This window comes from Cobetia sp. MC34, from assembly GCF_018340035.1.
GTDB classification, from domain to species: domain Bacteria; phylum Pseudomonadota; class Gammaproteobacteria; order Pseudomonadales; family Halomonadaceae; genus Cobetia; species Cobetia amphilecti.
The window spans coordinates 1-57671 of record NZ_JADPPY010000005.1 but is presented as its reverse complement, the minus strand read 5'-3'; the positions used below and the strand labels follow the sequence as shown (position 1 = coordinate 57671).

Below are 57671 nucleotides of genomic sequence, written 5' to 3'. Positions count from 1 at the left end.
GTGCGTTCTTTTCGTACGGCAGTGCTGGAAGTTCAAATGCCATGGGGATCAGCTCCTTTTCCTCACCAATTGGGTCGTACTCTGCCTTCGTGGGGCTTGGGGCTGAGTATTTCAATGCCTGACCTGCCATTGCGTGATGGGAGGGTCAGACAAGCACAGACTCAAGCTCCGCGACTAGCATCACTCCCGGCCCTGAACTGGCCACCCGCTCAGGCAGCGGGCAAGGGCGAAAGTGCATGACTCGCCGTGCATCCTTCATGCGCGTGGCTACGCGCATGAAATGTGCAATCAGCGTGAAAAACCTTGTGAATCCAGATAGCTACGAAGACAGAGGCTGCGCGTATCGCAGTGTTTGGCACTATAGCACCCAGACACCGACAGGCCAACGCTGGTGGGCACTGACCGCGGGATCCTCTCAAGCCTCTTGCAGGGCTCGCGTTCATTGCCAAGCTTTTGTCACATTCCTGCCACTCTGCCCAGGATGACAGGCCGTGACGGGAACCTGATGAGATGACCGAGGTCAGCTGTTAGACTCGATTTCCTGTACGTGAACCGTGACTTATCTTTTGCAGACCCTGCGTTACTGTATTTTTATACAGCAAGGCGAAAAAGCGCACTTCCGGTCGTCTTGCGCCGCCCTGAAGATGCTGCGCTGAACCTTTCGCTGCTGATCGTTTGCCGGACCTGGAGCCAGAATGCGGCCGCACAACGCTGAACCGTCTCTCAATGACTCACCGGACGATGCGCTGGTCGCGCGTCCCGACGATGCGCTGGTCGCGCGTCCCGACGATGCGCTTGGCGTGCATCACACTCGTCCCCCCGCGCCCAGACGCTGGCCGGCGTGGCTTTGCCTCCTCGCCCTGGGGGGCGTGGTGGGCTGGCAACAGTGGCAGCTGCATGACCTGCAGACCCTCGGGGGCGATCAACGCGATCAGCTCGGCGCACGTGTCAGCCAGCTCGAACGTTCAGTGACCCAGCTTGAGCAGCAGGGCGATGAGCGCCTGAACGAACTTCGTAATGCACTGGGTGAGCAACTCAGCGCCCTGGACAACCAGTTGAATGACACTGTCCTGCCGGCGCTGACCACTCTGCAGGAGGACAAGGCGTCCCTGTCGAGTGAAGCCGTCGCGCGCCTCGAGACACTGGAAGACAAGGTGGAAAAGGACGCGAATGGCGCTCAAGCGCGTCTGACCGCCATGGACGAGGCGCTTGATCGCTTGGCTGGTCGTGTCACGACGCTTGCCCAGACAGATGACAATCACGCGACCCTGATCACGGCGCTGCAAGGCTCGATGGCGGCGCTGGAATCCCTCAGCCGTGATGGCCGTGCAGCGCTGGGCGCGCGTCTGGATGCCCAGTCGGCCACGCTTGAGCACCTCGAGCCGCTGGTGGACAAGACCTCCAGCACTCTGGACACGCTGACTTCCCGCATCGAGACCTTGCAGAGCGATATTGAGAGCGACAGCGCCGAGCAATTGGCCTTGCTCGAGACACGCCTCACGGCACTCAAGACGGACCTAGCCACGCAACAGACCCAGACGCGTGACTTACAGCAATCTCAGCAGCAACTGGACGAGACGCTGAAGGCACTGCCGGAGCCATCAGCGGCCGCTGATGGCGATGAACTGGCCAGCAAGCTCACGGGCCGCTTCGCGCCGCTTGACGAGCTGGCAACGCTTGAGAGCGCGCAACGCTCACTGGCCTCCCAGCTGGGTGAGCTGCGCCGTCAGCAGACAGCGCTCAGTGCCGGCTTGGAGGCCAGCTCACAGGGGGCGTCAGAGGACACGCGAGAGCAGTTGCGCTCGCTGGACGCCAGCCGCCGTCAGCTGAGTGGCCGTGTCGCGTCGCTGCTGGGGCAGGTATCTGAGCTTGAGCAGCGCGTCAGTCGACTGGAACGTCGCTGAGCCGGCGCAGCAGGGATACAAGTAACGACGATATGGCGTGGTCCGCCACTCTGCCGGGCCATGTGACACGTCCCGTGATGACCGAGCGCCGCACGACATGATGAATGGGAACGATGGACAGTGCTTTCCACCAGCACTCAATAAAGGACGAATCATGAGTGGCGACAACAAAGAGTCTGCTCGAGCGACCGGGACGCGCGGTTTGCCACATCGCTATCTGACGCCGCTGATCGTGTGTGGCGGCTTGTGCTTCGCGCCGCAGGCGCTGGCGATCGATGCCGCCGTCAAGGGAGTCAAGGGCGCGACGGCGACCAATGTGGTCAACTTCCTGGCCGGGATGACGCTTGAGGGCGATGCACCGGCCGAGCGCTATGAGGATGAGATCATCCGGCGCACCCAGGAAGCACTACAGGCCTTCGGTTACTACGATGCCCAGATCACGCTCAGCTATCCCGAGAAGGGGCTGCTGGGCGGCGATGATGTGGTCGTGACGGTGGATGCCGGTGAGCCGGTCACCATCGAGACGCTGGAGCTGCGGCTCGAAGGCGACGCCGCGCGCGACAAGGTCATGAAGAAGGTGCTGGCCGACGCCGACCTCGAGGAAGGCGATGTGCTGCGTCACTCACGCTATGACAGCCTCAAGTCGACCCTGACGTCGCTCAGCCTCGAACGCGGCTATTTCGACACCTCCTTCTCCCAGCAACGCATCGAGGTACGCCCTTGGTTGCACTCGGCACGCATCTATCTGGTCATGCAGAGCGGTCAGCGCTACCGCTTCGGCGATATCACCTATCTCAACAGTCAGATAGAGCTGGATCGCGTCAAGGCCATGCAGCCGTTCGAGACTGGCGATTATTACGAAGCCGGCAAGTTGACCCAGTTCAACCAGCGGCTGAGTGAGGCCGGTTGGTTCCGCTCGGCCGCGATCAAGCCACAGCTCAATCCGGGCGCCGAACTCAAGACTCCAAGTCCCGACAGCGAGATCAAGACCCCCTACGCCGAGGTCCAGGGGTATGACGGCTCATGGCTTGCCGATGTCGAAAGGGCTGAAATCGAGGGTTCTGAGGTAGAGCAGACGGGGGAGAATCGCCGCGCTGACGCCTCGCCCCCCTCGGACTCGACGGCACTCGCCGCGCAGGCCGCCGTGGAGGGTGATGGCGCTGGCTCTACCGTAGCCTCTGACAACGACACGCCGGTGCTGACTGGCGATGCGCTGGAGGCCGCGGTCAAGACGGCCAACGGTCCCATCATTCCTGTGGATATCAGCCTGATACCCGCAGACCGTCACAAGTTCGAGACCGGTATCGGCTACGCGACGGATGTCGGGCCACGCCTGCAGTTCAGCTGGGAGATGCCGTGGGTCAATCGCTATGGCCATAGTCTGACCAACAGCCTGTTCCTGTCCTCGCCGGAGCAGACCTTCGAGGGCGAATACCGCATGCCGCTCGAAGACCCGCTCAAGGATAGCTATGTCCTCGAGTACGGGATGTCGAACACCGATGATGAAGATACCGAGAGTCTCGAGACCACCGTGCGCTTCACCCGCGAGTGGAAGTTCGACAATGGCTGGACCCAGCGCGTGTTCTTCGGTTCCACCTATGAGGACTACACCCAGGCGGACGAATCCGGGGCCGTGCTGCTGCTGTATCCCGGTGTGAGCTGGAACCGCACCCGCACACGCCCCAAGACCTTCCCGATGTGGGGCGACCGCCAACAGCTGACCTTCGAGTACGGCGATCAGATGTGGGGTTCGGACGTGACCTTCCTGCGCTCTCAGTTAAACACCAACTGGATACGCTCCATCGGCGACAACCATCGTTTCGTGGCGCGCATGGGCGTCGGCCACGTCGATACCGACAACTTTGATGACATGCCACCTTCGATGCGCTTCTTCACTGGGGGCGACAACAGTGTGCGTGGCTATTCCTACGAGACACTCGCCCCGGAAGATGATGACGGCGATCTCGAAGGCGGTAGCTCGTTGCTCACCAGCAGCCTGGAATACGATTACCGTCTGACGGGCGACTGGTGGGGCGCGACCTTCTACGACGCCGGTAACGCCTTCAATGGCTGGGACGCACTCGAGCTCAAGACGGCGGCCGGCATGGGGATTCGCTGGATCTCGCCGGTGGGGCCGATTCGTCTCGATATCGCCCATCCCTTCGATGACGATGACAACGATTACCGTATTCACTTCTCGATCGGGCCGGAATTCTGAGCGGGCCGCGTCTCTAAAACGAGTGTCGTGCGGATCAAGCGCCAGCAAAGGACCATCAGCTGAGCGAGTGAGCTGATAAAAAAGATATGGAGATGTTGGAATTGTCTAATCCCTATGTACGTCGGGGCGGCCTGGTCATCCGGTTGCTGATATGGCTGCTCGTGTTCCTGATCGGGCTGACGATGCTGCTGGTCGGGGGCGTGCTGTCCCCGTGGGGCACCGGGCTGGTGCTCGATCAGGCGCGCTCGCGTGGCTTCATCGATTATTCCCAGGCCTCCGGCTCACCGCTGGAAGCACTGTCGCTCAAGGACGTCTCGCTGGATCTGCCGGGGCTGACCGTCAATGCCGATTCCCTGTCGCTGGCCTGGGGCGAGGACTGTCTGCTCAAGGGCAAGCTGTGTCTCGAGTCGCTGGAGTCCAGTGGTCTCGCGATCACCCTGAGCGAAAGCGGTGCCAGCACTGAGCCGGAAGCGGAGAGCGGTGAGAGCCTCAACGTGCCCATCGTGGTGCCGATTCCCATCGAGGTGCGCAAGGTCGCCATTGATGACTTCGCCCTGGCGCTGGCGGATGGCAGTCGCGTCACCTTCGATCACTTCCATACCTCGGCCGCGCTGTCAGTGAGTACGCTGACGCTGGGCGAGACACGCCTGATCACCAGTCGTTTTATTCCGGCCGATGCCACCGCGGCTCAAACGACGTCAGATGCCGTCAGTCTCGAGGGTGTGAGCATCACGCCTGAGGCTCAGCAAGCGGCGAGCGCAGTGGTCCACACTCAGGTCGTGGCGCCTCAAGCTGAGAGCGCCGCCAAGGCCATCACGGATGACGCCGCAGAAGTGTCTGGCAAGACTGCCGCTAAAACCACGGATCAGACAGCACAGGCCGGACGCCTCGCCTTGCCGGAAGTCTATATTCCGCTGACCATCGAGGTTCCCGACCTCGCCATCGAAGACTTTGCACTCGAGGGGCCAAGCCCGTATGAGGTCAGCCGCCTGTCGCTGGCGCTCAAGGCGGAAGGGCATGACATCACGCTCTCGCGTCTCGAGGTCGACTCCCGCGACGTGAACGCCGATCTCGTGGTGCAGGTCACCTTGAAGGACGAGTATCCCCTGAGCGCCACGCTCAATGCCGAGGCCCTGATTGACCCCGTGCGTCATGAAAAGCTGCGCCTGTCTCTGGAAGGCTCGCTGGCGGATCTTGAAGCCTCTCTCAAGGCCGACGGTCCGCTGGCCGCTGAACTCGTGGCCAGCGCGGATGTACTGGACAGCGATCTGCCCTTCGAGGCGCGCCTGAGCTCCGAGCGGATCACCTGGCCCTTTGCTGCCGTCACTGATGCCTCTGATGACACCTCCGCTGATGCGCAGAAAGGCGCTCAGACAGCGACCCAAGCCAAGGATGGCAAGAATACGTCTGGCACCGCTGCCGCTGCCTCCTTCACGCCTGACTATAGCGTCGAGAATCTGGCGCTGGTCGCCAAGGGCTCACTGTCGGGGTATACGACCACGCTGGATGCCATCATCGAGGGGCGTGACATTCCGCGCGCTACCTTGTCATTGGCAGGCGACGGCGATCTCGCGCATTACCGCTGGCAGCCGCTCAAGATCGCCCTCAAGCGTGGCTCCGCCACCACCCGTGGCGAGATTCACTGGCAGGAAGGTATTAGGGTCGCCGCCGAGCTGGCCCTCGACAAGCTGCATCCCGAAGACTTGCTGCCGGCCCCGACCGGGGGCGGTCAGAAAGCCGTGCGTGGTGAGCTGAGTGGCAATCTCGTGGCCAGCTTCCAACAGCCGCAGCAAGGACCGTGGGCCGTCGATGTCAGCAAGCTGGATATCCATGGCACCTTGCTCGAGCGTCCGCTCACGCTGACCGGCAAGCTTTCAGGCAATGCCGACATGCAGTGGGACGTCAACGCGCTGGAGCTGCGTCAGGGCCAGAACCGTCTGAGCGCCAATGGCAAGATTGCCAAGACCATCACCCTGGCGGCCAACATCGATTTCCCGGCGCTCTCGACCCTGATGCCGGATATCGCGGGTGAGCTCAAGGGCAAGATCGATGCCTCGGGCACGCTCGACAAGCCTCAGCTGGCGAGCAACTTCACCGCACGGCGCCTGCAGATCGGTGAGAACCGTATCTCCGACATGGCGCTGTCAGCCGGGGTCGATGCTCGCAAGCGGGGGATTGATGACCCGGCACTGGATATCGCCCTGAATGCCGATGATGTCAGAGCTGGCGGACAGCAGATCGCGACAGTCGCGCTGACGCTGGGAGGCTTCCTGAGCGATCACACCCTGCAGTTCGATACCGAGATGGCCGGTGAAATGCCGCTTTCTCGTCTGGGGCTGACCCTCAAGGGTGGGCTCGACAAGGCGCGTGAGCATTATCGTGGTGCGCTGTCTCCGCTGACGGCGAATACCGACTTCGGGGACTTCAACTTCGACACGCCGGCGAGCTTCGATGCCAATCTCGCCAAGGGCAGCGTGCTGGTGCAGCCGTTCTGCCTGAGTCGTGAACAGGGTGGCCAGATCTGTGTCGCCGAGCCCTTGAGCGCGGGCAATGACGGCCAGGCCATGGTGACTCTCGAGGGGATTCCGCTGGACATGGCCCAGAGCGCCATGCCGGAGAGCTGGACCATCGGCGGTGCCACGGGCGGCAAGATCACGGCAAGCTGGAAGCAGGGTGGCCAACGCTGGAATGCTGACGCGGAGCTGGCGGGCAAGTTGACGCTGGCCGGCGAAGACGCCGACGGCAATGCCTGGTCTCTGCCGGAGACCACCCTGCAACTGGCGTTGGAAGCCACGCCCGACAAGGCCGATCTCGATACCCAGATTCGCCTCGACAGCGCTGGCGGCATCGGTCTCACCGTGTCGGTCCTCGACCCGGCGGGCGCAGGCCAGCTGGATGGCTCGCTGGCCATCCGCGACATCGACCTCTCGCCGTATCGTCCGCTGGTGGCGGGCATGACCCAGCTGGAAGGCAAGCTGGCGGGTGACGTCGAGGTCGGCGGCAACCTGAGCCTGCCGTCGATGACCGGGCCGATCGCGCTGACCGGCGTCAAGGTGCAGGGCGAAGGCCTGCCGGTGTCGCTGTCGGATGCCCAATTCACCGTCGACTTCGATGGCAACAGTGCCGATATCGATGGCTATCTGGTGGGCAATGATGCGCGCTGGGGCATCGATGGCGAGGCGGCGTGGCCGACGCTTGAGGACTGGACGGCGTCATTGAACCTCGACGGCGCGAAGAATCCACTCGAGCTGCATATCGCCGGGATCGGCCGCATGCGCGTCGCGCCGGATCTCGAGATCAATGCCAGCCCCACGCTGCTCAAGCTGCGGGGGGACGTCAAGGTGCCGTGGACACGCATCGAAGTGGACCAGGTGCCGCCGTCTGCCGTGTCACCCTCCAGTGACACCATCATCATCGAGCGTCCCAGTGATGAGGACACCTCCAACCCGGCCGAGCTTGCCGATGGCAGCGATACCGCCAAGGCGCTCAACGAAGCCGGCATGGCGCTGGATGTGCGTATCGGCATCCATATCGGGCCGGATGCGCGCCTGGAGGCGATGGGGCTCAAGACCAAGCTCAGAGGCGATCTCGATGTGCGCCAGTCCAAGGGCGGCGTGCAGGTCTTCGGTGAGGTCAATCTGGTCGACGGAACCTACAAGAGCTTCGGGCAGGACCTGCAGATCAGCAAGGGGCAGGTCTTGCTGGCCGGACCGCCCTCGAGCCCGCGTCTGAATATCGAGGCGATCCGTGATCCTGACAACACTGAGGACGACGTGACCGCAGGGGTGCGTGTGACGGGACTTGCCTCGTCACCCAGCGTCGAGATCTTCTCGGACCCGTCGATGGATGAGTCCTCGGCACTGAGTTATCTGCTGCGCGGTGAAGGCCTGGACAGCGACACCAGCAGTGACAGTGCGGTCACGTCCGCCTTGATCGGCATGTCACTGGCGCAAAGTGGCCAGGTGGTCGGCCAGATCGGGGAAACCTTCGGCGTGCGTGACCTGAGCCTGGACAGCTCTGGCAGCGGGGATGACAGCCAGGTGGTGGTCAGTGGCTATATCGCTCCGGACCTGAAGCTCAGCTACGGCGTCGGGCTGTTCTCGCCGATCGCGGAGCTGACGCTGCGCTACAAGCTGTTCCGCAACCTGTATGCCGAAGCGGTGTCCGGCACGGCGCAGGCCGTGGACCTGCTCTACAGCTTCTCGCTGGGCCGCAGCGAGCTGGCGCCCAGAGTCGGCAAGGACAGATGACACGTCAGGCCAATTGATTGCCACAGGTTCAGCCCCCATCGACAGGTTCGGTGGGGGCTGTCTCGTTATGGAGGGGGCATTTCAGAGGTGCTAGTTTCGCTTATGCTCGAGAGCTCAAGCGCACGCGCGTCAGCACAAGACGCTGACGGTCACGCAGTGCAGCAACGCTTGATCTTCTTGCCGCTGCCACAGGGACACAGGCTGTTGCGCCCCGGCGTCAGTGTCTGCCACTCGGCATCACCGTCGACATAACGCCAGTGATGGCCATCGTGATGAAAGCGGCTAAGTTCCTGCAATTGCTGGAACTTTCCCTGCTCGAAGAAGGTGGCATGAAAGCGTACCATGCCGGTATCGGCGTCTTGTCCGCTGTCCAGAATCTCCAATGCCAGCCACAGGGGGCCAGCACCTTCGAGATCGGCGCGTGCCGGGCAATGGGCCGGGTCCCAGCTGTCGATCAGGAAATCGCTCAGCGACAGGCAGAAGGCACTGTAGCGGGCGCGCATCAATTGCTCGGGGCGTTCGGCGCGGGTGATGTCAGCATGAATCGGCTGACAGCAATCGACGTAGCGTCGCGCCTCAGTACTATTGGGCTGGCAGGGGCAGATATTGGGGGGCAGAGATGACATCATTGAACCTATACACGATTGCACGACGCGACACAGGAGAGAGTCCGCCATGTGGATAACGGAAGATAAGCAGACCATTCCTTCAGCGCAGGACAGCTTGCCAGGGCGCAGTGAAGCGGTACGCATCAGCGGCGTTCATCACGTCAATGGCCGCTCGATTGTACCGCCCTTCGACAGTGAGTGTGAGGAGATCGTGCTGGGGCTGGGCTGCTTCTGGGGAGCCGAGCGCCTCTTCTGGCAGCTGCCGGGCGTCAAGGTGACGGCGGTCGGTTATGCCGGTGGCCATACACCGAACCCAACCTATGAAGAGACCTGCACCGGCAAGACAGGCCACACCGAGGTCGTGCGTGTGATCTTTGATCCGACGGTGATCGGGTTGCCGGAGATCCTGCGGGCCAGCTTCGAGGCCCATGACCCGACACAGGGCATGCGTCAGGGCAATGACATCGGCAATCAGTACCGCAGCGCGATCTATTACACCCGCGAAGACCAGCGCGCCATCGTCGAGAAGAGCATGGCCGACTACCAGCAGGCGCTGGACCAGTCGGGTCTCGGCCGTATCACCACAGAGGTGGCACCGCTGCGCGAGTTCTACTACGCCGAGGAATATCACCAGCAGTATCTGGCCAAGAATCCGGGCGGCTACTGCGGTCTGAAAGGCACGGGAATCAGCTGTCCCATCGGCTGACAGCCTGGTACTGATGTAATGGCAGGCAGGCAGGATATGGCTGCCATGAGACTGTGCTGAAAGATTACCGCTGAGAAACACGAAAGCCTCATGGTCGCCGCGAAGTTCACGGTCGCCATGAGGCTTTTCTGTCTGGAGCAGCTTTTGGTCAGGAACAGCTTTTGTCAGAAAACGCTGTCGGTCATGAGCAGCGAGGCACAGTGTCAGCGGTATCGCTGTCGGTCCTGCTCGGCTTCCGCAAAGCGATCGATCCACTGCACCAGGGCGCCATCGCCGGTGACATTGCACGCCGTACCGAAGCTGTCCTGCGCCAGATACAGCGCCATCATCAAGCCGACGGCGGCGGCGTCGAAGCCCAGCAGGCTCTGCAATACGCCCACCGAGGTCATCGCGGCCCCGCCGGGCGAGCCGGGCGCGGCAATGATTGTAACCCCCAGCGCGGCGATGAACGGCAGCAGGGTGGTGAGCTCGGGCGTTGCCAGGGAGGGAGTGACCAGCATCACGCCAATGGCGCATACGGTCAAGGTGATGGCACTGCCGCACATGTGGATGGTGGCCAGCAACGGCACCGCAAAGCTCGCCACGGACGGCGAGATGTGATTGAGGTGCATCTGGCGCACGGTAACCGGAATCGTGGCCGCGGAAGACATGGTACCGGCGGCGGTGAAGTAGGCGGGCAGCATGTGGGCCAGCGCCTTCATGGGCGAGCGACCGGTGCTGGTGCCGCTGGTGACGTAGAGCAAGCTCAGCCACAGCCAATGCAAGGTCAGCGCCAGCAGCAGGATCATGCCGAAGCTCTTGAGGGTATTGGCGACCGTGCCCGCGATCGTCATTTCGCAGAACAGGCCGGCGATATAGAACGGCAGGGCAGGAATCAACACCTTGGCGATGAAGCGCTCGACGATGTCACGCCCACCGTCGGCCAGCTGACGCATGCCGTCATGCTCGGTGGCGGAAATGCCGATACCGAACAGGAAGGCCGTCACCAGTGCGGTGCTGATATCGGTCAGTGGTGGAATATCCAGCGTGAAGTAGGGGCTCAAGTGCTTGACGGCATGACTGACCGGCAGCTGGTCCTGTTGCACGATATGCGGCACGACCTCCAGCCCGACGATACCTGCCAACAGCCCTGCCAGCGTCGTCGAGGTATAGGCCAGCACGATGGTCATGGTCAGCAGACGGCCCGAGGAGCGCTCGAGGCGTGCGATCCCGCTCATGATGAAGAACAGGATGATCAGCGGAATGGCGTATTCCAGCAGTTCACCGAACAGCACCTTGAAGGTCAGCAAGGCGCGAACCAGGGATTCGGGAGCCCATTGTCCCAGCAGTATGCCAGCCACGATGCCGAGCACCAGGCGAAAAATCAGGTTCATTATCAGGCCAGTAGAGTCTTGAACGTAGGATGGGCGCGCAGTCTACCATTCTCACTGAATCGTGACAGTGATCCGTGTCACCCATAACACTCATCATGTATACCGTTATCATGTTTAATGTGCTAAATTCAACCATCCCAACAGGGCATACGGTAGTAGTCAGAGTAGACTCAGGACTTCCCACCGGATCTGAGGGTGGGAAGGCGAGCAAGGGTGGAAGAAGCAAAAAGAGGCAAGAAATGCCCCAAGGACAAAATATAATCAGGGAGGGGAATGCGTATTGGTGCCTGAGTAGCGGTCAACCCCACCAGTTCGATGCAGCTGGTTCAATGCAGGTAGCTCAGTACAGATAGCTCAGTGCGCTTCGCTGTGCACCTCGGCCTGTGCTTGCGGCTTGGGTAGCCCGCTCCAGGCCTCCAGCTGCTGACTGACACGGCGAGCAAGCCAGGAGCTCAGTCGCCCACGGCGCCACTCAACAAAGCCGACATGCCCACCGCGCTCACTGAGCTCGATACGCACGGCCTCGGAGGGTTGGTGGAAGCGTGCGAACAGATCGCGTGGCATAAAGGGGTCATCCAGCGATTGCAGTATCAGTGTCGGCAGTTCGATCTCGCTCAGCAGACGGCCCGCCGAGGAGCGCGTGTAGTAATCACTCGCCGAGGTGAAGCCATGCAAAGGCGCGGTGACTTCGTTGTCATAAGCCCAGAAACTGTTGAGCTGGGTCAGCTGATGCGCTCCGATCGAGATGGGTAGTGGGCCATTGGCAAGCTTCGCTGCCACCTTGGCCTTCAAGCCCTTGAGCAGATGGCGCTGGTAAAGGCGCGAGAAGCCCTGATTGAGCACATCCGCGCTGGCCGCTAGGTCCAGTGGGGCGCTGATGGCGATCGCGCCAGCCAGGTCCAGACCATCACCGCCTTGCTCAGCCACCAGCTTGAGCAGCATGTTGGCGCCCAGCGATACGCCACAGGCGACCTTGATGGCGTGCGGATAGCGGCGCCCGAGCTCGCCGAGCACCCAATAGGCGTCTGCAGTATCTCCGCTGTGATAGGCGCGCGGCAGGCGGTTGGGGGATTGCCCACAGCCACGGAAATGCATCATCACCGGTCGCCAGCCCATCCGGGCGGCTGCATTGAGCAGCTCACGGGCGTAGGGCGAGCTCAAGTCACCCTCAAGTCCATGAAACAGAACGAACAGAGGCGCATCCTCGCTCAAGGCCGTCGTACGCTCACGCTTTTCATGACCGTCACTGATGACCCAGGCGAGCTCGACGAAGTCACCATCGGGAAGATTGAGAATCTCGGTGCGACGACTCAGGGGCGCGCGGGGCAGAAGGCGGGGCAACAAGGTCTGGACATGGCGATTGCGCAGGCCAAGGGCAGGGCGAAACTCTGACGTGAAGATGGAGTGCGGCATGTGAGGTAGCTCCAGTGGCAGGCCAGGGCGATGACGTTGGTGATCGGGTGATGGGCATGCCCTTGATGGCGGTGGCCTGCAGCAAGATCTGACAGGAATTTCTACACGGGTGTCGTTGGCATCATTTCACTTGGCGACGCCAATCGCTAGTCGCAGTGCAGCATACGCATCGACGCCAAGGGCGCTAGCCCGCCCTGGATCTCATTGTTGGCCTAGCGCTCGAATACGCTGCATCGGGATACGCGACAAAAAAGCCGCCATCGGCATAGGGCCCATGGCGGCGTAAGACAGGCATGTGACGACAAGCGTCACAGCGAGAGCCCCAGACAGTGTTGTGACAGGCCTGATTACAGACCTGTCGCCGGGCTTCGTGTCAGATTGAGGGCACCCTCTGCGGTAATGACCAGATTGTCCTCGATACGCACACCACCATGCGGTGCCAAAGCCTCGACCAGCTTCCAGTCGATATGCTCACCGCGTGCATCGTTGCGCAGCGGCTCCAGCAACATGGGGATGATGTAGCAACCCGGTTCGATGGTGATGGCCATGCCGGTCTCGAGCACACGCGTCAGGCGCAGCATCGGGTGACCTTGCGGCGGATGACGGATATCGCCGGTGGTGTGATCAGGTATGCGGCCCGCCACATCATGGACCTGCAGTCCCAGGAGGTGCCCGAGACCATGCGGGCAGAAGGCTGCCGTGATCCCTTGTGCAACCTGATCTTCGGCGGGCAGCGACACCACGCCCAGTTCCCACAGCAGCTCACCCAGCTCGCGATGCATCTCGAGGTGCAGATCGACGTAGTCCACCCCAGGCGCAAGGCTGGCGATCAGACGCTTCTGCAGCGCCTCCACACCCTCGATCAGGGCGCGATACAGCGGCAGCGCATCGTCGCCCGCCCAGCTGCGCGTGATGTCAGAGGCATAGCCGTGCACGCTGGCGCCGGCATCCACCAGCAGGCTGTGACGGGCAGCAGGAGCCTGCAAACCATAATGCTGGTAATGCAGAACCGCGGCATGCGCATTGAGACCCACGATATTGCCGTAAGGCACATCCGTTTCCCGTTGGCGAGACGCGCCAAGATAGGCCAACTGGATATCGAGCTCCGCACCGCCTTCCATGAAGGTACGACGGGCAGCCAGATGGCCACGCGCGGCGCGCAGGCTGGCTTCTTTAAGACAGGCGATCTCGAATTCGCTCTTGCAGACGCGCCCCTCGTCGAGCTGGCGCACCAGGCCGACCGGGTTGGGCAGTGCCTCAAGTTCGCTAACCACCTGCGGCTGAAGCTCGGCGATCTCGCCGAGCAGCGCCACGCGGCCCTCGGGACGCTGTGGCAGTGTCGGCTTGCGCAGATGGACGATCTCGAACTGCTCGGCCCAGGGCGCAGTGTCTGACGTCGGCAGGCTGGGTGACAGATGCCAGAAGTCATCGGGGGCATAGAGGTAAAGCGTCGGACGCTCGCCCGGACGAATCACCAGCCAGCTATCGCTGAGACCCGCCATCGGCACCCAATGCAGAAAATGAGCATGCGACTTGAAGCTTGCATCCTGATCATCGGCGAAATGCCGCTTCGGCTTGCCACTGTGCAGCACGATGGCGTCCAGATCGTGCTGCTGCATGGCGACTTCGTAGCCTGTTTGCAGCGCCGCCAGATGGGCGCGGTGTGCCGCGGCGTGGGTGATGGTCGGGTCGTTGAGCTGGCTGTCGGACATCATGTTTCCTTGCAAACGGTCGTCACGCCTGACATGGAGAAGTGAGCGTCAATGGCGTGGTGTGGTGGAGAATGAGGGGATGAAGGAGAGAGAAGAGTGCCGCTGAGCCATCGCCCCTCATGCCCGGATGGCTCACGAGAAATTTGCTTCCAGCTGGTGCCAGAGTTCACTGACACTGTCGTGGCGCGGCACACGCGGGCGATACAGGCGGATATGCAGGCCAAGATCCCAGCGCGGGTCACCAGCACGCACCAGCTTGCCGCTGGCGATTTCCTCTGCGGCCAGCCGCTGCGGCAACCACCCGATGCCATAGCCCTGCAATACCAGCGCCTTGATGTTAGCCGCCTGGATATTCTCGTTCATGGTGACCAGATGTGCCTGAATCGGGACCTGAGCGAGATGCGCCATCAGCGAGGTGGCGACGACGGCGCGCGGGTGCGGGCTGATGAACGGCAGCGGATTGCGCCGCGTGCCCGGCAACTGATGACGCGGATTGCCATCCGCGCCGGGCGCGCACAGCGGGATGAAGGTTTCTTCGCCGACTACCAGGTATTGGTAACTGTCCAGCTCAAAGCCCAGGTCCACACGTGCCTGGGGCCAATAGCACAGCGCCAGATCACATTCGCCGCGATCCAGCCCGTGGAAGTAGTCGGCCGCCAGCCAGCCGGTGGCACGCAGATAGGGCAGCACCTGTTCACGCAGCTGAAGCTGATCAAGCCAATCAGGCAGGAAGTGGGACACCAGAGACTGCGGTGCCCCCAGCGATATCTTGCTGGCTTGCTGCTGGGCCATGTCCTGCAGGCGTTCGCGTGTGATGCGCACGCGCTCGGTGATCTGCTCGCACAGCTGGAGAAACTCGTCTCCGGCGGGAGTCAGCGACAGCGGCAGGGTCTGACGATTGATCAAGGTGGTGCCCATCTCCTCTTCCAGCAACTTGATGCGGCGGGAAAAGGTGGGCTGAGAGACATTCTGTGCATCGGCCGCCCGCGAGAAATGTCGGGTCTGAGCCAGAACGATGAAATCTTCGAGCCAGCGAATTTCCATGTAATCGGAGTGCCTCGTCGGCCTGGGAACAGGCCATGTCAGGAGGTCGGGCGCACATCTCTTCGGACGTGTCACACCAGAGTATCTTGGGGATGCGTCATCGGGGCCCGGTGCCACGCTGAATCTTCTTCTAAGCATCGTGGGCAATGGCGCCAATTGACCTGTTGGTCAGTAGCGGATGTGCGAAATCTTGCCCACACAAAACGCGAGATGCAATCGTCAATGAGCGCAAGACGCAAGGTTGCCGATGACAATGGCAACCTTGCGCGGTCTTTCCTTGCTTGGGGCCGGAAACACAATGATCGATGGCGCCCATCACATCGCCGTCATCACTTTCGTCACTGCCATCACATCAGTCGATGCGGCCTTCTTCCACGGCGTGGCAGGCGACCTGACCGGTGTCCGTGGCGATCAGGCGCGGAATCTCCGTGCGGCAACGCTGATTGGCATGCGGACAACGGCCATGGAAGACACAGCCCGAAGGCAGATTGACCGGCGTCGGCACCTCACCCTCGAGGCGAATGTGATTGGGCTTGTCATCGTGCAGCCGCGGGATCGCCGACATCAATGCCTGGGTGTAGGGGTGACGCGGGCGGGCGAACAGTGAACGGGTGTCCGCCAGCTCGCACAGCGTGCCCAGATACATCACCGCGACACGGGTGCCGAAGTGCTCGACCACGGCCAGGTCGTGGGTGATGAACAGATACGTCAGGTTGCGTTGCTCCTGCGCCTCCATCATCAGGTTGAGCACCTGCGCCTGGATCGACACGTCCAGCGCCGAGATCGGCTCATCGGCGACGATGAATTCCGGGTCCACCGCCAGCGCGCGGGCGATCGAGATACGCTGACGCTGGCCGCCGGAGAATTCGTGGGCGAAGCGCTTGCCCCAGTCCGGGTCGATGCCCACCGAGCGCATCACCTCCTCGATCTTGTCGCGCACCTCGCCATCCTTGAGCGTCGGCTGATGGAAGCGCAGCGGCTCCTCCAGCGTCTGCTGGATGGTCATGCGCGGGTTCAGCGACGCATAGGGATTCTGGAAGATCATCTGCATGCGACGGCGGTAGGGCAGCAGGTCCCGCGGGGCCATATTGTCTATGCGGGTGCCGTCAAAACGAACCTCGCCACCGCTGGGCTTGAGCAGCCCCATCACCGTGCGCGCGACCGTCGACTTGCCACAGCCGGATTCCCCGACCACGCACAGCGCCTCACCGCGTTTGACGTCCAGTGTGACGCCATTGATGGCGTGCACGTATTCCTGCTTGCGACGCAGGCGTCCTTTCTCGAAGGTCAGCTGTTCGAGAAAGTCGCCGGACAACGAGAAGCGCTTCTCGAGATCACGAATTTCCACCAGGGTTTCGCCAAGCTCGGCGCTATCCATAGGGGGGGAGGCCTGGGAGGAGGACTGAGCGTCCTTCAGAATTGCCGCGCTCATGCGTTCACCTCCGTGCGGTGGTTGTCAGTGGGTGTGGCGCCATTGCCGTTGGCATCGGTGATGATCGGGGTCCAGCGCTCGCCGGCAACCATGGCATCGACCATATGACAGGCCACCTTGCAGTTGCCGGAATGAGCAAAGGCCGGCACCTTCTCGAGGCAGATATTCGCCGCGAAATCACAGCGCGGATTGAAGGCGCAGCCGGCCGGAATCTTGGTCAGGGTCGGCATCGAGCCACGAATCTGGTTCAGACGGCTGCCCGGAGTGGCCATCTGGGGCAGGGCGTTGATCAGCCCTTGGGTGTAGGGGTGCTGAGCATCATTGATGATCTCGCGGGTCGGCCCCTGTTCGATGACGCGCCCGGCATACATCACCAGGGTGCGCTGGGTGACCTGGCTGACCACGCCCAGGTCGTGGGTGATCAGGATCAGTCCGACGTTGTGCTTCTCGCACAGCAGCAGCAACAGCTCCATGATCTCGGCCTGGATGGTCACATCCAGCGCGGTGGTCGGCTCATCGGCGACGATGATGTCCGGGTCCAGTAGCAGCGCAATGGCGATGATGATGCGCTGACGCATGCCGCCGGACAGCTCATGGGGGTACTGATCGAGGCGTTTTTCCGGTGAGGGAATGAAGACCTGATTGAGCTTGTGCAGGGCGATGGCGCGCGCATCCTTGCGCGAGATGCGACGGTGCGCCTTCAGGCACTCGATCATCTGCTCGCCGATGGTCAGCACCGGATTGAGCGTCATCATCGGATCCTGGAAGATCATCGAGATGCGGTTGCCGCGAATCGACTGCATCGCCTTGGGCTTGAGGGTGTTGAGCACTTCGCCATCGAACTTGATTTCGCCGCCGGCGATGTAGCCGGGCTTGGCGATCAGATTCAGGATGGTGAAGGCCGCGACCGACTTGCCGGCCCCTGATTCACCGACGATCCCCAGACGCTCACCGCGTTCCAGGGTGAAACTGACGTCGCGCAGGGCGCGCACCTCACCGCCTCGCATGGCGAAGCGGACGTCGAGGTTGTTGACTTCAAGTAGTGCCATTGTCTTGACTCCTCTCGGCTTCAGCCCTTGTAGAGACGCGGGTTCATGACATCACGCAGCCAGTCGCCCAGCAGATTGATGACCAGGACCAGCACGATCAGCACGCCACCGGGGATCAGCGTGATCCACCAGCTGCCTGATTGCAGGTAGTCGAAGCCGGACTTGATCAGTGACCCCAGCGACGGCTGGGTCTCCGGCATGCCGAGACCGAGGAAGGACAGCGCCGCCTCCGAGATGATCGCGTTGGCGATCTGCACCGTGGAGATGACGAAGATCGGCGACAGGGTGTTGGGCAGGATGTGACGGAACATGATGCGACGGGAGCGGAAGCCCATCACCCGCGCGGCATCGACGTATTCCTTGTTCTTCTCCGCCAGCACCGAGGCGCGGACGGTACGCGCATACTGCGGCCATTCCGCCAGCCCGATGATCAGGATCAACAGGATCAGCGCATAGTCCGAGAAGGCGGCGCCGCCGAAGGTCGCCTTGATGATGGCGCCCACCACGATGGCCACCATCAGGGTCGAGAACGACAGTTGGATATCGGCCATGCGCATCAGGAAGGCATCGATACGCCCGCCCAGGTAGCCCGCCAGCAGCCCGAAGGTCACGCCGAGCAGTGCCTGCAGGATGACCGCGCCGAAGCCGATCAACAGCGACACGCGCGTGCCGTAGAGGATGGTGGAGAGAAGATCACGCCCCTGGGCATCGGTGCCCAGCAGGAAGGCCGGATCGCCGCCCGCCATCCACGCCGGCGGCAGTTCCGAGTTCATGATGTCGATACTGGCCAGGTCATAGGGGTCGGCCGGGGCGATCCACGGCGCGAGGAAGGCCCCGAGCACCATGGCGATGAACACTAGAAGACAGGCCTGAGCCATCCAGTCACGCTTGAAGCTGTAGACCAGATAGGACTCACGGAAACGCTGCCAACGTCCGGGGACCACGATGGAGCTGGTCTTCGGGGTGACGGGCGCATTGCTCGATTGGGTATTTGATTGGCTCATGCCGGTTTCCCCGCAAGCTTGACGGTGGGGTTGACCAGTCCGTAGATCAGATCGACGAGGGTGTTGGTGATCACGAAGATCACACCGACCATCATCAGGTAGGCCACGATCAGCGGGATATCGGAACGGGTGATGGCCTCGAGGAACATCAGGCCCATGCCCGGCCACTGGAAGACGGTCTCGGTCAGGATGGTGTAGGCGACCATGGTGCCGATCTGCACGCCGCCGACGGTGATCACCGGCAGCATGGTGTTCTTCAGTGCGTGCAGGAAGTAGATACGCTTGAGGCCGATGCCCTTGGCGCGCGCGAACTTGATGTAGTCCGACTGCAGCACTTCCATCATCTCGGCACGAATCAGGCGGATGAACAGCGGCAGCATGATCGAGGCCAGCGAGATGGCCGGCAGCACCAGGTGCCAGAGGCCGTCGGCTGTGAAGAAGCCGCTCGACCAGGTGCCCGCGACGTGTACCAGCTCACCACGTCCGTAGGAGGGCATGCCGCCATCGGTGGACAGCATGCCGTTCACGACACTGCCCCAGGTGGTGTCGCTGGGGAACCAGTCCACCGTCACGCCGATCGCGAACAGCTGGATCAACACGATGGCGGTCAGGAAGACCGGCACCGAGATACCGATGATCGAGGTACCCATGAACAGGCGTGACAGCCAGTTGCGCGGGCGAATCGCCGCGAACACCCCGATGGGCGCCGAGAGCAGGATGATGATCAGGCTCGAGGCCATCACCAGTTCCAGCGTGGCGGGCAGGTGCTTGAGAATCACCTCGGTCGCTGGCTGCTTGTAGAAGTACGAGTTGCCGAGATCGCCCTGCAGGGCATTGCCGGCAAAACGCAGATATTGGGTGATGAAGGGGTCGTTGAGGCCCATTTCATCGCGCATGACTTCACGCTGGGCTTCCGACACGGCCTGGCCGGTCATCTCGCGCAGCGGGTCGCCCAGGTTGTCCTGGATGGCGAAGCTGATGATGCTGATCACGAACATGACCAGTACGGCGTGCATCAGGCGTTTGATCAGAAAGGCAATCATGGATCGCCACCTTCCTCGTGAACATCACGGTCTCGCGCGTGTCGGCCCTATCCATGCTGGCCGATCACGCTGGGTGTCAGGTATCCCGCCTGTCGCTGGCCTGCCATCGGGCACAGGCTCCCCAACCCATCACCGAGAGGCGATGACCAAGGGGGAAGAACAGGCGGGGGTAAGTCGTCGCGTTCAGGTCAGCAGGGCAACCAGAGAGTTCGCTTAGGCTATCTCCGGTTGCCTGACTTGCCTGTCGCGAGGGGTGCGTGGCCAGGAACATGGCGCTGAACGATGCAAGGCGGTTCAGTGCCTGTCCCTCACTCACGCGGCGGGATCACTCCTGGTCGATAACCAGATCCCCCAGGTACGGGAAGTTCATCACGTTCAGCACCGGCTCGATGTTGACGCCATCACGCGCGCCCCAGGCCAGGTTCTGCCAGTGCAGCGGCACGAAACCGGCATCGTCGTAGACGGCTTTCTCGGCGGCCTGCAGCATCTTGGCGCGCTTCTCGGTGTCGGTCTCCAGGTTGGCCTCGGTGACCATCTTGTCGACGTCCGGATTGCAGTAGTTGCCGGAGTTGTACTGACCGACACCGCTGTCGGCATCCGGGCAGAAGGTCAGGAATTCGAAGAAGTTGGCACTGTCTTCGGTGTCCGAGTGCCAGCCGATCATCATCATGTCGGCGGCGCGCGCATCATATTCCGGCCAGTACTGGGCCTTGGGCAGGGTCTTCAGGTCCACCGTGATGTTGATCCTGGCCAGCATCGAGGCCACGGCCTGGGCGATCTTGGCGTCGTTCACATAGCGGTTGTTGGGCGCCATCATGCTGATCTCGAAGCCATCCTCGTATCCGGCTTCCTTCATCAGCTCCTTGGCCTTGGCCACGTCATAGCGCGGCGTAAGCTCAGGATTGTGGCCCTGATAGCCATCCGGCGACATCTGGGCGGCGGGGGTCGCGAAGCCTTTCATCAGCTTCTGGGCGATGCCTTCCTGATTGATGGCGTAGTTGACGGCCTGACGGACGCGCTTGTCCTTGAAGGCTTCGACACGCTCCTGGTTCATCTGGAAGGTGATGATGCGGGTGCCGCCCATCTCGACCAGGTGCACGCCATCCTGCTTGCGAATGCGTTCCAGGTCGGTCGGCGGTACCGGCGCGATGAAGTCCATGTCGCCGGAGAGCAGCGCCGCGACACGCGTGGCGTTTTCCTTGATCGGTGTCAGCACGATGTCATCGACGTTACCCGGCGATTCGGTATCCCAGTAATCCTCGAAGCGCTCGAAACTGATCTTCACGCCCTGCTGACGGTCCGCGACCTTGTAGGGGCCGGTGCCGGACTCGTTACGTGAGGCGAAGGTGTTGGCCGCCTTGGCGATCTCATCCATGGCCTTGCCGTCTTCGGTCTCACCGGAATAGAACGCGCTGTCCATCGGGAAGATATAGGTGGCGGCATTCAGCACCAGCGGGAACGGCTTGTCGGTTACCAGATCCACGGTGTAGTCATCGACGGCCTTGACGTCGGTGAAGGGTGCCAAGATCGCCTTGAAGTCAGCACTCTTCTTGAGGCGCTCGATGGTCCAGACCACATCCTTGGCGGAGAAGTCATTGCCGGAGTGGAACTTGACGCCTTCGCGCAGGTGGAAGCGCATGGTGTTGTCATCGACACGCTCCCAGCTCTTGGCCAGGCGGCCATCGAAGCCGAGGTCCTTGTTCCAGCGAATCAGCGGGTCGTAGACCATGTGCGACAGCTGCAGGGTGCCGCCGGAGAGCTGCTCGTGGATATCGAGGGTCACGGGGTCAGCGTCGTAGGCCATGCGCAGGGTGACGTCTTCGGCCATTGCCGGAGCCGCCATGGCCAATGTCGCGCTGCCGATCAGCGCACACAGGGTCTTCTTGGGCAAGAAAGACTGGAGGGCATTCTGACGGGTCATGAGCATCCCTTTGCTTGTGTAGTTTGATTGTTGTTGTGGCGATCCGGCGCGGCTGTCGAGGCAGACACGCAGGATCGTTCTAACAGTAGAGAGTCACTTGGTCGCGGGACAATCGAAATGTTGAGTAGCCGGATGCAGGTGGTGAATAGCCTTTTCCTGACCACGCAACCTCATCCAGGCTGGTGCAGGGCGCGAGATCGACGAAGCGACACCCCGGATGTCTCACAGCGTCGCCATTTGTCACCTTAATAACGCCGCAAGCTGCGCGTGCTTCCTCTCAGGGCAATACGGAGCGATTCAGCCCTGCCATATGCTGGGCAAGCCACCGTGACACTGGTCTGCCTCGTTCACGCAGCAAGCCTTCATGACAAGAAAATCCCAATAGAATCAATTACCTGAGACAGATGTAATAATCGAGTTCTTGCAAGATTTTGGGACGCGGTGTGGTGGTTGTGTGTATCAGTTCCGTCAGCCGACAGCGCCTGGTTGAGAGACATTGCGTACGCTGAATACCGCCAATCCGGCTTCACGCCACCTGGCGATAAACAGACACCATCAGCGGCAGAAAAGCCGACAGGATAGGCAGTGATTCTCCAATGCGTGCAGTCTCTGCACTTGATTGGTGCGCATGGCGTTCTGCGACCAAAGTTGCGCCTCAGAGGCCCTCCACGAGGGCCTGCAGGGTCGATACTGCGCTGTAAAATTCCCGAACGCTTCGCTGAAAACACGTGAAAGACTTCTCGGCGCAGGTGACTGCCAGGCCTGATTCCATTCAATAGATGCCAAGGCAGTCGACGCTGGAAAGCACTGACAGAGGGAGAAAGGCGCTGGAGGATCGGTCTTGATAAGAGGGAGGCCTGAAACGCGACGCGCCTCCCGAGTGGGAGGCGCGTTGGAGGGCACTGATGTTGCTACCGGCATCCAGCAGCACCGGCAGCTGGATCAGGTCGGCCTGATCAGTCCTGCTGCGGCAAAGGCTCGATGCGGTCCACTCGATACAGCTGCGGCACCTGTGACAGGTTGCTGATGGTGCAATCGAGGTTGTTCACTCGACCATCGGACAGGCCGTAGACCCAGCCGTGCACTTCCAACTTCTGACCGCGCTCCCAGGCACGCTGCAGGATCTTGGTTCTGGCCAGGTTCTGCACCTGAGAGCGGACATTGAGTTCGCACATGCGATTGACCTGCTCATCCAGTGGCAGGTCCTTGAGCTCGTCATAGTGCAGGTTGTAGAGCTCACGCAGGGTGTGCAGCCAGTAGTCGACCATGCCATTGTCACCGCCGGTGATCGAGGCACGTACGCCACCACAACCGTAATGGCCGACGATCATGATGTGTTCGACCTTCAGGACATCGACGGCGTACTGGATCACCGACAGCGCGTTCATGTCGTTGTAGTGGATCAGGTTGGCGACATTACGATGCACGAAGACTTCGCCGGGCGGCAGGTCGATGATCTGGTTGGCCGGTACGCGGGAATCCGAGCAGCCGATCCACAGAAAGTCAGGATTCTGCTGGTCCGAGAGGCGCTTGAAGAACTCAGGGTCGCGCTCGGTCATGGATTCAGCCCAGACCTTGTTTTGCTCAAGCAGCTTTTCGATATTGCTCATGGCAGGGAGACCACTTTTCAAATGACGGGGGCAGGGGACGGTTGTCGCACAGGGGCGTTGGCCGTGGTGCCTCTCGGGCGCAGAGCCTCTTGGCTCAGACCCATGAGGCAGGCATTCACGGCAGCGTCAGGCAAGACCTCAGGGGGCTAAGGTTACGAGCAACAATGTTACCCGCCCGCGGAGCGCTTCGCCAATGACGGTGCAAGCCCCTGTGCCAGCACGTTGTAACTTTTGTCTAACATGCTTGTTGGACATATTTACCGTGTCAGAGGCCACAGGGTCAACCTGAAGGCCGATACGCGGGTAACCGTGCCCAGCGACACGGGACTCCCGAGGCCGCGCGAGTCCTGATACCATGTGGCCAATTCATCAAGGAGATTCCCGTGACCGATCAGACCCATCAGCCTGCGACAGGCCAGTTTGACTTCGACCTGTTCGTCATTGGTGCCGGCTCCGGCGGCGTTCGCGCTGCCCGGACCGCCGCCGCGACCGGCGCCCGCGTTGCCGTGGCAGAAGACCGCTACCTCGGCGGTACCTGTGTCAATGTCGGTTGCGTGCCCAAGAAGCTCTACTCCTACGCTGCCCACTATCATGACTCCTTCAAGGACAGCGCCGGCTTCGGTTGGGATCTGGGCGACGCCCCGCGCTTTGACTGGGCGACCCTGCGCGATCGCAAGACCGCCGAGATCTCTCGTCTGAACGGCATCTATCGCAATCTGCTCAACAATTCCGGTGCCACGCTGATCGAAGGCCGTGCCAGCATCGCCGATGCCAACACCGTCGTCGTCAATGGCGAGCGTCACACCGCAGCCAAGATTCTGGTCGCCACCGGTGGCTGGCCGTTCCTGCCGGACTTCCCGGGTCGTGAACATGCGCTGGATTCCAACCGCATCTTCGATCTGGAAAGCTTCCCGAAGCGCTTCTTCGTCATCGGTGGCGGCTATATCGCCGTCGAGTTCGCCAGCATCTTCAATGGTCTGGGTGCCGAGACGCACCTGAGCTATCGCGGCGACCTGTTCCTGCGCGGCTTCGACAACGAAGTGCGCGAGTTCACGCGTGACGAGATGGCCAAGAAGGGCGTCAACCTGCACTTCAACACCACGGTCGAGTCCATCGACAAGCAGGGCGACGTCTACAGCGTGCGTCTGAGCGATGGCCAGGTGCTGGAAGTGGATTGCATCCTCGCCGCCACCGGTCGCAAGCCGAACATCGAAGGCCTGGGGCTGGAGAATGTCGATGTGGCGCTGAATGTCGATGGCACCGTACGCGTCAACGAGCGCTTCGAGACCACCACCCCGTCCATCCTCGCGCTGGGCGACATCATCGGCGGTCCGGAACTGACGCCGGTGGCGCTTGAAGAAGCCATGCACCTGGTACGTGCGCACTTCGGCGACGGCGTCGTGGGTGGCCTGGACTACGACAGCATCGCGACAGCGGTATTCTGTCATCCGAACATCGGTACCGTCGGCCTCAGCGAGGAAGCGGCGCGCGAGAAGTTCGACAGCATCCGCGTCTACACCGCTGACTTCCGTCCGCTCAAGCACACCCTGTCCGGCAGCGATGAGCGCAGCCTGATGAAGCTGATCGTCGATGACGCCAGCGACAAGGTCGTCGGCGTGCACATGGTCGGTGATGAAGCCGGTGAGATCATGCAGGGCATCGGCATCGCCGTGCGTGCCGGCCTGACCAAGGCCGACTTCGACCTGACCGTGGGCATTCACCCGACGGCAGCGGAAGAGTTCGTCACCATGCGCAGTGTCACGCGCACCTGACAAGCCAGTCGCATAGACGGCTCGTCGAAATGACTGAGCTTCGGAAAGGCTGAACGTCGAAACAGAACGTCGAAAACAGAACGCCCCACGGCCTTGCCGTGGGGCGTTTTTGCATGCGTCTTCTGCGTGCTCCCTGGGGAAAATCAACTGCGAAAGGGGAGTCATGGTTACTGAGTAACGGTGCAGGTTACACAGTCAGCAGCAGCGACCACCTGATTCCGCGCTGAAAGTTGCACGCAATGAGGAAGTGGCAATCCTCGTGTGGCGGGGGACAAGTCGTTGTCTGCGCAGTTCACTGCCAACACCTACACCTTTCGTAGCATAAAGCATGACAAGCTGGTACTCGCGCACTTCAGCTATGCTAGGCTCAGTGCAGCGTTATGCACCTCAAATTACTGAAATATCAGCCATGTGGCAGTGGATATGCCTGAAAATCGGCCTGTTTTACACGCGTTACAAGCAAGGGCCTGGCCGGTATCGAGGTGCACGACGGCAAGACCAATAACAAGCCAGCAAAGGGAGTTTCAACATGACCATGATCAAGAAGTCGCTGACAGCGGCGGTCGCGACCGCAGGTCTTGGCCTGATGGGGGTCTCCGGAGGCGCCAGCGCCGCCGAGCAGACCTTCGTAACCATCGGCACCGGCGGTGTAACAGGCGTTTACTATCCGGCTGGTGGTGCAATCTGCCGCTTGGTCAACCGTGGCAAGGCCGAACACGGCATTCGCTGCAGCGTCGAGTCCACGGGCGGTTCGGGCTACAACCTGAACAGCATCCGTACCGGCGAGCTGGACATGGGCGTTGCCCAGTCTGACGCGCATTACAATGCCTATGAAGGCAAGGGCGATTTCGAAGACTTCGGCCCGAACAAGGACCTGCGTTCACTGTTCTCCCTGCACCCGGAACCGTTCACCGTCGTCGCTCGCAAGGACAGCGGCGTGACCGAGTTCGACCAGCTGGAAGGCAAGCGCATGAACATCGGCAACCCGGGTTCCGGTCAGCGCTCGACCATCGACACTCTGCTGTCCTCGCAGGACAAGGACACCAGCGTGTATTCCGTGGCCTCCGAGCTCAAGGCCTCCGAGATGTCTTCCGCACTGTGTGACAACAAGATCGACGGTTACGTCTACGTCGTGGGTCACCCGTCCGGTTCCATCAAGGAAGCGACCACCACCTGTGACGCCAACATCGTCAATGTCACCGGCGACGCCGTCACCAAGCTGGTCGAAGAGAAGCCTTACTTCTCCGTCGCGACCATCCCGGGTGGCATGTACCGCGGCAACGATGACGACGTGACCACCTTCGGTGTCCGCGCAACCATCGTCTCCAGTGCCGAAGTCGAAGACCGCGTCGCCTACGAAGTGGTCAAGGCCGTGTTCGACAACTTCGATCAGTTCCAGCGCCTGCACCCGGCGTTCCAGGTCCTGAAGAAGGAAGAGATGGTCAATGCTTCCCTGACGGCGCCGCTGCACGATGGTGCCAAGCAGTACTACAAGGAAGCTGGCCTGCTGAGCGAGTGATATGCCCTGCGCGCCTCGCCTGCGAGGCGCCATGCATGAACGCTCACCCTGCGCTCAGGGATCCGAGCACAGGGAGCACAGGGAATTCCCGGAGACCGCACTCGTTGCGGTCTCCGTGCTTGTGGAAAGTCTGCATTCCCGGGCGGCCACTTAGGTCGTGCAGGAAAAGGCCAACCAGAAAAAGGCCGAGCAGGGAAAGCGCAGCAGAGATACCCGCCGTCAGCGCGCAACCAGGACTTGCCTGCGAGTGGCAAGTGACGTGACGGCAGCCGCAGCATGGACAAGCGTGACCATACAAGGCCTCACGCTCGTCACGAGCCTAGCTCACTACCCGTTCAGGACATCGTTCAGGAAATTTACGCCCTGATCGGGTGAATCAATGGAAACATCTGTCAGGCCGGACATACTGAAGACGTAACCAGCTTGATAAGCATGTGGTTGAGCAGGACCTTCTGGTCGAGCAAGAAGGTGACCTGTCAGCCATCGCCTGACTCGCGTACCGGATCACAAAAAATGACCAAAACCCAAACTGCAGCAACGTCTCAGGCGCCAGACGCCGAGACGCATCATGATGCTGAAGTCCTCGAGATGCTGGAGTCGGAAACCGGCGGCCGTCATCCCGTAGGCTTCGTGGGCCGCCACTTCATGTGGCTGATTCCACTGGCATGGTCGTTGTTCCAGCTTTACCACGCCTCGCCGTTGTCGCTGCTAAATTCCGACACCGCGCGCGCCGTGCATCTCTGTTTTGCCATCTCGCTGGCCTTCGTGGCGTACCCGGCCTACAAGGGGGCTCCCGCCAATCGCATTCCCCTCTATGACTGGGCCCTGGCGATCTTCGCCGTGGCGGGTGTCGCCTATGTGCTGATCTTCAGTGATGAACTGGCACGTCGCGCTGGCGCCTATACCACCGTGGACCTGGTGTTCTCGGGAATCGGCCTGGTCCTGCTGCTGGAAGCCACACGGCGCGCACTCGGGCCGCCCCTTGCGGTCGTCGCCAGCGTCTTTCTTCTCTACAGCCTGTTCGGCGCCTACATGCCCGATGTCATCGCGCATGCCGGGGCCAGCCTCAACAAGCTGCTCGGCCACCAGTGGCTGACCACGGAAGGGGTGTTCGGGGTCGCGCTCGGCGTTTCCACCGACTTCGTGTTCCTGTTCGTGCTATTCGGTGCCTTGCTGGAACGTGCTGGCGCCGGCAACTACTTCATCCGCATGGCCTTCTCCATGCTCGGCCACATGCGGGGCGGACCGGCCAAGGCCGCCGTCGTCGCCTCTGGCCTGTCCGGTATCATCTCCGGCTCCTCCATCGCCAACGTCGTCACCACCGGTACCTTCACCATCCCGCTGATGAAAAAGGTCGGCTTCCCGGCCACCAAGGCGGGCGCCGTGGAAGTGGCTGCGTCCACCAATGGCCAGCTGACGCCGCCAATCATGGGCGCCGCGGCCTTCCTGATGGTCGAATACGTCGGTATTCCTTACCTTGACGTCATCAAGCATGCCTTGCTGCCGGCATTGATCTCCTACATCGCCCTGATCTACATCGTGCACCTGGAAGCGTGCAAGGCCGGCATGGAAGGTCTCAAGCGCACCCAGAAGACCAGCATGATCGCGACCTTGCTGACCTTCCTGACCGTCTTCATCGGCATGGGGATACTCACGCTGGTCGTCTACTACGGCATCGGCTGGATCAAGACCCTGGCGGGGGATGGCGCAGTCTGGATCGTGCTGCCACTGCTGCTGGCCTCCTATGTGGCACTGATCGCCTATTCGGCACGCTTCCCGGAACTTGGCGATGGCGACATCGATGAACTGCCGCCGGTCGGCCCAACCGTCAAGGTCGGCCTCTACTTCCTGCTGCCGGTCGTGGTGTTGGTGTGGTGCCTGACCGTCGAACGCATGTCACCGGGACTGTCGGCCTTCTGGGCCGTGCTGTTCATGATCTTCATCACCGTGACCCAGCGTCCGCTGGTGGCCATCTTCCGCAAGGAAGGCAATGTCGGCGGCGCCGCACAACGCGGTGGCGAAGACCTCTTCCATGGCCTGGTGATCGGCGCCAAGAACATGATCGGCATCGGTGTGGCGACCGCGGCGGCAGGTATCGTCGTGGGTACCGTGACCCTGACCGGGCTGGGTCTGAAGATGACCGCCTTCGTTGAGTTCATCTCGGCCGGCAACCTGATGCTGATCCTGCTCTTCACCGCCGTTATCAGCCTGATTCTGGGCATGGGCCTGCCGACGACCGCCAACTACATCGTCGTCTCGACGCTGATGGCACCGGTCATCGTCAATCTGGGCGCGGAAAACGGCCTGATCGTGCCGCTTATCGCCGTGCACCTGTTCGTGTTCTACTTCGGGATATTGGCCGATGACACGCCACCGGTGGGGCTAGCCGCCTTCGCGGCGGCCGCGATCGCCAAGGCAGACCCGATCAAGACCGGTATCCAGGGCTTCACCTACGATATCCGCACCGCGATCCTGCCGTTCATGTTCATCTTCAATACCAACCTGTTGCTGATGAACATCGACAGCTACTGGCATCTGGCGATCACGGTGGCCTCGGCCGTCGCGGCGATGCTGGTCTTCGCGGCGGCGACGCAAGGCTACTGGCTGACGCGTACGCGCTGGTATGAGACCATCGGTCTGCTGCTGATCACCTTCACGTTGTTCCGTCCGGGCTACTGGTGGGACATGATCTATCCGCCGACCACCATGGCCGCGCCGCAGCAGATCGAGACGCTGATCGCCGAAGCGCCGGTGGACAGCAAGCTGCCGATTCACGTCTCGGGCATCAATCTGGACGGCGACGAGGTCTCCAAGACCGTGTTGCTGCCGGTCTCTGACGCCGAGAGTGGCGAAGCCCGTCTGACCGATGTCGGCCTGACGCTGGATATCAGCGACGAGCAGGTACTGGTCAGCATGATCGAGTACGGCAGCGTGGCACAGCAGGCCGGCATCGATTTCGACTACACCATCGATGGCATCCAGCAGACGGCTGAGCGTCCGCCGAAGGAAATCGCCATGCTGCCGGCACTGGCATTGCTGTGGCTGATCGGCTTCCTGCAGGTACGTCGACGTCGTCAGCAACCCGCTGTTGCCTGACGCCGCAGCGCTATCCGCTCGACAAGATAGCGTTTCAGCGCCAACCCTCACGGCGGATGCCGTGAGGGGATAAACAAAAGCCGCCCCCGAGATGCTCGGTGGGCGGCTTTTTCATGCCTGCGGCGCTGTCTTATACCTGAGGCGCTGACTTTGCGTGCGGCGCGGCTGGCTCTCTCTGCTACAGGTTGGCGCTGCTCAGCATGATGCTGTCAGGCACCAGGCAAGAGGGCATTTCATGAGGGAGCAACAGTATGCGCCTGCCCTGCGTGACCTGTCTGCAAGGCTAGCGTGAAATATGAACGCGTTTTTGCAACACGATCGACATATTCATCATGCTAGCTTCAAGGGGCACACTCCAACGGAAGGCATGTCGCCAATGGTAAGAGTCGAGAAGCAGTCCCGTCGTCTGTACGTCCTCGATACCAACGTGCTGATTCACGACCCCTCAGCCCTGTTCCAGTTTGACGAGCATGATGTCGTCATCCCGATGACGGTGCTGGAGGAGCTGGACAAGCACAAGAATGGCAACAAGGAGATTGCCCATACCGCCCGCCAGATCAGCCGCACGCTGTCCGATCTCACCGCGGATGTCACACCTCAGGAAATCCTGCGTGGAATTCCGCTCCCGCCTTCCATGAATGGCACGGGCAACCTTCACTTCCTCTCCGGCCATGTCGATCAGAGCGACGCCTGCGCCGACAATCGTATTCTCGCCGAGACTCGCAGCCTGTCTGCACGCTGTCAGGACGCCTCGGTCATCCTGGTGACCAAGGACATCAACCTACGCATCAAGGCCGCCGCCCTGGGCATGGCGGTGGAAGACTATCTAACGGATCGCGCCTTCACCGACAGCGACGCCATGATCGAGGGCGTCAAGCTCTTTCATGAGGCCGGCCACGACGGCCAGGGCGTCTGGGACGACATGCAGGTCGATGTCACCGTCACGCGCGAGCACCATCGCACCTTCTATGAGCTGTCAGGCCAGATGCCCAAGGACTGGTACCCGGGCATGCTGATCGCGGATTGTGATGGGGATGATGGCGCCAGCTTCGAGGCCATCGTACGCGAGCTGGAGCACGACTATGCACGCCTGGAAGTGCTGCAGAACTATCGCAACGAGCGCAGCGCCTGGGGGGTGAATGCCCATGACAGTCGCCAGAACTTCGCCCTCAACCTGCTGATGGACGACAGCGTCGACATGGTGTCGATCGCGGGCAGTGCAGGCACCGGCAAGACTTACATGACGCTGGCTGCCGCGTTCGAGCAGACACTGGAGAAGAAGCGTTTCGAGCGCATCATATTCACCCGCGCGCCGATCGCTATGGGCGAAGAGATCGGCTTTCTGCCCGGCACCGAAGAAGAGAAGATGTCGCCGTGGATGGGAGCCTTCCATGACAACATGGACAACCTGCTGCGCAAGGAGGGAGAAGGCACCAGCGCCTGGAACGAGGAGGCCACGCGCGCCTGGATCGGCAATCGTGTCCAGATTCGTTCACCATCCTTCATGCGTGGCCGCACGCTGAGCGATACCTTCCTGATCATCGATGAAGCCCAGAACCTGACGCCCAAGCAGCTCAAGGGCCTGCTGACACGGGCGGGCGCCAACACCAAGGTGGTACTGCTGGGCAATGTGGGCCAGATAGACACTCCCTATCTGACCGCCAACACCTGCGGCCTGGCGGTGGCAGTGCAGCGCTTCAGCTCGTGGCCGCATGCCAGTCACGTGACACTCAAGTGCGTCGAGCGCTCACGTCTGGCGCTGGTCGCGGAAGAGCTGCTGTGAGATGTTCGCCACACTTTTGACAACCTGATTCACCCGATGGCGTCGCCATCACGACACTGACGGTTTTGATATCTCAACAGCACTGACAAAAAACGCCGCCCATCAGGGCGGCGTTTTCGTGTGCATTGCATCACGTCAGTCATGGAGATCATCACGCCGCAAGTGCGTGGCGATCACTCGGCAAGGCTTTCAGCATACGAAGGGCGGCAAGGGCGCAAAGGCCAGGCGTTCCTTGAGCAGCTTGTTCTCATGCGTCAGCTGCCCCAGCTGGGCCTCCAGGCGTGAGTATTCCGCCGAGGAGTGCTCCAGCTGTGCGCGCATGTCCTTGAGCTCCGTCTCGCGCTGCTGGCGAGCCGAGGTCTCCTCAAAGCGGCGACGCTCTTCTTCCTGCAGCTGCTTGCGTTGCTCGGCTGCCTGGGCATCGAGACGCTCGACGCGCTTCTCGAGCTGCTCCTGACGACGTCGATGCTGCTTGTCGAGCTCGCTCTTCTCGAGGCGCGCATCATCCAGCATCTTCATCAGGCGCGTTTCACTGGCTTCATGGCGCGCCTCTTCCTGTGCGAGGCGCTCCTTCCACTCGCTTTCCTGCGCCTGGATCGTCTGCTGATGGCGCTCGTGGTCCACTTCGCGCGTGCGCTCCATGGCCGCGATGTCTTCCTGGGCCAGGGTCAGGCGCTTTTCGAGCTTGTCCTGCAGCTGCTGCCAATGTTCCTGCTCATTGGTCAACGTCGCCAGGGCCTGCACACGCTCTTCAAGGCGCGCCTGCACCTGGGCCAATTGCTCGGACAGGGCACTGAGGCGCTGTTCGGCATCTTCCGCGCGGCGCTGTGCCTGCGCTTCGGCTTCACGCGCCTCGACGGTCTGCTTGTCCGCTTCCTGGCGATAGTGCACCAGGCTTTCATTGGCCAGTGACTGCGCCTCCTTCCAGACCGTGGCCAGGGTCTCGGTGAGACTGTCAGGCATGGCCTGGCTCAGCGGCTCATCACGCTTCTCGGCGCGCCGCTGGCGCCAGTCACGCAGGTGATCGCTGATGGTGGTGAAGCTGCCGGTCCCCAGCGCTTCACGAATCTTCTGCACGCTCGGGGCCTCGCCCCGTGCCATCAGTGACTCGATGGCTCGTTGTACATCCTCGTACTGGACGCCAGTGCGCGCCATGGGAATCTCCGTCCGTAGTCCGTCATTGATACGTCGTTAGTCGTTGCTGCTTGACCGCCATTACGCCACGAAGCGCGGCCAACTACCACTCTCCAGCACGCGCTCTCGTACACGTAAAGGCAGCGGATGGACCACGCCATCTGACGAGAGCAATACCTTGGATGCCGCTCGCCTTCTTCTGCCATCAGTCCACTCCCAGCCTGGTGCCCATCTTAGCGATGTTTTTTGACAAGATAAAGATAATTACATATTACGTAATACGTAATTTACGATACAGGAGGGCTGATAAATTCATGATTACGCGCCTTATCTTGAATTATCATGGCCGTAACGTCACAATCAGCCCCGAGGACAGGGCAAGCCGGTCAGAACAGTAAAGGGCAGAGCAGGAAAGGGCAGACAAGAGAAGGACAGGGGCGCCACAGAGCGGCGCAAGCCTGAAATGTCGCGCCAGACGGGCCATATACAGCCAAGATTTTTCAACGGGAGTTGATCGGTGGAAGAAAGCACGCATGACGGCATCACGGCGCTGGTCGGGCATCTGGAGGGCGAGCTATCCAGAGCGCAGCAGCATGCCCAACTGATGGCCGCTGATGATCGCTCACTGATTCGCGCCCGCACGGATGTTGAAGCCGTGGCCGCCTGGCTCAACGAATATCGCCACAGCGCTCAGACGCTGCGCGCCTATCGCAAGGAGGCAGAGCGCCTGCTGCTATGGCTCAAGGCCGAGGGAGAGCAGGGCAGAGAATCTGCCCTGGCCAGTCTGGACCGCGCACGCCTCGAGCACTTCGAGGCGTTTCTGGCCGACCCTCAGCCTGCAGAGGTCTGGATCGGCAGCGTACGTGCCCGCAAGCATTCTCAGTGGCGACCCTTTCGCGGCCCGCTGGCTCCCGCCAGCCGCCGTCAGAGCCTGGTGATCCTGCAGGGCATGTATGCCTGGCTGATCGAGGCCGGCTACCTGTCACGCAATCCGTTCCGCCTGATGCGCGACAAGCGCCGCATGGACAACCGCACGCTGCGCATCGAACGCTATCTCGAGCGCCCGCTATGGGACTGGCTGTGGGGGCGTATCGAAGCGCATTGCGAGGAGCTGACACCGCTCGGTGCTTCACCTGAGGACGGTGTGTCCCGCAAGCGCTTCGTGGCCGAGCGCCAGCGCTTTCTGTTCGCGTTCGCCTATCTGATGGCGCCCCGCATCGCGGAGATGGCCGCCGCGAGGATGGGCGATATCGTCAAGCGGGAAGGCCAGTGGTGGTGGCGGGTGATAGGCAAGGGCGCCAAGCTCGCCGAGATTCCATTGCCGCCGCCGATGCTCGAGGCGCTGGTTCGCTGGCGTCGCCTGCTCGGACTCAGTGATCTGCCGCAGGCACTGCCCGCCGACGAGTCGCTGCCGCTGCTGGCGCGCCTGGATGGCACGACAGCGCTCGGCGACAACCAGCTCTACCGCCTGATCAAGCAAACATTCACACAGGCTGCCGCTGACATGCGCCAGCGAATCCAGAGCCCCGGCGACGCCAGTGAGCTGATGGCACGCACCCTCGATCAGGCAAGCCCTCACTGGCTGCGCCACACCGCGATCACCCATCAGGCACAGGCTGGGGTAGAGCTGCGCTTTCTGTCGCGCTCCGCCAGACACTCGCGACTGGATACGACATCGCGCTACCTGCACGCCGAGGACAGCGAATGGCAGCAGCAGATGGCCAGACATTCGCTGGCGACGCCAGGCCATCCGCCTGAGGCGCCAGAACACGACTCATGATCGCTGCCACAAGCGCTCAGGCCCGAAGGCGCCGTGCGTCCGGCGAGGTCAGGCGTTATCATGGCGACAGCGTATCTTCAGACACTTTGCAGTGACATCATCGGGAGTCAGCATGAGCGACGCGCAACAAGCGCAGGCGGAACTGGTCGAGGAATTCAGCTTCTTCGACAACTGGATGGACCGCTATCAGTACATCATCGACATGGGCAAGGCGCTGCCGGAATACCCGGAAGCACTGAAAGGCCCTGAGACCAAGATCGACGGCTGCCAGTCCAACGTCTGGATTCACCCCGAAGTGCGTGGCGAAGGCAGCGAGCAGCGCCTGCATTTCCAGGCGACATCGGACGCCGCCATCGTGGCAGGCCTGATCGCCGTGGTACTGCGCATCTACAACGACCGGACGCCGCAGGAAATCGTCGCCACCCAGCCGACCTTCCTCAACGAGCTCGGCCTCGACAAGCACCTGTCGCCGACGCGCTCCAATGGTCTGCATGCGATGCTCAAGCGTATCTACGGCGTGGCCGAGCTGCACGCCAACGCCTGAGGCCTTTCGTCTGGGGGCTGATGCTTCAGGTCTTGTGCTTCAGGTCTGGGCCGACACGAGTAACGCAAGACGCCCGCCATTCCAGTCTCGAGATTTCGAGCGGAATGGCGGGCGTCTTTTTTGGGCTTTTCTCAAGAATTTCTCAGGGCTTTCTCAGGTCGTTCAGCAGGGCGCCTTCACACCCTCAGCGATGCTCGCGCACTTCCAGCACATGGGTCATGGCCTGATGCTGACCATCCCAGACATAGCGCAGGTGCGGTCCCTGAATGGGGATGCTAACCGCCGGCGGACGCAGGATGGCCGCGCACTCGGCGCTTGCATCCACCTGAGCGTGGCGCACGCTGGGGTAGAGCAGGCCGAAGCTGCCAGCCTCTCGCAACTTGGCGGCAAAGGCCTGGCCGGCTGGGTAGCTGGCCATGTCTGGCTGACAGAGGGCGTCATGACCCTCGCGAATGTCATGCAGTGGCTGCGTCACGCGATTGACGTAACTGCGCATGGTCATTTCCTGACTGGGCTGCGCGGTATCGGCCAGAAAGCGCGCCATGTGGAAGCGGGTCTCGCTGATCGCGGTGTCCAGCGTACTGGCGCAGTAATAGACCCCGAAACTGCCATCGGTGAAGCGCGAGGCACGCCCGATGTGCGTGAAGGCCGCCATCACCGGCGTGGAACCCGGCCCGCTGATACGGTCTTGCGGTGCGACGCGACTCAGCTCGCCGGCTTCTTCGCGCAGGCGGTCATTGGTCAGCGCCTCGATGGCAAACGCCATCTCCAGCTCATCAGGCTCGAGAATACCCTCGAATACCGAAATGGGCGGGAAGGCGCTGGAGATCACGCGCCAGGCGTTCTGCCAGTCCGGCAGCGTCAGCGCGGGAAGGGCGGAGTCATCGACATGCTTGCCTTCGCTCGTCCATTCGCTCATCCACGCACTCCGTCGAGATAACGGCGGGTGTCGGCCAGCGAGACCACCTGACCGGCCAGCATGTAGTCCAGCGCACTCTGGCCATTGAAGGGCGCCGCACGATTGGGACGACGTACCCATTCATGGGCCATCTCGGGCGTATTGCTGAACAGGATGCGCAGGGCCTTGTGAATCCCCATCACGTAGGAGATACGCTCCAGGGTGTCGTTGGGCAGGCGCACTTCCGGCAGCTTGCGATACTTGTGATAGGTGGTGGTACCGATGCCCCCCAACAGCACGCGCTGATCCGCCGCACTGCACTGCCACTTCTCCATGATGTTGAAGAAGGACTTGAGGGCAACGCGGCCCGCACTGGGGCTGGTCGGGGACACACGATCGAGGGCGGCTGCGGTGGACATGACATTCTCCTGCTGACTGACGATGGCATCACAGCTGACGCCATACACATGTGAATGATAGCACATAAACACTTCACATGCGTACAGCCAGCCGCAAGACTCCACCGCTCGCAGGGCACTCGACCCAGTCACTCACAAGGCGTATGCCCTCAAGGCCTGGGCGCGTCGTCCTGATCATGCTCATCGCAGCAGCTGGCAGATGAGGCGTGACCCTTGCGCGGTGGCACGGGGTCCACGCCACCCGGCCCGCCCAGCGGATGGCAGCGCGACAGACGCCTGGCCGTGAGCCAGCACCCCTTGAGGGGCCCATGCACCTTGATGGCCTCCAGTCCGTAACTGGAGCAGGAAGGATAGAAGCGACAGCGCGGCCCCAGCAGCGGGCTGAGCACCAGCTGATAGCCGCGCAGCAAGCCGGTCAGCAGGCGCGTCATGACCGACGTCACGCCGCGTCTGAGGGGGTGGCGACGTTCAGGCGTTGCCATACAGGGTGTTCGGATCAATGATCGGTGCATCGGTAATCTCGGCACCTTCAGCATCCAGGCGCCAGTAGAAGCAGCTCTTGCGCCCGGTATGGCAGGCAGGGCCTGTCTGATCGACCTTGACCAGCAGGGCATCGCCATCGCAGTCCAGATGCGCACTGACCAGCTTCTGCTGTTGGCCCGAGCTTTCACCCTTGCGCCACAGCTTGCTGCGCGAGCGTGAGAAGTAGCACACGCGACCGGTGGAGAGCGTCTCGCGCAGGGCTTCGGTGTTCATCCACGCCATCATCAGTACCTCACCGCTGTCATGCTGTTGCGCGATGGCGGGAATCAGGCCGTCACCATTCCAGGGCAAGGCGGCGATCAGCGCCTCCAGCGCGACCTTCTCGCCGACGTCGGCATTCTCCAGCGACTTGAGCAGTCCATCCTGTGCCATTGAGGGTGTTTCCTTGCAGAGTCCATATCGAAGCCCCCTCAAGCGTCATGTCACGCTGGCAGGGGCTCACGCAGTATTCAATATCACAAGCCGCGAATCAGCGACGCAGCCCGCCACGGGCGCTGCGCCAGATGAGCGACAGCAGGTAGGCGACACCGGCCACCAGCACGATGGTCGCGCCGGCCGGCAGGTCGAGCTGCCAGGAGAGCGCCAGCCCACCGGTGGTGAAGGCCATGGCCGCCAGGCTCGCGATCACGATCATCATGCCCAGTGAGCGCGCATGATGACCGGCAAGCGCGGCAGGCAGGGACAGCAAGGCCAGCACCATGATCAAGCCCACCGCCTGCAACAGCAGCACGACGGTGATCGCCACCATCACCAGCAGCAGCAGGTAGAGCGTCTTGACCGGCACGCCCCGCAGACGCGCGAACTCTTCATCGAAGATCACCGCGGTCAGCGGGCGATGCACCAGCAGCAACACCAGTGCCAGGCCTCCCACCATCCAGGCGAGGGTGCCGATGGCATCCGCGGGCACCAGCAGCAGGTTGCCGAACAGATAGCTCATCAGGTCGACCTTGTAACCCGGGGTCTGACTGATGAACAGGATGCCGGTGGCCATGCCGATGGCCCACAGCGCGCCGATGACGGTGTCTTCCTGATCAAAGCCCTTGAGACTGATGTAGCCGATCAGCAAGGCGGCGAGAATGGCGCTGATGAAGGCGCCGACCAGCGGGCTTGCGCCCATGAAGTAGGCGATCCCCATGCCGGCAAGCACGGTATGGGCGATACCCCCGGCCAGATAGCCGATGCGACGTACCACGACATAGGGGCCGACCAGACCGGCCGCAAGACTGGCCAGCAGGCCGGCGAAGAGGGCGTTCTGGAGAAAATCCTGGCTGCCCAGGGCGGTGATGAAATTCATGTAATGTAAGCCTAGAGCGCAGAGCGGGCGACGTGAAGGAAGTGAAACAGGCCAGACGGACAGTCACCGGCCGCGACATCAGTGATGGTGATGGATCATCTGGACGTTTTCACCATAGAGTCGCTCGATCGATTCAGCGGTGAGCGTCTCGGTGTCATGGACGATCATCTTGCGGTTGAGGCAGGCGACCCGATCGACGTAATCACTGATGAAACCGAGATCGTGACTGATCACCACCACGCTCATGCGGTTGGCCAGGCGATTGAACAGCTCGAACAGGGAGCGCTCGCCGTCGCTGTCGACACTCGCGGTGGGCTCATCCAGCAGCAGCAACTGAGGCTCGGCCGCCAGGGCGCGGGCAATCAGCACACGCTGCAGCTGACCGCCGGAGAGGGCATCGATATGCCGACGGCGCAGATGACTGATACCGACTTCTTCCAGCACCGCACCGATCGCCTCACGGTCCGCGCGTGGCCAGGGGCCCCACTGACGACGACGCCCCTGACGTCCCATCAGCACGACATCTTCCACGCGGATGGGGAAGCGCTTCACGAAGTTGGCAAACTGCGGCACATAACCGATATGGCGCGCGGCAGCCTTGGGCGTGCGCCCCAGCACGCGGACACAGCCAGCCGCCGGCTTGTGAAGACCGAGTATCAGCTTGAGCAGCGTGCTCTTGCCGCCACCGTTGGGCCCGATCAGTCCCACTATCTCGCGCGCGCCGACCTGAAAGTCGACATCGTCGAGAATGACCTGCTCGCCATACCGGAAGGTCACGCCGCGAATATCAATGGCATCCGGAGCATCTGCCGGCACCGGGCGAAAGACCGGTCCGACACTGCGCCCGGTGGCTGACGCCTCCGGATGGCTGTCCGTACGCGGGCGCGCGACGGAGATGGGGCTGACCATGACGTAAGGTACCTCGTTGCAACGCAGACGGGCGCATGAGCGCCCGTCTGACTTTTCGATGGGGCAGGGCATTGTGCAAGATCAGACGATATGCGCAATACCCGGCCGGCAATTACTGGCTGTCAGTCAACTCGAAACCCGCCTTCAGCGCTTCGGTGGCGTGCTTCAGATTGTCGAGATAGTCCTCTGCCAGCGGGTCAAGCACGGCCACTTCGGCCTCCAGGGAGCTGGCGATCCGCTTGGCTGCCGTCTGGGAGAACTGCCCCGAGACGAAGATGGTGCCGATGTTCTCATCCTTGGCACGCGTGATCAGCGTGGCCATCTCGCGCGGCGTGGGCTCACGGCCACTGACTTCAATGGCATGCTGCTCGAGCGAGTAGCGGTCCGCGAAGTAGCCGAAGCTGGGATGGAAGATCAGGAAATTGCGGCCCTTGTAGGGGGCCAGCGTCTGAGCGATCTGCGCATCCAGCTCGCTCAGGGTCTTGAGCAGACGCTGCTCATTGGCATCGATCTCGCTGGCATGCTGTGGCAGGCGTGCCTCGAGCACCTCGGCGGCACGCTCGACGACGGTCTGCATGCGCTGCGGGTCCAGCCAGAGGTGGGGGTCGGCTTCGCCGAGGTCCTCATCCTCGTCATGCTGGGCACCATGCGCCTGATGATCAGCATGCTCATCGTGGTGCTCGGCATGATGTTCTTCGTGACCTTCGTGCTCGCCGTGATGCTCTTCGTGGGCCTCATGATCAGCATGCTCGTCGTGCTCATCATGATCGTCGTGATCACCATCGTGATGCGCGTCCTGCTCATGAGCATGCGCTTCATCATGACCGTGGTCATGCGCCTCACCACTGCCGAAGTGGCGTGTGTTGAGACCCTCTTCCAGATGCACGACCTGCATCTCGGCGTTGTTCTTCACCAGGCGCGGCAACCACACCTGCTCGAAGGGCACACCGATGGCGAGATAGAGCGGAACCGTCGACAGCTCGGCCACCTGGCGCGGGGTCGGGTCGTAGGCGTGCGGGCTGTCGCCCGGCTTGACCAGCGTGGTGATCTCGACATGCTCACCGGCCAGCTGATCGACCATCCACGCGATGGGCGGCACGCTGACGGCCACATGCAGAGGGGCGCTGTCCTGGGCGTGGGCGGCAGGCGTGGCGAATGCGGCAAGCACGCCCAGCACACTCAGCGGCAGGGCACGCGCGGCCCGCGGACCCAGCGTGCGCTGGACCCGAGACAGCAGCTTTTCACACAACACTTGGCGAGACGCCAGGGGAGAGCCCGCATGCATACTCATGACACCACTTCCTTTGCTAGTGATCACGGCATGATGCGGGCAGGGCGTGCCGAGAACCGGCACGCCAGGTCCGCCATCAGCCGCGGTTGAACGAGAGTCGCTGGCCGTTGGCCACCGGATTGACGGTCTTGCCGTCATAGGCTTTCACGCCGTTGACGAAGGTCGCATCGATACGCGCCTTGAAGGTCACGCCATCGAAGGGGCTCCAGCCACACTTGTAGAGCACGTTGTCACGCGTAACGCTGGTCTCGCCGTTGAGGTCGACCAGCACGAGGTCTGCGAAGGCCCCTTCACGGATGTAGCCGCGATCGACGATGGAGAAGCGATCCGCCACGTTGTGGCTGGTCTTCTGCACCAGGGTCGCCAGGTCATAGATGCCGTCCTGTACCTGATCGAGCAGTGACAGCAGGGCATGCTGCACCAGCGGCAGGCCGGAAGGCGCCTTGAAGTACGGGTTCTGCTTCTCTTCCCAGGTATGTGGTGCGTGATCGGTGGCGATGATATCGATACGGCCATCCATCACGGCAGCGCGCAGGGCGGCGCGGTCTTCGGCGGTCTTCACTGCCGGGTTGCACTTGATCAGGCTGCCACGGGTGTCGTAATCGGCGTCGCTGAACCACAGGTGGTGCGCGCAGACTTCGGCGGTGATCTGCTTGCCCTTCATCGGGCCGGCCTTGAACAGCGCCATTTCCTCGGCGGTGGTCAGGTGCAGGACATGCAGCTGGGTACCGTTGCGCGTCGCCAGGTCGATCGCCAGACGCGAGCTCTTGATGCAGGCTTCGCGCGAGCGGATCAGGCCGTGTTCGGAGAAGGGCACGTCTTCCCCGAAGCGCTCACGCCAGCGCGCTTCGTTCTCGAGAATCATCGGCGTGTCTTCGCAATGCGTGACGATGGGCGTCGGTGCATGCTTGAAGATGCCTTCGAGAATCTCCGGATCATCGACCAGCATGTTGCCGGTAGAGGCGCCCATGAAGATCTTGATGCCGCAGGTCTGGTTCGGATCCAGCGTCTTGATCGCTTCCAGGTTGTCGTTGCTGGCACCCAGATAGAAGGCGTGGTTGGCATGGGCACGACCGGCCGCCACGGCAAACTTGGCTTCCAGTGCATCGCTGTCCAGGGTCGCCGGCTTGACGTTGGGCATGTCGAAGAAGGTGGTGATCCCCCCGGCCACGGCAGCAGCTGACTCGGTGGCGATGTTGCCCTTGGCGGTCAGGCCCGGCTCACGGAAGTGCACCTGATCATCGATCATGCCCGGCAGCAGATGGCGGCCGGCGGCATCAATCACTTCACGTGCATCGAGGTGAGACAGGTCGCTGCCGATGGCGTGAATACGCCCGTCCTTGATGCCCACATCCTGAGTGGAAATGGTGCCTTCGTTGACGACTTGCGCCTGTGAGATGCGGATGTCCAGCATGTGACGTCCTCCGTGGGAAGCAAATGTTATATCGTATCAAAAGCGCTCGCAAGCGCCGTTCACTGAGCGTTTTCTGCCATGGCAGCTGCTTGAGAGGTGCAATCCTGGCAACGCCCCTCGAGTTCGATGGTCTGGCGTTCGATCGAGAAACCATGGCGATCGGCGCTGGCGACTAGCCGAGTACCGAGATCGTCATCATGCATTTCCTCGACACGACCGCAGCCGCGGCAGATCAACAGCTGGAATCCGTGCTGATGTTCCGGGCAGTGGCAGGCAAGGTAGGCATTGAGTGATTCGATGCGATGGACGAGGCCCTGTTCGAGCAGGAAGTCCAGTGCACGATAGATCGTGGGAGGGCGGGCAGCGCCATGTTCCTTGGCGAGCTGATCCAGCAGGTCATACGCCTTGAGTGCGCCATGACTGGTCGCGATCATTTCCAGTACACGTCGCCGAATCGGCGTAAATCGCACACCGCGCGCCAGACATTGACGTTCGGCCTGGTCGATCAGCGAAAGTGGCTCTGGCATGAAGAATCCTGAGTGTCGTGAATCCCGGATGTCAAAAGGCGTCAAGCGCGATGAGGGCAAGTGCGTCAGCGCGCAGCCTGAATGACCAGATGCTTATTCTAGGGCAAATGGGCCATGACGGGCCACCGGCAAAGGCATCGGGGCTGCGTGAGTCACTCAAAGGCAACGCACGGCGCGGAGCTAACATGAAAGCGTGGACAAGCGATCAATATGATATAACATAACAATTATCGCTTTCTGGTCGCGGTGATAGACCCGCGACCATTCCTGACAGGAGGAATTCATGGCCCAGTTCGAGGCGCTGCACCCACCCCTTCACACACGACCCGAGACACGCCTGGCAGCCAGTTCGCCACCTTCGCCCCCCGCGTCGGCGCCAAGGCCCGCGACCCATTGGCATATCGGTCACGAGGCACGTGACCTGGGGGCGATCTTCGAACCCGACATCAGTCTGGCCGTGATGCAACGCCGCATCGATGCGGCATTGAAGATGGCGGTCAAGGCTCAATCTTCGGGTGCCTACCCGCTGCGCATGCGCTGGCGCGGCCCGATCAGTGATCTGCGTGAGGCGCTGGAGCGCTACCTTCCGGCACCGGATGCCGGGGCTGCGCTGATAGAGGACATCTGCGTGCTGGGTGAGGCCATGGGCGAGCTCTTCGAGGTCAAGGATATCAGCATGCGACTGGAGATGACCCAGAGCGCCATGTGCCCGCGCTTTCATGTCGACCGCATCCCGGTCAGATTGGTGACGACCTACGACGGCCCGGGCACCCAGTGGCTGCCGGAACATGCCGCCGACAGACTGGCACTGGGCCACGGCCAGCCCGGCCATCAGGACATCTGCCTGGCCCCCGGCGAGATACATGAGCTGCGCCCGGGCAGCCTGGCGTTGCTCAAGGGCGAGTGCTGGCCGGGCAACGAAGGGCGAGGGCTGATCCATCGCTCACCGGTGGTGCCCAATGGTAGCCGCCTGATGTTGAGCATGGACCCCGGCTGAGCCGAGGCTTCGCTTGCGACTCACCAAACAAGAACACCCCGCCAAGGCGGGGTGTTCTTGTCTTTCCAGACGCTGGAGCGGTCGATCAACCAAGGCATCGGTCAGCAAAACAGTCGTTCGGCAGACCCAGGGAGCCCGACATCAGTCCGCGATGGGCGCCATGCCGACATTGGCGACATCTTCCTTGCTGCGCGAGAAGTGCTTGCGCGCAAAGGCGACACGCTCGGCGACCGGCACGCCGTCGGGCTGACGCTCGATCAGCTCGAGCCGCTTGCGCAAGCCCTCGCCATTGGCCATCTGGATGGCCAGCCCCGGACGGGCGTTGAGCTCCAGCAGCATCGGGCCATGGCGACGATCCAGCACCATGTCGGTGCCCAGATACCCCAGCCCCGTCATCTCGTAACAACCGGCAGCCAGCTCGAGCAGGGTGTCCCACTGCGGCACCTTGAGCGAGAAGATATCGTGCCCGGTATCAGGGTGCGCGAACTGCGGGCGATCGTACTGCACGCCGCGCACCGCCCAACCACTGCCGATATCCAGCCCGACACCGACCGCGCCCTGGTGAAGGTTGGCTTTGCCATCCGAGGCTGCCGTCGACAGGCGCATCATCGCCATCACGGGATAGCCCTTGAAGACGATGACGCGAATGTCCGGCACACCCTCATAGGTGAACTCGGCGAAGGCCTGATCGAAGGAGATCAAGCCTTCGACCAGCGCCACATCCGGTGAGCCGCCCAGCGAATAGAGCCCTGACAGGATGTTGGAGACGTGGCGCTCCATGTCGGCACGCGTGATACGCGCGCCGCTGGGCTTCACATACTCTTCGCCATCATGGTGCTCGATGACGAGGATCCCCTTGCCGCCTGAGCCCTTGGCCGGCTTGATCACGAAACCTGCGTGATCGCGCACCATGTCGACGACGCGCTCGACCTCGAACTGGCTGGCGACCTTGCCGATCATCTCCGGCGAGGCCAGGCCATACTTCTGACACAGCAGCTTGGTCTGCAGCTTGTCATCGACCAGCGGATAGAGGCGGCGGTCGTTGTATTTCGAGATATATCCGATGTTGCGGCGATTCATGCCGACAACCCCCCGGGCGCGCAAGGCGCCCGGCGTGGTCCAGTTGCGCGACCAGCGATTCAGCCATGACGAGAGCATCTCAATCCTCCGTCAGCGGCTTGAAGCGGCGCAATTCCAGCAGACGATAGCCGGTGTAGTTGCCGAGCAGCAAAATGAAGGCCATCAGCACCAGTTGCAGACCGAGGAAGTTGAAGGTCAGGTGACGCACCCACGGATTGTTCATCGCCAGATAGGCCAGCACAGCGGTCAGAAGGCTGCCGCCACCTTGCTTGAGCACTTCCTTGGGACCTTCCTCTTCCCACAGGATCGACATGCGCTCGACGGTCCACGACAGGATGATCATCGGGAAGAAGGTGATGGTCAGGCCGGCGTTCAGACCGAAGCGATAGGCGAGTACCGAAAAGATGGAGATGATCGCGATCACCGTGATGATCACCACCGAGACCCTCGCCACCAATAGCAGATTGAGCCGCGACAGGTAACTGCGGATCACCAGGCCCGTCGCGACGATCAGCAGGAAGCCGATCAAGCCGGTCACCAGACTTGTCTGGATGAAGGCGAGGGCGATCAATACCGGCATGAAGGTACCGGAGGTCTTGAGACCGACCAGTACACGCAGCAGCACCACGACCAGCGCGCCGATCGGGATCAGCAGGATGGTCTTGAACAGCGCCTGCTCTTCCAGCGGCAGGGAGTGGATCGAGAAGTTGAGCAGCTCGTCATTGGCCAGCTTGTTGCGCACCGCGACGGCCGCCGGCTCGTTGTGACGGATCATCGAGAAGCTGACACGGGAATTCACGCCGCCTTCGACTTCCAGCATCGGCGCGCCACGACCTTCCCACAGCAGCAGGTTGTCCGGCTCACCTTGCTTGCCGGTTTCCGGGTTGATCAGCACCCAGTCGGTATTGATGTCTTCAGCGTCGGCGGCCTCGACATCCACCGCCTCGTTGCCTTGCGGCGTTTCGGCGAAGACCTGCAACCAGGACGAGACCGTCTGGCGACGACGACCGTCTTCCAGGCTCAGGCCGCTGACCAGACGCGCACTGACACCGGCCTCATTGAGCAGGCGCAGCATCAACTCGGGACGCTCGAACTGGGTCAGCAGCAGGCGCGCATTCTCGCCCTGACGCTGATTGTCGAACTGCTTGATCAACTCACGTGCGAAGGTGAACGAATCGGCACTGCGCTCACGGGCCTGATCGATGACCTGGGCCGCGGCGGTATCGTAGGGACGCTCCCAGGAGACTTCCTGAGGGGCAGGCAGGCGCTTGATGGCCGCAGGCGTCGCATTGTCGGACTCCAGCATGGTCACGGTGTAATACAGCAGCTGCGAGCCTGCCGCTTCACGGATCGACCATTCGGCACGACGGCCCGGCAGGTCATCCAGATAGGACAGCCCGAAGCCCGAGGACGCCGTGTTCTCGGTCAGGACGCTGTAGCCTTTCTGGTTTTCCGGCAGCGCCAGCGACGCCTTGACCGGGCCGCCAGTGGCCGTGAAGGCCACCTGGGCTTCGATATCCCACACTTTCTGCTGTGCACCGGGCACCCAGGGCACATCAAACGAAATATGGCGATAGGCGGTCAGGCCCACACCGATCAGCATCAACAGGCCGACCAGAAGATAGAAAGCAAAACGCGACATGGGAGTCCTTGAAATGTCTGGAGCAGTCATGATGGCTCGGTGGCGCACCGAGCCATGTCAGGCAGCGAAGCCGGGCAGAGGAGACAGGAGGGCGCTTGCCACTCAGTCGCGGTTGCCTTCGTTCGGGTCCTCGTCCTTGGCCGCTTCGTTACTGGGTGCACTGCCCGGGTACTCCGGACGTGCATTGATGAAGGTACGGCTGACGTCCACCGCAGCGATGTCCATCATGAAGCGACGGCCCAGCAATACCGGATAGGTGAGATCACGACGATCATTGAGGGTGAACTCGACCTTCTGCTTGATGTCACCCAGTGTCATCAGCAGGCTGACGACGGGACGCTCTTCGCGCCCGGAGGCCTGGATGATGGTCACCGTGCGGCTGACCTGGGCTTCGACCCACTTGTCACGATCGCCTGACACGAAATACTTGCCGTCATCCCGCAGTGCGAGCTTGAACTTGACCCACTTGGCGCCGTCGCGCTCGAATTCGGTGATATCACGCGCCGACAGCGACGAGGTATTGGCACCGGTATCGATGCGTGCCTTGAAGTAGCTGCTGATGGTCGGGAAGCCGACCCACTCGACGCGCCCAAGCAGGGTCTTGTCGAGGATGGGGTTGTCGGTCACGGCCTTGCAGGCTTCCACGGCCTGCGGCTGTGCGGGCTGTTCCATCTCGGCATGGATCTGGCGCAGCTGACTGCCGACTTCTCGCACGTCACGACGCAGAGAGCGGCTCAGCGCCTGCTGGTCGGCAAGTTGCTGCTGTTGGACGTTGCATTGGCCTGCCAGCTGTTCCTGCAGGGCATCGATGCGCTGCGAGAAGGCATCTGGCGTCAATACCGGTTTCTGCGGTTGCGGTTGTGCCGGGACGCAGCCGGCCATGACGACGACACTGGTCAAGGTAACAGGCAATAGCAGCTTGCGGATCAGCATAGGGGAGAAGGTTCCTGTTCAGCCTTGCTGCCGCTCTACAACCTGTGTGAACGGCAGACATAATTCTTGTCCATCGTCAGTCAGTCAGCACACTGACCCGACGATGCCTGGGTATTCCCTTGTATAGCTTGGGCGTTCTAGCACCGAAGCGTTACTGGGGGCGATCATACGTAGCCCGAATGGTGACTGTCCATGTTTCAGCACCTGACGCCGAGCCATTTCCTGCGATTCACCAACGTAGCGATCACTTTCTGTCGCCAGTCGAGGACAGACCACACGAGCTCCCGCCTGGCGTGGGTCAGGGCCGCTGTCAGCCGGCTGGACGTATAACGCCAGCTTGGCTTGCGTCGCCTTCAGGTGACGAAAACCTTGATGGAATCCACCCTCCAGACAAGAGCAGCCTTCGCGGCAGTTTGCATAGCCAGACCTCACTGTTTGCGCATTGTTCAGGATGTCACTGCATCATCAGCGCGGGATCACAGCATGGCAGTGACACGATCTCGGATGCGAGCCCGCCGACGAAGCGAGTCAGACTGTCGCCAAACTGTTCAAATGCAGGCCACTCAGCAAAAGATAGGCGGGAACGTCGGCTGACTCCATCGGCTGACTTTATCGACTGACTTTAATGACAAGCAGAACCTGAGGTTCACAAGCAGCTATGCAGAAGCTGTCATTCGCGCGGAGGAGGTCAGGTGCCTGAAGTCAGGTGCCTGAAGATCGACGCTCAAGCATTGACGTACACAGCCCGGATGAACAAAGCCCGGATGAACAAGGCACCGAGGTACACAGCTTGAGCACGCTCACGAAACATCGTATTTAACATGTATGCACACCAAAATGGTGTTAACTGAATATAATCAAAAAGTTAGCCCATTTCTAGTGTCAACTATGCGTTGTCATGCATTGAGTGCTCATACAGGTTATGTGGAGGACGTTGGTATTCAGAACAGTTCCGTCAGTCGTGAGTTGCATCGAAACGCGACCGATGGTGTCCACTACATGCATATGCAAAGAGCTCCAGCTTGGTCAGAGATACATTCCTGTGATCCCTACTATCCGGGCCAGCAAAGGTCTCACGAAAACACCAATGTCTTGATACTGTAGTACTTTCCACTGGAAAGGATTTCCGGCAGGTCAGCAGTTCAGAGCTACGCAAGGTGATCGAGAAGCCGATTGACTGACACCAATAACGCCTCGGTATAGAACACTAGCTCAAATATTCTCGGGAGAGTACTCTTAGGTCTTTAGTAGCATAGTTAAGAAAAGAGAACCATAAGCTATAACAAGCGCCCTACGTAAGGGCGCTGAAAATTAATATTTATAAAAATATTCAAGCACTAGTGGTATTCTAATGTAAGTTATAGGCAATAGCCGCATGTGAAACTCTACTTATAGTTTCTTCCCAAGTTTCATGATCATTCCCAGGAGATATGTATAACTTTATATCCTCAAATAGTTGATGCATTTCTCTTCTCGATAGGTTCGAGTGTGACATAATAATTCCAAGAGCTGACAATTCCAATGTGGAATAACCGCTTCTAACGCAATGCCCAACTCTTTTTAGAGAAGAAGAGACTGTGACTGTTTTGTTAGCCGTTTCTTGTCCGGAATTAGACAGTAAGAGAGCGGGAGCACCAAAAAAATGTGCAATCGTTGGAATTAACCTTATCACAAACTTTCTGGCACCTGTGCTTTTTTTCTTCTCTCTAGGCGCATTAGGTAGGGACTCTTGCATCTTATTTAATGGCTGGCCCTCCATCCACTCGGCGAGGAGTCGTTTGAGCAGGGGTATCGCAAAAATTGCACGTTCTGTATCTGTCTCACAACTCCTAAGGCTAGAGCCAAATTGATATTCAAGATCTTCGAGACGAAATATTCGGGCAAAATATTCAGGATGTTGTTCAAGCCAGTTGAATATCCAAGAGCACCATCCGAAGATACTAAGATCTAAAGTATCAATGCAAACAGTAATATCGTTTTTTAAGTCATGAAGTATATCTTCTGGAAGCCCAAGACTTGATGAGATGTCCCTAATTTCCCTATCGAATTGAGTCATTTCTTCTACATCACCCAGAAGCGATAATGCTGACTGTGTTCTGCTATCGATCCATTCGGAATCAAGTTTTTTTCTTTTCTTAAAAGCTGCGAATGTTTTTGATAACAATATAGTAGAGCTGCTTTCACTATCAGTACTAGCCAACCTTGAAACAAGATAACGCTCAAGATCTCCTGAGTTATCAGATTGAGCATGGATATTATCCATTACTGCGGTTATTGGGTCATCAAGGGTAAGGCATTGGTCAGACTGACTGAAAATCTCCCGTAGATTTGCCCATCGTTGACCAATCTGGTTTTCACTATCGTTTAGTCCTGTGACTTGACCAGGAATTACAATAACCATTCCAGTAGCATTTTGACCTGCTCTCCCAGCTCGGCCTGCTGCATTCAATAAATCTTGGGCCTCAAGCACAGAACGCCCACCCCGCTCCTGATCAAATCGGCTATCATCCGATATAATGACTAACTCGCTTGGTAGGTTCATACCCTGACCGAGAGTAGGTGTAGCAGAAAGTATACTAAGACCACTATCACGCTTGTAAAGAGATTCGATTAATAGGCGTTCTTCCGGTATCAATTGGCCATGATGTACAGCAGCTCGACTATTGAGGCAGCCATTGTTAACCAAAATATATAGTTGGCTTTTATGTCCCATCTCATCTAAAGCTAACTGGTATAATCTACGCTCCTCTTCATTTAGCTCAATAATAGTGTTACCTAAGAGTTCTGCGGCCTTGTTTGATATAGAAACAGCTCTTGGTATTTCAGGTGCAAATATCAATGTTTTTACACCTGAGAGTGCTGCAGATACCGCTAGACTTGCTGATAGCACTCCGCTATTGGGGGTTAATTTCCAAAACTTATTTGCAGATAAAGGCACAGCATCCTTGTGGAAGGGTAAGAATGAATAATCATTTCTTTTTTTACTTTGCCAAGTCTGCTGGACACTAAAGAATCCGTAGGGCTTTGCAAATAACTTTTTTTCTACACTTTTAGGTACACCTATTGTTTTTGATGATAACTTTTCTTTCCGCAGCATTTGATTAAGTTGGTCTAGTTGCTTTTTTTCGTATACTACGCATCCACGCAATTGACGTGTAGGCTTCCACTCCATCGATAGATCAAGAGTTTTTCGGCCAATAAGTTCTTCTAACCACTCTGCTATTTCTCCAGTATTTTTCAACATCGCAGACTGCAATATAATGTCTGAATTATTTGCTACTCTAACAAAGTTAAGAAGGCAGAGCATGGCATCTATTGATCTTCTATCCTTAGCATCTCTAGGGTGAATAAGGTGACATTCATCAAAAACCAAAACTCCTACATCTTGGAAATAAAGTGGATCTTTATAAATGAGTAACAGACAGGCTTCGGGAGTCAAAACAAGAATATTTGGAAGGGTTTCCAATTCATTAAGAAGATCAATTTCATCTGCTCTTTTCCCTTTAATATTTGCCTTTGGTAATGATAACCTCAAATCTTTGACTGTTTGAGCTATTAGCGCATGTGTAGGAGCCAAAAAAATAGCTTTTTTATTCAACAATAGTGCTGTATTTATTTTTAGTTGAGAAATAGTAGATTTCCCAGCACCAGTTGGATATGCCACAACGGCAGATACACCTGGCTCAAGATACCCCTCGCTAATTGCTTTCTGATGGTTAGGCCACAAGTATGGGCGAGTTGAAGCAATTTCTCTTAGTGATGAATACCACAATTGATTGTTAACCCCACTTGGAGGTTTAATCTTTGCAATAGCTCTATCCAAAAGAGACGATGCCACACTAGTAAGTAAACTAGCTAAGTGGAATGGTCCAGGAAAGACGGTCAACCTTGTTCCTTTAGTGAAAAAATCATCAGTATATTCTTCCTCTGGTGCTGAAAGAGATTTCACATTTTCGAATATGACTATCGGATCTTGTAAGGATTTGTTAGATCCTGCAAGGTGTTCTGCTAAATAGCTAATACCTTCAGAGATACGATTATATAAGACTGCAACTGCTTGCTCACCTATATTTTCTTCAGGGCTAACTATAGGATCTATGCTTTCTTGATTAAGGATTTTGCCGACCTGACCTAACCCTAAGAGCTTCAACCTATGAATTAGTGCTCCTTTGGCATGAGTATCGTTGCTAGAATTTAATTGAGAAGCAACTTCAGAAGCATCTGCTGGAGACTGCCCTATTAGGAAAAGCAACATTGCTGCTATGTCAGAGCTTATACCGTCGTATGTAAGGAAGCTTTCAGAGTATTCGGTGCTTCTAAGACTCTTGATTTGATAAACTAATTGGTGAGCTGTTGCACCTACAAAAGCAGCCGATGTTTTATTATTACGGTCAGGGTGCGCTGCCACTAAAGCCTCATTAGTATAGGCAAGGCGTCGAGCCCAAGCTTCACTCTCTACTAGTTCAGAATCACCCAACTTCTGGTCGCGCAAACTGAATCTAGTGGAGACAATTTCTGCAAACATCCTAGACAATATATCTGGAAGATTATCATTATCTAAGCCTTTTAGCTTAGGTGTCGTCATTATTTTTTGGGCAGTAGTTGGATCATACATTTTGAATCTCGACGTCAAGTTTTTGTAGAGCAGCTTGTGAAATTTTCTCCATCCAATCTCTTAGGTTATCAATAATTAATATTTCAGCCCGACGTTTCCCCGGGTCTCCAGAAATAGTCGTTGCATAACCTTTGAAAAGTGCTTTTTTAGCTTTATCAGTTTGATGTTGTGAACTACCTGTCACTGAAATTCGAAAAGCTCTTTGTTGATCCCATAACACTTTTTCTATTATTTCGTCACAGTATTCAGGGTTATGTCGATCTATCAAAGAGGTTACTATCTCGACAAGTTCGTGATCACGCTCGCCATTTTCAAATTGCTCGAACTCAGGCCATACTTGCTCTATGATTTTTTTCCTTGGGTTTTCTGTAGCTTTTTCTTCGCATATAACTACATAATCAACTTTATTGTCACTCATTTCGACTATCAAGCCATCGAGCCCCTTGTGTGCATGGTTCATATGAGGAGCCCTTATAATTGCCTCGGTATTTTGTTTTCGAGCTGCGATCCAGGATATGATCTGGAATAACCAACCATCTCGATGATATGGATCTTCTGCACTTTTGCGCGTTAACAGGCCCCTAGCTCCAGTAATTGCAGAGCCTAGAGTATTAGGAAAGTTAGAGCCAGTTTCCTTGAGAATTTTTTCAACTGAACGAGACTGACCTAATGCTATGTGCGCTATTAAAGATGACAAATTGTCTTCGTCATCGATGGTCCAGCTTGAGCCAGACCAGTCATCTTCATAGCTGATTGGTGTAAACGATATAGGCATAGTTTCACTGCTCCCTTTATAATATTATTTCGATAAATTGTATTTTTATTTTCGATTAGTACTAGCAGATATCCAATTTCGTCTAAAGTGCTCTGAACGGCCTCTCTCTTTTTCCAATTCTTGCTTAAGGATAGAGTTCTCTTTCCGTACAGAGCTGAGCTCCTGCTTCATACGGTCTAGTTTTTTGCGCAGCACAGCTTCAATATGCCGAAATTCTTCAGAAGTGCGTGAAGGGACGACCACACCATCTATCTCTAAAGAAGCTGAACGTGAGCTATCACGTTCAGCTGATATTGCTGCTTTAAAGTTATTATAAAGATACTGTCTACTTACTCCAGCGAGTGAAGCAACATCTTTAAACGTAATAGTCTCGTTGCGCTCTTTCAAGGCAGCGATAGCGTCTTCAACAGCACGGCGCTTACGCAAACTACGTTCTTCTCTGGCCTGCTTGAGACCTTCTGTATTACTAGTGCTCACTCTTCAAACTCCAGCTTTATCTGCTTGACTTTCTGTTCAGTACCTTTGAATGCGCCATTTTCTTCTATTGCCAAAACAATTTTCTCTAAAGATCCGTAAACTTCTTTATTTTTTTGGAAGCGACGTGTAGTAATTTCTGACATCCTTAACTTACCCGACTCTGCCAGCTCTATGGATTCCTCTTGTTGCTCTTGCATGAGAGCATTAATCGCAATTTTTTCAGACTTGAAAAAATCTACATCTTTAGCATCAGCTCTAAAATGCTTGCATGTATAGCATGCATTGGCATGCTCACACCAATCTCCTATTTGAGCTGGCATCGAACAAGCTCCACCGCAAACACGAGTGGCTGCTAGTTGCTCTTTTCTGACAAGAAGTTCACCAATCCTATCATCAACACTGCCGTGTATTGTGAAGAACCTTCCACCACCTTTTTCTAGGAGTGCTCTTTTCTTTAATTCCAATCTATTATTGACATAGACCGTCGCCATATCCGGACTAGTATGGCCTAGCTCCATCATAATATTAAGAATATCATGGCCGTTTTGTGCTAAAGAAGTACCCATTGTATGGCGAAGAGGGTGCCAAGAAAAACCGAGGGGATTCCCGTCATCATCTTTCACATGTTGACTGATGACCTTTTTCTTTATCTCATTCGCTGTCCATTGTTGAGACAAGAAACTTTCCCGTGTACCTCTAACGTTGGGGAAGAGGTACTTGGTTGGTCTGCCATACTTCAGGATTATGGACTTCCTCTGATTTTCAATAACTTTTATCAAAGTCGAATGTGACTTGTCACTTTTGGAAAGTGGTTTTCTGTTCCACTTTCTGACCTTATTCTGCCAAAAATGGAGGATCATGAAATTATCATCATCTGGATCATCCTTAAGGCAATCAAAGAGCACCGAATGCCCATCCTCAGCGCGCATGCCCGTGGCTAGAATCAGTACGAATATTTGAGGTATAGGGGAGCGAGTATATTTGATAGCCTCATGTATATCATCAATAATGCGCTGTGAATATGAGCGTCCTACGCCTTCATTCGCATATCCTATCCGCCCCAGTCCTTCTTTATAGTAGGTCTTTTTAATTTTCTTGGCCGTTCTTTTCGATACTGACAATGAAGGCCAGTCATTAGAGAACTCCCGTGAAGCTGTCTGTAGCATTGCCACAGTGTCTGTAAACCAGTTTTTCCCAGACAGCTCTTTGTTATTGCCCCATATCAAATATTCATCTTCAATGAGCGTGTCAGATATAAAAGCGGGAGAGGGCGCCTCAAACTTCTCGTGCATAAAATCACTAAAGTGTACAAACCTCCCCATGTAACCAATAAGTGTACTTGGTGCCAGCTCACCATGCTGAATCTTATTAATGACATGATAACGTACAGCATCACGCAACCATTCAGAATAACGGAAGAAGTTAAGGTACCTGTCTGTAGTACGTTGTGCATCTTTAAATCTATAGTCATCTTCGCTATAAAGATCGTTTAGATAGACGATCATGCGTCTCTGCAAAGGCTTGAACTGCTCTCTCTGAATTACGATATTTTTATGAATATCGCCTGCAATTGTAATGCGAGGTGAAAGATATTCTTTTTCAACAATGCTGTTTTCACGAACGTAGGTCTGCTTGATTTTTTTCCTTTTCGGATTACCAGAATATCTCGAAAAAGTATTTAAAAGATCAGTATTATGTCGCTTAGAACTTTTCTCTCCACAAGACGAGTTATAGTCCGCCATGAACTCAGGACAAGGTATATCTGCAATGCAAGAAACTCCAAATTGAATGGATATTTCAGCCCATTCACTATTTAGCCATTGCATCGGTAGTCGTCTTCGCTCTACAGAAGAATACGAGTTATTACGTTCATCTGAAAGGAATTTTGCCCAATAACATTTTAGCTCAAGCTTTGGCATCAATGGCAGTCCAGTAAATTCGATAGGGCTATTTACTCCGACGTGCTCATTTGCAAAACATTTGATTGCTTTCACAAATGCTTGATCCCAAGTATCATTAAAAAATAGCTTGTTATCATAGGATTCAATTTTCGACAAAAGTTGCTCTTTGTACAGAAGCTGATTGTCGGAATTTCCCTGAATGATCTTTAGATCCATTTTACGCCTCTATCAGTGACATGTGGTAACTTCCTGAATTCCTCAAGGCGCTTCTCTAATTTTTCTGGGCCTGTCAGATGAAGCTTTCTCACTTCATGGCTAAATAGATGCTTATAAAATGCCAAAGTTGTCTGAGGGCTGGCATGACCTAGGCGTTCCGCTACTTCGAGTAATCCATAGCCATCAGCAATAGCTTCACTAGCATGCGTGTGTCTAAAATGATGCCAAGTAAAAGTGACACTGGTTCGCTTCTTTAAGTAGTTTTTCAGGTTCTCTGCGTAGCTACGGGAAAGGGCACGTCCAATACGACCTCGCTGAACATTACAAAATATATATTCGGTACCCGTTTCAAAAGCATCTTGATATTCATCGCTTGTGATGAAGTCTTCATACATATCGAGCAGGTAGCCCATGACAGGGATGGCACGAACACGCTGCCCCTTAGCCCTGGCACCATTCTCATTATCGTTTCTAGGAATGATCCATATGATTTTATCTTCAAGATCAATGTCCGTGTGACGTAACCCCAGAGCCTCGCCAATACGCATGCCTGTGTTGTAGAGCAACGCCACTAGAAAAGCATCTCTCATCGTGTAGGAGGCTTGGATAAGCCGTAACACTTTTTCTGGAGACAAGCGTTTTTCGGTGACTTGTTTTTGGACCTTACCAATATCACCGCTCAGGTAACGATCTTTCTGTTTGGTTGTGCGCCGGCTGTTGATGTGTTCCAGGAAGGGCTTATAGCTATTGAGACCCAAGTGATGCTGAGACTGCGTTCCTTGAACATGCTCGAATGGATCTCGGCCTTGAAGATAGCGATAGAAGGATTTGGTCGCCAAGTGCAGTTGGTTTTTCAGCGATGGGGACAGCTTTTGAAGGGAGCGCGCATCAAAGCTCAAGAGGTTTTCTGGCGGCGACTCGTCTTTAGCACTTAAGGCGTAAGGCAGCCACTGAAGGAAGCGATCGTAATCGCTTACCGAAATATCATATACCGATTTACCGTTGGCATTGAGGTAACTGCCTAGGCGAGCCATGTGACGGGCGTAAGCGACGATCGTGTTCGGAGAGAGATTTATCTCCTCAAGGTGGACGATCCAGTCACGAGGAGGATCGCCGGTGCCACCATCATGATCGAGCACGGTCCACGAGACAGCGGTGTCGCTGTAACGAATTTTGACAAGTCTCATAAGCATCACCATCCATGGAATACACCATATTTGACATGGTGAGCATATGAGTCAAGCCGCAAAGCCTAATCCAAGGGTTCCCTCACATGGATGACACAATTGACATAGACGCCATTGGTGTCGGTATTAACATAATATATATTATACGAACCATAGGGTATGCGGGTTACATCAGTGATCCTGGGCGCCCGTAGAGTCAGTTGCCTTGATCCATCAGGTCAGGTCCATCAAGTCGAGTCGTCGGGCCAAGTCCAGCGAGTTGAACCTGTCGGCTTGCATCAACGATGGCCTGTTTCACGATCCAAGTGCCAAACAGCCCGTTGCCCAGGAGCGCGAACAAACTTATCCTTGATAGCATTCATGCACAAGTGTTGTAGAATAATTCGGGCCACATGTGACCCACACCGCTCATCTTGTCACTCAACCTTGCCGCGCGCCGTGATGACTCACGGATCGGCGCGAACCGGAGTCAGCGATGCCCTCCTTCCCGTCCTGTCTGTCAGCTAGCGCTGGATTCATGCACAACGGCATTCGACGCCTTCGGCGCATCAGCGGCCGCGCAGCCGTGTTGATCATGGCAGCGGGATTGTCAGCCTGTAGCGGACCTCAGATAGAGGATTACGCGGGCAGCGGCCCTGAGCTTCGCATCGATGACTACTTCCTGGGCCACACACGTGGCTGGGGCATGGTGCAGGATTACCGTGGCGAGGTGATGCGGCGGTTCGTGGTCGATGTCATCGGCAGCATGCAAGGCAACCAGCTGATTCTGGAGGAAGACTTCGTCTATGCCGATGGCGAGACACAACACCGCCGCTGGACCTTTACCCCGGCGGGTGATCGCCAATGGACTGGTCGAGCGGCGGATGTGACGGGCGAAGCGATAGCGACGACCCGCGGTAATGCCTTGCGCATGAACTACGTGCTTCAGGTGCCGATCGACGACAGTACTTGGGAGTTCAGCATGGATGACTGGATGTATCTGCAACCGGATGGCCGCATCCTGAACCGGACCTCGATGCGCAAACTGGGCCTCGAAGCCGCCAATATCACCCTGGCATTTCAGCGCTGCCCCTGTGATTCACCGGCAGCTGAGCCGAAATGACGCTCGTGCGCGGCAATGACGTGAGTCCCTGATGGCTTCGAGCCTTGCCTGATGGCTTCACCCCTCGATAGCGCCAGCCTTGTCGGTTCCAGCGCCTGACAGCCCAACCCTCATGAGGCGGCGGAGTCACCCGCATGCTGCTCGAGCGATGTCTCCACCTTGGACAACCACTTGCCGTAATCCTCTTCTGGCGCCATGGGCTCTCCAAAGGCGTATCCCTGCAACTGGTCAAAGCCCAGATCCATCATGGTCTGGCGCTGGCGTGAGTGTTCGATACCAACCGCCACGGCGGAGATCTCCAACATATGCAGGGCCGCCGTCCAGGCTTTCAACAGGCGCGCCTGACGTGGATCCGTCTGCAACAGACTGATCCAGCGTGGATGCAGTTTCACGCTGGTGATGGACAGCAGGAGTTAAGCTCAAGTCTTGTGTATGGAGGGCAGAAGGAAGGGTGGCGTATCCTGCTGATTGATCACGCCAGATCACAACCAGCATAGGATGGATACGCCATGACCGATTCTACCCTCCAAGCCGTG

43 protein-coding genes (1 of these 43 running past the window's edge) are annotated in these 57671 nt (G+C 58.6%); 12 read left to right on the top strand and 31 right to left on the bottom strand.

Annotation, left to right across the window (positions count from 1 at the left end):
• Positions 1-43 carry the beginning of a superoxide dismutase gene (locus tag IZU87_RS04310; RefSeq protein WP_043334256.1) on the bottom strand. 542 nt of this gene lie to the left of the window's left edge, so 43 of the gene's 585 nt are visible here — the first part of the coding sequence; the start codon lies at positions 41-43; the stop codon falls past the left edge of the window.
• Positions 44-695: 652 nt separating this feature from the next.
• Between IZU87_RS04310 and IZU87_RS04305 the strand changes: the two genes are divergently transcribed.
• The 3 genes from IZU87_RS04305 to tamB all read left to right on the top strand — a co-directional run bounded on the left by IZU87_RS04305 (position 696) and on the right by tamB (position 8372).
• On the top strand, positions 696-1904 hold the full coding sequence (locus tag IZU87_RS04305; protein WP_213113790.1) for a coiled-coil domain-containing protein: 1209 nt from the start codon (positions 696-698) through the stop codon (positions 1902-1904).
• Between the two features lie 154 nt (positions 1905-2058).
• Complete coding sequence (gene tamA, locus IZU87_RS04300; protein ID WP_213113789.1) at positions 2059-4122, top strand: autotransporter assembly complex protein TamA; 2064 nt, start codon at positions 2059-2061, stop codon at positions 4120-4122.
• A gap of 92 nt (positions 4123-4214) precedes the next feature.
• The gene (tamB, locus tag IZU87_RS04295; protein ID WP_213113788.1) at positions 4215-8372 is read left to right on the top strand and encodes an autotransporter assembly complex protein TamB; all 4158 of its coding nucleotides are present in this window, start codon (positions 4215-4217) and stop codon (positions 8370-8372) included.
• A 149-nt stretch (positions 8373-8521) separates the two neighbouring features.
• Here tamB and IZU87_RS04290 read toward each other — a convergent pair whose 3' ends face one another.
• The gene (locus IZU87_RS04290) at positions 8522-8998 is read right to left on the bottom strand and encodes a YchJ family protein (RefSeq protein ID WP_213113787.1); all 477 of its coding nucleotides are present in this window, start codon (positions 8996-8998) and stop codon (positions 8522-8524) included.
• A 49-nt stretch (positions 8999-9047) separates the two neighbouring features.
• On the opposite strand from IZU87_RS04290, the gene msrA reads away from it, so the two are divergent.
• Positions 9048-9686, top strand: a complete 639-nt coding sequence (gene msrA / locus IZU87_RS04285; protein WP_175088765.1) for a peptide-methionine (S)-S-oxide reductase MsrA — start codon at positions 9048-9050, stop codon at positions 9684-9686.
• A gap of 203 nt (positions 9687-9889) precedes the next feature.
• Here the strand turns inward: msrA and IZU87_RS04280 are convergent, their stop codons facing one another.
• The 10 genes from IZU87_RS04280 to can all read right to left on the bottom strand — a co-directional run bounded on the left by IZU87_RS04280 (position 9890) and on the right by can (position 23287).
• Complete coding sequence (locus tag IZU87_RS04280) at positions 9890-11059, bottom strand: dicarboxylate/amino acid:cation symporter (protein ID WP_213113786.1); 1170 nt, start codon at positions 11057-11059, stop codon at positions 9890-9892.
• A gap of 354 nt (positions 11060-11413) precedes the next feature.
• Positions 11414-12472 (bottom strand): hydrolase, encoded by a 1059-nt coding sequence (locus IZU87_RS04275; protein WP_213113785.1) that lies wholly within the window; start codon positions 12470-12472, stop codon positions 11414-11416.
• Positions 12473-12819: 347 nt separating this feature from the next.
• Positions 12820-14184 (bottom strand): Xaa-Pro dipeptidase, encoded by a 1365-nt coding sequence (gene pepQ, locus IZU87_RS04270; RefSeq protein WP_213113784.1) that lies wholly within the window; start codon positions 14182-14184, stop codon positions 12820-12822.
• A 132-nt stretch (positions 14185-14316) separates the two neighbouring features.
• Complete coding sequence (locus tag IZU87_RS04265; protein WP_213113783.1) at positions 14317-15228, bottom strand: LysR family transcriptional regulator; 912 nt, start codon at positions 15226-15228, stop codon at positions 14317-14319.
• 352 nt (positions 15229-15580) lie between these two features.
• Positions 15581-16606, bottom strand: a complete 1026-nt coding sequence (locus tag IZU87_RS04260) for an ABC transporter ATP-binding protein (RefSeq protein WP_213113848.1) — start codon at positions 16604-16606, stop codon at positions 15581-15583.
• Between the two features lie 50 nt (positions 16607-16656).
• Complete coding sequence (locus IZU87_RS04255) at positions 16657-17709, bottom strand: ABC transporter ATP-binding protein (protein WP_213113782.1); 1053 nt, start codon at positions 17707-17709, stop codon at positions 16657-16659.
• Positions 17710-17729: 20 nt separating this feature from the next.
• Positions 17730-18713 carry an ABC transporter permease gene (locus IZU87_RS04250; RefSeq protein ID WP_052384673.1) on the bottom strand — a complete coding sequence of 328 codons (984 nt, stop codon included), beginning with the start codon at positions 18711-18713 and terminating at the stop codon, positions 17730-17732.
• Entirely contained in the window at positions 18710-19756 is a 1047-nt protein-coding gene (locus IZU87_RS04245) for an ABC transporter permease (protein WP_213113781.1), read from the bottom strand. Before IZU87_RS04245 ends, IZU87_RS04250 begins: the two co-directional genes overlap by 4 nt.
• A 325-nt stretch (positions 19757-20081) precedes the next feature.
• Entirely contained in the window at positions 20082-21677 is a 1596-nt protein-coding gene (locus IZU87_RS04240) for an ABC transporter substrate-binding protein (protein ID WP_213113780.1), read from the bottom strand.
• 956 nt (positions 21678-22633) lie between these two features.
• Positions 22634-23287 carry a carbonate dehydratase gene (gene can, locus IZU87_RS04235; protein ID WP_131432044.1) on the bottom strand — a complete coding sequence of 218 codons (654 nt, stop codon included), beginning with the start codon at positions 23285-23287 and terminating at the stop codon, positions 22634-22636.
• A gap of 383 nt (positions 23288-23670) precedes the next feature.
• On the opposite strand from can, the gene gorA reads away from it, so the two are divergent.
• The 4 genes from gorA to IZU87_RS04215 all read left to right on the top strand — a co-directional run bounded on the left by gorA (position 23671) and on the right by IZU87_RS04215 (position 31457).
• Complete coding sequence (gorA, locus tag IZU87_RS04230; RefSeq protein ID WP_043334248.1) at positions 23671-25059, top strand: glutathione-disulfide reductase; 1389 nt, start codon at positions 23671-23673, stop codon at positions 25057-25059.
• A gap of 535 nt (positions 25060-25594) precedes the next feature.
• Positions 25595-26578: a TAXI family TRAP transporter solute-binding subunit gene (locus IZU87_RS04225; protein ID WP_213113847.1), complete on the top strand. Its 984-nt coding sequence runs from the start codon at positions 25595-25597 to the stop codon at positions 26576-26578.
• A 513-nt stretch (positions 26579-27091) separates the two neighbouring features.
• Positions 27092-29674, top strand: coding sequence for a TRAP transporter permease (locus IZU87_RS04220; protein WP_213113779.1), 2583 nt, complete (start codon positions 27092-27094; stop codon positions 29672-29674).
• 376 nt (positions 29675-30050) lie between these two features.
• Positions 30051-31457, top strand: coding sequence for a PhoH family protein (locus IZU87_RS04215; RefSeq protein WP_213113778.1), 1407 nt, complete (start codon positions 30051-30053; stop codon positions 31455-31457).
• A gap of 189 nt (positions 31458-31646) precedes the next feature.
• Here IZU87_RS04215 and IZU87_RS04210 read toward each other — a convergent pair whose 3' ends face one another.
• Complete coding sequence (locus IZU87_RS04210) at positions 31647-32612, bottom strand: DNA-binding protein (RefSeq protein ID WP_213113777.1); 966 nt, start codon at positions 32610-32612, stop codon at positions 31647-31649.
• Between the two features lie 496 nt (positions 32613-33108).
• On the opposite strand from IZU87_RS04210, the gene IZU87_RS04205 reads away from it, so the two are divergent.
• Both IZU87_RS04205 and IZU87_RS04200 read left to right on the top strand, forming a co-directional pair.
• Positions 33109-34371: a tyrosine-type recombinase/integrase gene (locus tag IZU87_RS04205; RefSeq protein ID WP_349305159.1), complete on the top strand. Its 1263-nt coding sequence runs from the start codon at positions 33109-33111 to the stop codon at positions 34369-34371.
• Between the two features lie 112 nt (positions 34372-34483).
• Positions 34484-34915, top strand: a complete 432-nt coding sequence (locus IZU87_RS04200) for a SufE family protein (protein WP_054556665.1) — start codon at positions 34484-34486, stop codon at positions 34913-34915.
• Positions 34916-35099: 184 nt separating this feature from the next.
• Here the strand turns inward: IZU87_RS04200 and IZU87_RS04195 are convergent, their stop codons facing one another.
• The 9 genes from IZU87_RS04195 to IZU87_RS04155 all read right to left on the bottom strand — a co-directional run bounded on the left by IZU87_RS04195 (position 35100) and on the right by IZU87_RS04155 (position 42210).
• Positions 35100-35834, bottom strand: a complete 735-nt coding sequence (locus IZU87_RS04195) for an RES family NAD+ phosphorylase (RefSeq protein WP_213113776.1) — start codon at positions 35832-35834, stop codon at positions 35100-35102.
• Positions 35831-36232, bottom strand: coding sequence for an MbcA/ParS/Xre antitoxin family protein (locus IZU87_RS04190; RefSeq protein ID WP_052384668.1), 402 nt, complete (start codon positions 36230-36232; stop codon positions 35831-35833). Before IZU87_RS04190 ends, IZU87_RS04195 begins: the two co-directional genes overlap by 4 nt.
• A gap of 149 nt (positions 36233-36381) precedes the next feature.
• Positions 36382-36663 (bottom strand): membrane protein insertion efficiency factor YidD, encoded by a 282-nt coding sequence (yidD, locus tag IZU87_RS04185; RefSeq protein WP_213113775.1) that lies wholly within the window; start codon positions 36661-36663, stop codon positions 36382-36384.
• A gap of 37 nt (positions 36664-36700) precedes the next feature.
• A complete protein-coding gene (gene hisI, locus IZU87_RS04180) occupies positions 36701-37147 on the bottom strand; it encodes a phosphoribosyl-AMP cyclohydrolase (protein WP_213113774.1) in 447 nt (148 codons plus the stop codon).
• Between the two features lie 97 nt (positions 37148-37244).
• Complete coding sequence (locus IZU87_RS04175) at positions 37245-38069, bottom strand: metal ABC transporter permease (protein ID WP_213113773.1); 825 nt, start codon at positions 38067-38069, stop codon at positions 37245-37247.
• Positions 38070-38147: 78 nt separating this feature from the next.
• On the bottom strand, positions 38148-38978 hold the full coding sequence (locus IZU87_RS04170; RefSeq protein ID WP_082388762.1) for a metal ABC transporter ATP-binding protein: 831 nt from the start codon (positions 38976-38978) through the stop codon (positions 38148-38150).
• Between the two features lie 112 nt (positions 38979-39090).
• On the bottom strand, positions 39091-40269 hold the full coding sequence (locus tag IZU87_RS04165; protein ID WP_213113772.1) for a metal ABC transporter solute-binding protein, Zn/Mn family: 1179 nt from the start codon (positions 40267-40269) through the stop codon (positions 39091-39093).
• Positions 40270-40345: 76 nt separating this feature from the next.
• Positions 40346-41683 carry a dihydroorotase gene (locus IZU87_RS04160; protein WP_107334788.1) on the bottom strand — a complete coding sequence of 446 codons (1338 nt, stop codon included), beginning with the start codon at positions 41681-41683 and terminating at the stop codon, positions 40346-40348.
• A 59-nt stretch (positions 41684-41742) separates the two neighbouring features.
• The gene (locus tag IZU87_RS04155) at positions 41743-42210 is read right to left on the bottom strand and encodes a Fur family transcriptional regulator (RefSeq protein WP_043334236.1); all 468 of its coding nucleotides are present in this window, start codon (positions 42208-42210) and stop codon (positions 41743-41745) included.
• A gap of 283 nt (positions 42211-42493) precedes the next feature.
• Here IZU87_RS04155 and IZU87_RS04150 point away from each other — a divergent pair, with 283 nt between their 5' ends.
• Positions 42494-43207: a DUF1826 domain-containing protein gene (locus IZU87_RS04150; RefSeq protein ID WP_213113771.1), complete on the top strand. Its 714-nt coding sequence runs from the start codon at positions 42494-42496 to the stop codon at positions 43205-43207.
• 141 nt (positions 43208-43348) lie between these two features.
• Here the strand turns inward: IZU87_RS04150 and IZU87_RS04145 are convergent, their stop codons facing one another.
• From IZU87_RS04145 to IZU87_RS04110, 8 genes are all read right to left on the bottom strand, one after another.
• On the bottom strand, positions 43349-44365 hold the full coding sequence (locus tag IZU87_RS04145; protein ID WP_043334235.1) for an alpha-L-glutamate ligase-like protein: 1017 nt from the start codon (positions 44363-44365) through the stop codon (positions 43349-43351).
• 1 nt (position 44366) lies between these two features.
• Entirely contained in the window at positions 44367-45929 is a 1563-nt protein-coding gene (locus tag IZU87_RS04140) for an inactive transglutaminase family protein (protein ID WP_043334234.1), read from the bottom strand.
• Between the two features lie 102 nt (positions 45930-46031).
• The gene (locus tag IZU87_RS04135) at positions 46032-46862 is read right to left on the bottom strand and encodes an ATP-dependent zinc protease family protein (RefSeq protein WP_054556656.1); all 831 of its coding nucleotides are present in this window, start codon (positions 46860-46862) and stop codon (positions 46032-46034) included.
• Positions 46863-48210: 1348 nt separating this feature from the next.
• On the bottom strand, positions 48211-51477 hold the full coding sequence (locus tag IZU87_RS04130) for a DEAD/DEAH box helicase (RefSeq protein ID WP_213113770.1): 3267 nt from the start codon (positions 51475-51477) through the stop codon (positions 48211-48213).
• Positions 51470-52252: a hypothetical protein gene (locus IZU87_RS04125; RefSeq protein ID WP_213113769.1), complete on the bottom strand. Its 783-nt coding sequence runs from the start codon at positions 52250-52252 to the stop codon at positions 51470-51472. The genes IZU87_RS04130 and IZU87_RS04125 overlap by 8 nt, the downstream gene beginning before the upstream one ends.
• A gap of 45 nt (positions 52253-52297) precedes the next feature.
• Entirely contained in the window at positions 52298-52729 is a 432-nt protein-coding gene (locus tag IZU87_RS04120; RefSeq protein ID WP_213113768.1) for a DUF6262 family protein, read from the bottom strand.
• The gene (locus IZU87_RS04115; protein WP_213113767.1) at positions 52726-54846 is read right to left on the bottom strand and encodes a tyrosine-type recombinase/integrase; all 2121 of its coding nucleotides are present in this window, start codon (positions 54844-54846) and stop codon (positions 52726-52728) included. Before IZU87_RS04115 ends, IZU87_RS04120 begins: the two co-directional genes overlap by 4 nt.
• Positions 54837-56033, bottom strand: coding sequence for a tyrosine-type recombinase/integrase (locus IZU87_RS04110; protein ID WP_249330432.1), 1197 nt, complete (start codon positions 56031-56033; stop codon positions 54837-54839). The genes IZU87_RS04115 and IZU87_RS04110 overlap by 10 nt, the downstream gene beginning before the upstream one ends.
• Before the next feature lie 475 nt (positions 56034-56508).
• Here IZU87_RS04110 and IZU87_RS04105 point away from each other — a divergent pair, with 475 nt between their 5' ends.
• The gene (locus IZU87_RS04105; protein WP_242007790.1) at positions 56509-57135 is read left to right on the top strand and encodes a DUF3833 domain-containing protein; all 627 of its coding nucleotides are present in this window, start codon (positions 56509-56511) and stop codon (positions 57133-57135) included.
• A gap of 110 nt (positions 57136-57245) precedes the next feature.
• Here IZU87_RS04105 and IZU87_RS04100 read toward each other — a convergent pair whose 3' ends face one another.
• Complete coding sequence (locus IZU87_RS04100) at positions 57246-57536, bottom strand: EAL domain-containing protein (protein WP_349305161.1); 291 nt, start codon at positions 57534-57536, stop codon at positions 57246-57248.
• Positions 57537-57671 lie beyond the last annotated feature (135 nt).

Excerpts from the sequence above, each read along its gene's own strand:
- IZU87_RS04305 (WP_213113790.1), top strand. The coding sequence starts at position 696 with ATGCGGCCGCACAACGCTGAACCGTCTCTCAATGACTCACCGGACGAT.
- tamA (WP_213113789.1), top strand. The coding sequence starts at position 2,059 with ATGAGTGGCGACAACAAAGAGTCTGCTCGAGCGACCGGGACGCGCGGT.
- tamB (WP_213113788.1), top strand. The coding sequence starts at position 4,215 with ATGTTGGAATTGTCTAATCCCTATGTACGTCGGGGCGGCCTGGTCATC.
- IZU87_RS04290 (WP_213113787.1), bottom strand. The coding sequence starts at position 8,998 with ATGTCATCTCTGCCCCCCAATATCTGCCCCTGCCAGCCCAATAGTACT.
- msrA (WP_175088765.1), top strand. The coding sequence starts at position 9,048 with ATGTGGATAACGGAAGATAAGCAGACCATTCCTTCAGCGCAGGACAGC.
- IZU87_RS04280 (WP_213113786.1), bottom strand. The coding sequence starts at position 11,059 with ATGAACCTGATTTTTCGCCTGGTGCTCGGCATCGTGGCTGGCATACTG.
- IZU87_RS04275 (WP_213113785.1), bottom strand. The coding sequence starts at position 12,472 with ATGCCGCACTCCATCTTCACGTCAGAGTTTCGCCCTGCCCTTGGCCTG.
- pepQ (WP_213113784.1), bottom strand. The coding sequence starts at position 14,184 with ATGTCCGACAGCCAGCTCAACGACCCGACCATCACCCACGCCGCGGCA.
- IZU87_RS04265 (WP_213113783.1), bottom strand. The coding sequence starts at position 15,228 with ATGGAAATTCGCTGGCTCGAAGATTTCATCGTTCTGGCTCAGACCCGA.
- IZU87_RS04260 (WP_213113848.1), bottom strand. The coding sequence starts at position 16,606 with ATGGATAGCGCCGAGCTTGGCGAAACCCTGGTGGAAATTCGTGATCTC.
- IZU87_RS04255 (WP_213113782.1), bottom strand. The coding sequence starts at position 17,709 with ATGGCACTACTTGAAGTCAACAACCTCGACGTCCGCTTCGCCATGCGA.
- IZU87_RS04250 (WP_052384673.1), bottom strand. The coding sequence starts at position 18,713 with ATGAGCCAATCAAATACCCAATCGAGCAATGCGCCCGTCACCCCGAAG.
- IZU87_RS04245 (WP_213113781.1), bottom strand. The coding sequence starts at position 19,756 with ATGATTGCCTTTCTGATCAAACGCCTGATGCACGCCGTACTGGTCATG.
- IZU87_RS04240 (WP_213113780.1), bottom strand. The coding sequence starts at position 21,677 with ATGACCCGTCAGAATGCCCTCCAGTCTTTCTTGCCCAAGAAGACCCTG.
- can (WP_131432044.1), bottom strand. The coding sequence starts at position 23,287 with ATGAGCAATATCGAAAAGCTGCTTGAGCAAAACAAGGTCTGGGCTGAA.
- IZU87_RS04225 (WP_213113847.1), top strand. The coding sequence starts at position 25,595 with ATGATCAAGAAGTCGCTGACAGCGGCGGTCGCGACCGCAGGTCTTGGC.
- IZU87_RS04220 (WP_213113779.1), top strand. The coding sequence starts at position 27,092 with ATGACCAAAACCCAAACTGCAGCAACGTCTCAGGCGCCAGACGCCGAG.
- IZU87_RS04215 (WP_213113778.1), top strand. The coding sequence starts at position 30,051 with ATGGTAAGAGTCGAGAAGCAGTCCCGTCGTCTGTACGTCCTCGATACC.
- IZU87_RS04210 (WP_213113777.1), bottom strand. The coding sequence starts at position 32,612 with ATGGCGCGCACTGGCGTCCAGTACGAGGATGTACAACGAGCCATCGAG.
- IZU87_RS04200 (WP_054556665.1), top strand. The coding sequence starts at position 34,484 with ATGAGCGACGCGCAACAAGCGCAGGCGGAACTGGTCGAGGAATTCAGC.
- IZU87_RS04195 (WP_213113776.1), bottom strand. The coding sequence starts at position 35,834 with ATGAGCGAATGGACGAGCGAAGGCAAGCATGTCGATGACTCCGCCCTT.
- IZU87_RS04190 (WP_052384668.1), bottom strand. The coding sequence starts at position 36,232 with ATGTCCACCGCAGCCGCCCTCGATCGTGTGTCCCCGACCAGCCCCAGT.
- yidD (WP_213113775.1), bottom strand. The coding sequence starts at position 36,663 with ATGACGCGCCTGCTGACCGGCTTGCTGCGCGGCTATCAGCTGGTGCTC.
- hisI (WP_213113774.1), bottom strand. The coding sequence starts at position 37,147 with ATGGCACAGGATGGACTGCTCAAGTCGCTGGAGAATGCCGACGTCGGC.
- IZU87_RS04175 (WP_213113773.1), bottom strand. The coding sequence starts at position 38,069 with ATGAATTTCATCACCGCCCTGGGCAGCCAGGATTTTCTCCAGAACGCC.
- IZU87_RS04170 (WP_082388762.1), bottom strand. The coding sequence starts at position 38,978 with ATGGTCAGCCCCATCTCCGTCGCGCGCCCGCGTACGGACAGCCATCCG.
- IZU87_RS04165 (WP_213113772.1), bottom strand. The coding sequence starts at position 40,269 with ATGAGTATGCATGCGGGCTCTCCCCTGGCGTCTCGCCAAGTGTTGTGT.
- IZU87_RS04160 (WP_107334788.1), bottom strand. The coding sequence starts at position 41,683 with ATGCTGGACATCCGCATCTCACAGGCGCAAGTCGTCAACGAAGGCACC.
- IZU87_RS04155 (WP_043334236.1), bottom strand. The coding sequence starts at position 42,210 with ATGCCAGAGCCACTTTCGCTGATCGACCAGGCCGAACGTCAATGTCTG.
- IZU87_RS04150 (WP_213113771.1), top strand. The coding sequence starts at position 42,494 with ATGGCCCAGTTCGAGGCGCTGCACCCACCCCTTCACACACGACCCGAG.
- IZU87_RS04145 (WP_043334235.1), bottom strand. The coding sequence starts at position 44,365 with ATGCTCTCGTCATGGCTGAATCGCTGGTCGCGCAACTGGACCACGCCG.
- IZU87_RS04140 (WP_043334234.1), bottom strand. The coding sequence starts at position 45,929 with ATGTCGCGTTTTGCTTTCTATCTTCTGGTCGGCCTGTTGATGCTGATC.
- IZU87_RS04135 (WP_054556656.1), bottom strand. The coding sequence starts at position 46,862 with ATGCTGATCCGCAAGCTGCTATTGCCTGTTACCTTGACCAGTGTCGTC.
- IZU87_RS04130 (WP_213113770.1), bottom strand. The coding sequence starts at position 51,477 with ATGTATGATCCAACTACTGCCCAAAAAATAATGACGACACCTAAGCTA.
- IZU87_RS04125 (WP_213113769.1), bottom strand. The coding sequence starts at position 52,252 with ATGCCTATATCGTTTACACCAATCAGCTATGAAGATGACTGGTCTGGC.
- IZU87_RS04115 (WP_213113767.1), bottom strand. The coding sequence starts at position 54,846 with ATGGATCTAAAGATCATTCAGGGAAATTCCGACAATCAGCTTCTGTAC.
- IZU87_RS04110 (WP_249330432.1), bottom strand. The coding sequence starts at position 56,033 with ATGAGACTTGTCAAAATTCGTTACAGCGACACCGCTGTCTCGTGGACC.
- IZU87_RS04105 (WP_242007790.1), top strand. The coding sequence starts at position 56,509 with ATGCCCTCCTTCCCGTCCTGTCTGTCAGCTAGCGCTGGATTCATGCAC.